This window comes from Stenotrophomonas sp. YIM B13575, assembly GCF_042787595.1.
Lineage (GTDB): Bacteria > Pseudomonadota > Gammaproteobacteria > Xanthomonadales > Xanthomonadaceae > Stenotrophomonas > Stenotrophomonas lactitubi_B.
Genome location: NZ_JBHZOP010000099.1, coordinates 1 through 48,511 on the forward strand (window position 1 = coordinate 1; position 48,511 = coordinate 48,511).

The following is a 48,511-nucleotide window of genomic DNA, read 5'->3' on the forward strand; positions in this document are numbered from 1 at the left end:
GCCGGCCGCTGGCCGGCAACCTTGACTCCTGCACGGAGCGATGCCGGCCAGCGGCCGGCACTACCGCTTCAGCGCCATGACCACTGCAGGCCGACGCTGGCGCGGCGGTCCGGCCCGGGCTCAAAGAACCGGCCGTTGCCGTCATTGACGATCACCGAGCCGATATAGCGCTGGTCCAGCACGTTGTCGATACGCGCGAATGCGCGCAGGTCACCGGACTGCAGCGTCCAGCTGCGGCCGGCTTCCAGGTTCAGCAGCGCGTATCCCGGCGCGCGCTCGGTGGCGATGTCGTTCACCACCACGTCGCTGCTGGCCGCAGCTTCCAGCGCCCACTGCCAGTCCCCCGGCGACCACTGCAGGCGGGCATGCGCCTGCTGCCGGGGCACGCCGGGCAGGCGGCTGCCGGCGGCAACCACGGTGTCGGGCACGGCGCAGTTGCTGGCCGCACAGGCCAGGTAGGGCGAGCGCACCTGCGCCTGCAGCCAGGTCCAGGCCAGCTGCAGCTCCAGCTGCTCGGCCAGCGGCTGCCGGTACTGCAGCTCCACACCCTGGCGGCGGGTGCGGCCGATGTTGCGGTACGTGCTGCGACCGTTGGTGTTGCTGGCAACGGCCAGCTCATCGTCGGTATCTGCGCGGAACACGCTGACATCGAGCTGCCTTCCATCCTGCGCATGCCACTTGCTGCCCACTTCCAGGCTGCGGCTGCGGGCAGCCGCCAGATCCAGCGCCAGCCCGGCCTGGCCATCGGCGCGGTAGCCCAGTTCATTGAACGTCGGGGTTTCAAATCCACGGCCCACGGCCGCGTGCAGACGCCACTGCGGGCTTGCCTCGAAGCTGACACCCGCCACCGGCGTGGTGGCCTGGTAGCGGCGGCGGCCGCTGTCGTCCGGGTTGCGCCCGACGATGTAGCGATCATCCGATTCGAAGCGCACCGTGCTGTGGCGGACTCCGGCGAGCAGCGACCAGCGCGGGCTCCATTGCCACCACGCCTGCGCGAACTGGTCCACGTTCTGCACGATGTCGATCTGGTCGCGGCGCAGGCGCCCGCGTACCCCCACGGTGCTGCCGATGAAGTTCTCGTAGCCAGTGCGGTGCTGGCGTTGGCGATCGGCATTCACGCCCACCACCAGATCCAGCGGGCGCCCCCACAGATCGCCGTTCCAGCCCCAGCGCGCGTCCAGCCCGCCGTAGCCGCCATCCAGGTCGATCACACCACCGGCGTGCAATGGGTTGGCCTGCGGTCCCGGCGGAATCGGCAGGTACTGGGTCACCGCGCGCTGCCCGGCGTAGCCCATCAGCTGCCAGCGTTGCGCGCCGGCTTCCCGGGTCCAGCGCAGGCCGGCCTGCTGCTGGCGAACCGATTTGCGGGTGTTGTACTGGTGGGCCACCGCCGTGGCTTGGCGCGGGTCGGCCGCCACCTGCGCGCGGGTCAGCCCCAGCGGGTCCTGCGCGTTCGGCGCGTGCAGCGCGTTGAGCAGCAGTTCCAGGCGGCCGCCAGCGAGCTCGGTGCCCAGCCGCGCGTTCAACGATTCGCGGCGCGCACGGCTATGGTCACGCCAGCCATCGGTACTGAAATGGTTGGCGGCCACGTTGTAATCGATGCCCTTGCCTGCCCCACGCAGCTGCGCGCCGACGCTGAGCGTGTTGTCGGCACCGGCATTCACCCGCAGCCGCCACGGGTCACCGGCCTGGCCCTGCGCGCTCCACACCTGCAGCACGCCCCCGGACGAGTTGCCGTACAGCGCGGAGAACGGCCCACGCAGCACCTCGATGCGCTCGGCACCGAGCAGGCTGGCGTGCGACAGCTGGCCCTGGCCGTCGGGCATGGTCGCCGGCACCCCATCAATCAGCACCCGCACCCCGCGCACGCCAAAGGTCGAACGGGCGCCGAAGCCACGGATCGACAGCTGGGTGTCCTGCGCGAAGTTCTGCCGGTCGCGGGCCAGCAGGCCCGGCACCCCGCCCAGCGCCTCGGACAGCTGCGTATTGGGGCCGCTACGGTCGGCATCGATCCACACCGTATCCAGGCTGGCGGGCAGGGCGAAGGGATCCACGCCCGGCACCCGCACGGCCTGCACCTGCACCGCCGGCAGTGCGGTGGGCGAGGGCGCGGCCGCCACCGAAAAAGGCGACAGCAGCAGGGCGGACAGCGGCAGGCAATGACGTCGTGCAGCGGAATTCATGATTCAGGTTATGGCTCGAGCGGCAACGCACGCCATGGTACGGGCAGGCGGATGACGATGGCGGCGGCCAGCCCCGGCAGGCTTTGTTACGATGGGCTGTTTCCGGCCGAAAAGCCGCAAGCCGCGTGGCGCAATTCCTCCCCCTTTCCGTCTACCGAACGAGTACCGCCGTGTCCTTCTTTGCAAACGTGGAACTGGTCCCAGGCGACCCGATCCTGGGCCTGACCGAGGCGTACAACGCCGACAGCCGCCCGACCAAGGTCAACCTGGGTGTGGGCATCTACTACGACGAGAGCGGCCGCATTCCGCTGCTGCGCGCCGTCAAGCAGATCGAGCAGCAGCTCGCCAACGAAGCCAAACCGCGCGGCTACCTGCCGATCGATGGCCTGCCGGCATACACCCAGGCTACCCGTGAGCTGGTGTTCGGCAAGGATTCGCCGCTGCTGGCCGCCGGCCGCGTCACCACCGCACAGACCGTCGGTGGCAGCGGTGCGCTGCGCGTCGGCGCCGACGTGCTGAAGAAGCTGCTGCCGCACGCCACCGTCGCGCTGAGCAACCCGAGCTGGGAAAACCACCGCGCCGTGTTCAGCGCCGCTGGTTTCGAGGTGGTCGATTACACCTACTTCGACCCGACCACCCATGGCGTGAACTTCGACGGCCTGCTGACCGACCTGGGCAAGCTGGAAGCGGGCACCGTGGTGCTGCTGCACGCCTGCTGCCACAACCCCACCGGCGCCGACCTCACCGTCAGCCAGTGGAAGCAGGTCGCGCAGCTGCTGAAGGATCGCCAGCTGTTCCCCTTCATCGACATGGCCTACCAGGGCTTCGACAAGGGCATCGAGCAGGACGGCGCCGCCGTGCGCATCATCGCCGAGGCCGGCATCGACAGCTTCATCGTCGCCAACTCGTACTCCAAGTCGTTCTCGCTGTATGGCGAGCGCGTGGGTGCGCTGTCGATGGTGGCGCCGACCGCCGCTGACGCCAAGGCCGTGCAGTCGCAGGTCAAGCGCGTGATCCGCACGATCTACTCCAGCCCGTCCACGCACGGTGCTGCACTGGTTGCCGGCGTGCTGACCAACCCGGAACTGCGCGCGATGTGGGAGCAGGAACTGACCGAGATGCGCGAGCGCATCCACGCCCTGCGCCAGGGCCTGGTCGAGAAGCTGGCCGCCGCCGGTGCCCCGCAGTTCGGCTTCATCAACGAACAGGCGGGCATGTTCTCGTACTCCGGCCTGAGCCGCGAACAGGTCGAGCGCCTGCGCGACGAGTTCGGCATCTACGCCGTGGGCACCGGCCGCATCTGCGTGGCCGCGCTGAACCAGAACAACCTGGAATACGTCGCCAAGGCCGTGGCCACCGTCGCCAAGGGCTGAAGCACCCCTCCAGTGGTTTGAAAACAAAGGCGCCGCAAGGCGCCTTTGTTTTTGGGTCCTGGTTTCGCCAAGGGTTGCTGTAGAGCCGAGCCTGCGCTCGGCTTGCGCGGCGTGACGGACGAAGAGCAGCCGAGCGCGGGCTCGGCTCTACAGAAGCAGAGCGCCCCGCTTCTGCAGCGCAACGCATCTGGAAACGATTACGCCTTCCCCGCTCACCCACGCGCAAGTCAGACCAGCGACAATAGGTGTTTTCCCGTTGCCGAGACCTGCCCGCCCATGTCCCGTACCTCGTTGACCCGCTTCCTGATCCAGCAGCAGCACGCCGGCCGCATCAACGCCGACCTGCGCCAGCTGATCGCGGTCGTCGCCCGCGCCTGCACCAGCATCTCCATCGCCGTCAGCAAGGGCGCCCTCGGTGGCGTGCTCGGCGAGGCCGGCACCGGCAACGTGCAGGGCGAAGCGCAGAAGAAGCTGGATGTCATCAGCAACGAGATCCTGCTGGAAGCCAACGCCTGGGGCGGTCACCTTGCTGCCTGCGCATCGGAGGAAATGGACCACAGCCAGCCGGTGCCTGACATCTACCCGCGCGGCGATTTCCTGCTGCTGTTCGATCCCCTCGATGGCAGCTCCAACATCGACGTCAACGTCTCCGTCGGCACCATCTTCTCGGTGCTGCGTTGCCCGACCAACGTCGAACTGCCTGGCGATGACGCCTTCCTGCAGCCGGGCAGCAAGCAGATCGCCGCCGGCTACTGCATCTACGGGCCCAGCACGCAGCTGGTGCTGACCGTCGGCCACGGTACCCACGCCTTCACCCTCGACCGCGAAACCGGCGAGTTCCTGCTGACCACCGAGAACATGCAGATTCCGGCGGCCACCCAGGAGTTCGCCATCAACATGTCCAACCAGCGCCACTGGGAAGCGCCGATGCAGGCCTATGTGGAAGATCTGCTGGCCGGCAAGGAAGGCCCGCGCGGCAAGAACTTCAACATGCGCTGGATCGCCAGCATGGTCGCCGACGTGCATCGCATCCTGACCCGCGGCGGCATCTTCATCTACCCGTGGGACAAGAAGGAACCGGGCAAGGCCGGCAAGCTGCGCCTGATGTACGAAGCCAACCCGATGGGCCTGCTGGTGGAGCAGGCGGGCGGTGCGGCCTGGACCGGTCGCGAGCGCATCACCGACCTGCAACCCGACCAGCTGCACCAGCGCGTGCCGGTGTTCCTCGGTTCGCGCGAAGAGGTTGCCGAGGCCGTGCGTTATCACCAGGAGCATGACGCGAAAAGCGTCTGACCGCGGCCATCCCTACAGCGGTCATGGCAGATTGATGACATGACCGCAGGGTGACAGCAGCAGTGGCAAACGGCACCATCAAGCCCTTGCCGTCGAAGGAATGCACGCATGCACGAGCCGCGCCCTGTCGATTTCATCGAGGTCATCCACAACGCCGTCCCCAACGACGTATGCGGTGCGATCGTCGCCCGCATGCGTGCAAGCCAGGGCCTGAAACCCGGTGCGGTGGGCAGCGGTGTGTTCCCGGAACTCAAGCACAGCAAGGATCTGCGGATCAGCGGCGTGGAGGGCTGGCAGGATGTGGACCAGCAGCTGCAACAGGCGGTTTTTGCCGGTCTGCAGACTTATCTACGCCGTTATCCACAGGCATTGATCGCGCCGCTGATGTTGCAGATCCAGGACAGCAACGGCCAGCCGCGACGCCTGTCGGCCGAGGATTTTCCCGACATGGCGCCGGAGCAGCTGGCGGATCTGGCGCGCACCTGCCTGCGCCCGGGTGCGATCAACCTGCAGTGGTACGCAGCGGGCGAGGGCGGTTACCCGTACTGGCACTGCGAGCTGTACCCGAAGGACGCGCAGGCCGAGACCCTGCACCGGCATGTGCTGTGGACGCTGTACCTCAACGACGACTTCGACGAAGGCGAAACCGAGTTCCTGTTCCAGGGGCGGAAGATCGCACCGCGCACCGGCAGTCTGTTGATTGCGCCGACCGCGTTCACCCATACCCATCGCGGGAATCGGCCACAGGGTGGCGACAAGTTCATCGCCACCAGCTGGATCCTGTTCCAGAGTGCGCAGAAGTTGTTCGGTGGCGGCTGACCAGTTGCACCGCGCTGTGACCGCCGCTGCCTAGAACAGACTGCCCTGCGGCGTGTCCACCTTCGGCGGCAACGGTTTCTCGAAGCGGCTGCAATCCAGCTTCGGCCAGTGGCTGTTCTGCGCATTGAAGCCCAACCGCTTGCGCGCCAGCTTGAAGCGGCTGTTCAACAGCTCCGCATACACGCCCTGGCCGCGCATACGCGTGCCGAACTGGCTGTCGTAGTCCTTGCCGCCACGCAGCTGCTGGATGGTGCTCATCACATGCGCGGCACGATCCGGATGATGGGTATCCAGCCAATCGCGGAACAACGGTGCCACTTCCAGCGGCAGGCGCAGCAGCACGTAACCGGCGGTACTGGCGCCGGCATCGTGTGCAGCCTCCAGCACGGCTTCCAGTTCGCTGTCGTTGATCCACGGAATCACCGGCGCCACCATCACACCGACCGGGATACCGGCCTCGTGCAGGCGCTTCATCGCACGCAGCCGTGCATGCGGTGCCGACGCGCGCGGCTCCAGCTTCGCGGAGAGATGCGGGTCCAGCGAGGTCACCGAGAAATGCACGCTGACCAGGTTCTCCGCCGCCAACGGTGCAAGCAGATCGATGTCGCGCTCGACCAGAGCGTTCTTGGTGATCAGCGAGAACGGGTGTTTGGTTTCGAGCATCACCTCGATCAGCTGACGGGTCAGCTTGAACTTGCGCTCGATCGGCTGATACGCGTCGGTGTTGATGCCCAGCGCGATCGGTTGCGGCACGTAGCCCGGCTTCGACAGTTCCTTGCGCAGCAGCTGCGGCGCGTTGGTCTTGGCGAACAGCTTGGTCTCGAAGTCCAGGCCAGGCGACAGGTTCAGATAGGCATGCGAGGGGCGTGCGAAGCAGTACGAGCAGCCGTGCTCGCAGCCGCGATACGGATTCACCGATTGGCTGAAGCCGACGTCCGGGGAGTTGTTGCGGCTGATGATGCTGCGCGCGGTCTCCGCGCGTACTTCGGTGCGCAGGCGCGGGGCGAGGAACTCCTCGCTTTCGTCCACTGCCCAGCCATCGTCCACCGCCTCGCTGACGGTGCTTTCAAAACGCCCCGCAAGATGGGACGTGGAACCCCGGCCCTTGATGGCGGCCTGGGCGTTGCGAGGGGGGTGCTGCATGTTGCCCTCCGGCCGTTACGGGATATTAGTATTATTGCTAACCACAGGTGGCGCAAGCGGCCAGGATTCACGTAGCTGTAGGCGCGGAGGCGTATGGGACCGCACGTTGACCCCAGACTTGTCCACAGGGGTGCGTGGCTTGCGACCGGGCGCGCGCTATCGCCGCGGCAGGCCAGCATGGGCCACGGGTGTCTCAACAGCTGCGATGGGAAGATCGGCTACAGGGTCGAATGCCAGGCCGGAATACGGCGACCTGCCGCACGTCCTCCGGCTTCAATCTGCCGGGGAAGTCCCATGCACTGCTACAGCAGTGCCAGGTAGCCCTTCACCGTGGCATCCAGGCCGTCGTACAGCGCCTCGCCGATCAGGGCGTGGCCGATCGAGACCTCCAGCACCTCCGGCACATTGGACAGGAAGTCACGCAGGTTGTCCTGCGACAGATCGTGTCCGGCATTCACCCCCAGGCCGACGGCCTGTGCACGGCGCGCGGCGGTGGCGAACAGTTCCAGCATGGCCCGGGCGTCGCCGGCAGCATGGGCCTCGGCATACGGGCCGGTGTACAGCTCGATGCGGTCGGCACCGACCTCGGCCGCCTGTTCCAGCAGCGGGTTGCCGGCATCCACGAACAGGCTCACCCGGCAGCCCATCGCCTTCAGCTCGGCCACCAGCGGGCGCAGTCGCTGCGCGTCGCGCTCGAAGTCGAAACCATGGTCGGAGGTGATCTGGCCATCGCCATCGGGAACCAGCGTGGCCTGTGCCGGGCGCGTCTGCGCGCACAGCGGCAGCAGCCCGGGGTAACCCTCACGCGGCGGCGCGAACGGGTTGCCTTCGATGTTGAACTCGACGCCGCGCGCGCGGGTCAGCGCCGACAGTGCCAGCACGTCCTCGGCGGTGATGTGGCGGCGGTCCGGTCGCGGGTGCACGGTGATGCCATGCGCGCCTGCATCCAGGCAGGCCTGGGCGGCACGCACCACGTCCGGTTCGGCACCGCCACGCGAGTTGCGCAGGACGGCGATCTTGTTGACGTTGACGCTGAGCTGGGTCATGGAACGGGACTACGGGGAGTGGGAGGGAGGGTCGCTGCCATCGGTCGGAGTCACCTTGGCCTGTTCGCGCAGCCGCCGCAGTTCATCGCTGTCCACCAGTGTCGCCGGATCACGCTGAAGGTCGCCAAAGCGTGCCACGTAGCGACCGCGCACCCACGCCAGCAGGAAGGCGAGGGCGGCCAGCAGGGCCAGTGACATCAGCCCCATGTTCGGTGTCTTCAGGGCAAAGGCGAAGCAGCCCAGCGCCAGCAGCAGGTACAGCCAATACATTGTCAGTCTCCCCGGGCCACCGCCGCAGTGTAGCGCTGCCTCACAGCAGCGGCGAGGCCAATCGCGCGAAGGCCTCGGGCAACCGATGCAGCCACAGCGAGCGCCCTGCCTGGTCGTGTACGCGGGTGGCGCGCTCGAACTCGGACTGCAGCAACGTGGACAGTTCCGCTACCCGGCCACGATCGCTGATCATCATCGACAGCTCGAAATTCAGGCGGAAGCTGCGGTGATCGAAGTTGGCGCTGCCGACGATGCAGACATCGTCGTCGGCGATGAAGGCCTTGGTATGCAGCATGCGCGGACCGTACTCGTAGATCTTCACTCCCGCATGCAGCAGTTCGTCGAAGTACGAGCGGGCGGCCTGGGTGACGAACCAGGAGTCACTCATCTTCGGCACCAGCAGGCGCACGTCCAGGCCGCCGAGCGCCGCCGACGTCAGCGCCATCCGCGCCGCCTCGCCGGGTACGAAGTAAGGAGTCACCAGCCAGACCCGCTCACGTGCTTCCTGGATGGCGGCCACATGCAGGCGGTGGATGGTCTCCCATCCCGAATCCGGGCCAGAGACCAGCACCTGCGCGTCGATCGCGCCGTCGCCGCGCAGGGCCATGTCGCTCGGCCACAGCCGGGCGATGTCGAACCGCGAGTGGTCCTGGCCACTGGCGTACAACCAGTCCTCGGCAAACACCAACTGCAGGCTGCGCACCACGTGCCCGCGCAGGCGCATGTGCAGATCGCGATAGGCATTCGGGTTGCGACTTTCGTCTTCGTCGTCGGTGATATTGATGCCGCCGGTGAACGCCAGCCGGCCATCGACGATCACCAGCTTGCGGTGCGTGCGCAGGTTCAACCAGGGGCGTTTGAACGGCTTCAGCAGCTGCCGCGGATGGAACCAGACCACTTCCGCGCCGGCATCCAGCAGCGGCTGCAGGAAGCGCTGGCGCACGGCGGAGGAGCCTACCGCGTCCAGCAGCAGCCGTACCTGCACACCGGCACGGGCCCGTTCCAGCAAGGCGTCCCGCAACGCGGTGCCGGCGTGGTCGGGATTGAAGATGTAGTACTCCAGATGTACGTGGTCACGCGCCTGCGCCACCGCTTCCAGCAGCGCAGCGTAGGTGGCCGCACCGTCGACCAGCCAGGTCACTTCGGTGGCGGTGCTTGGCGCCAGACCCGTCGTCGCCTGCGCGATCTTGGCCAGCTCGGTGCAGTCGGCATCGGGCGGGCAGACATCGCTGTAGTGCTCCATGCCCGAACGCGCACGACCGCGTCGCAGCCGCTGCCGCTTCACCTTCTGCGGTCCCAGCAGGTAGTAGATGAAGAGGCCGAGGTAGGGCAGCAGCGCCAGCGACAGGATCCAGCTCAGCGTGGCCACCGGCTCGCGCTTCTGCAGCATGATCCAGCCGGTCAGGGCGAGCAGGTACAGCAGGTAGGCCACCGCCAGGATCGTTCCCAGGTGGGCGATGCCATCAAGCCAATGGCGCACGGAATCGAAGAGGGCGAGCATCCGCCGATCATAGCGGGGACACGCACCGGTCAGCGGCATTTGTTTCCCAAGCGCGTTCCCAGCAAGACGCATCCGCGCGTGGCGTGGATCCACGTGTCGACCAAGGTCGACACCTACCAACAGCGGCGACGTAGGGTCGGCAGACCACCACCGCGGACAAAAAAAGACGCCCCTGTTTCCAGGGGCGTCTGCAGTCGCGTCATGACTGATGTATTGCGGTGTAGCGATTTACTGCTGCACGAAGCCGATCTTCTTCATCTGAGCATTCTTCGCGGCGGCCAGAACCTTGGCCATCACGTCGTACTCCGAATCCGGGCTGGCATCGATCCGCAGTTCCGGCTGGTTGGTCGGGTCACGCTGGACCTCCTGCTCCATCCGCTGCTGCAGTTCGCTTGCGTTGATCGGGCTGTTGTTCCACGAGACCTGGTTGCTGGCGTCGATCTTCAACTCGATCGGCGGCGGCGGTTCGACCAGCTGCGGCGGTGGGTTGAGCACGCGCTGCGGCAGGTCCACGGCGATCGGGTACGTCATGATCGGCGCGGTGACGATGAAGATGATCAGCAGCACCAGCATCACGTCCACGAGGGGCGTGACGTTGATGTCTGCCATGGGGCCTTTGCCACCACCACTACTGAATGCCATGGCTTATTGCCCCTTCTCTTTGGTCGCCACGAAGCCGACGTCCAGCATGCCCTGTTCCTGCGCGATCTTGGTCATCTCATTGATGACACGCATCTTGGTGGTGCGGTCACCACGCAGGTTCAACGGCGGCTGCGGGGTCTGCTGGGCGGCGGTCGCCAAGCGCGACTCGAGGGTCTGCTTGTTGATCTCTTCGTCGTTCCAGTAGATCGAACCGTCTTCCTTGACTGCCAGGGTGATGGGACCCTTGCGGTCGTTGGTGTCGTCCGGCTTCTGGACCAGGTTGGCCTCCGGCAGATCCACCTTGACCTTGTGGGACATCAGCGGCGCCGTGATGATGAAGATGATCAGCAGCACCAGCATCACGTCCACGAGGGGCGTAACGTTGATGTCGGCCATGGGGCCGCCGCTGTTACCACTACTGAAAGCCATAACGGGCTCCGTCTAGATCTTGGTGACTACGTTCTCGCGGGTACAGCGCGTCGCAATTAGCGGACGCGCGAACCGGTGGCGAAGAAGTCGTGCAGGTCGTGCGCGAAGGTATCGAACTTGCTGATGGTCGCGCTGTTGATCTTGCTGAAGAAGTTGAAGGCGAACACGGCCGGGATCGCGACGAACAGACCGATGGCGGTCATGATCAGCGCTTCACCCACCGGGCCGGCAACGGCGTCGATCGAAGCGGAGCCGGTGGCACCGATCTTGATCAGCGCGCCGTAGATGCCCCACACGGTACCCAGCAGACCGACGAACGGAGCGGTTGCACCGACGGTAGCCAGCAGGGTCATGCCCGACTGCAGCTTGTTGCTTTCGCGGGTCACGGCCTGGCGCAGAGCGCGGTCGACGAACTCCGAACGGCTCAGGTTCTCACCCACGCCGCCGACAGCGCCGCCTTCAGCACGCTGGTGGTGCGCAGCAGCCTGGGCAGCGTCCAGTGCGATCTTCGAGAACGGCTCCGAAGCCGGCTGCTCTTCCATTGCACGGATGGCGTCCTGCGCGTTCGGGGTATCCCAGAACAGGCTGACGACGCGATCAGCGGCGCTCTTCAGGCGGGTAGCACGGAAGATGTTGATGACGGTCCAGTACCAGGACATGGCGGACATGACGACCAGGGTCAGCAGCACGACCCAGGAAACCGCGAAATCACCCGGCTTGGTGGTCATTTCGTGGATCAGATGCTCGAAGCCCATCTGCGACAGGGCGTTGGACGGATTGCCCCCGGCAGCAGCGGCGATGAAAATTTCCTGCAGCATGACGCTTACCTTTGTTGTGTGTGGTGATAAAGGGTGTAGCTAAGCTAAACAATCGAACTGGAGGCGAGGGTGGCCAAGCGGCCACCCGGGCGCATCAGTTCAGCGCAAAGTTGACCGGGACGCGGACGCGGCCAGCAGCCTTCTTACCGCCAGCTTCGGCGGCGTTGAAACGCCACTTGCGGGCAGCTTCCATCGCAGCACGGTCCAGATCGCGGTTACGGCTGGACTTTTCCACCGTGACATTGGTGACGTTGCCGTTGGCATCGACATCAATGATCAGGATCACTTCGCCCTGGATACCAGCGCGGAAGGCGGCCGGCGGGTAGCGCGGCGGATTCATGGCCTTCGACGAGATGTCCACGCTGGCCTCGATCGAGGTCGGCGGTGCCGGCGGTGCGGGCGGCGACGGCGGGGTGACGATATCGTTCGCGCGCGGTTCCGGCACGTCGACGACCGGCGCCTGCGGCGGCGGCGGGACGGGCGACGGCTTCGGCGGCGACAGATTCTTCACCGGCGGCGGCGGGGTGTCCTGCGGCGGCGGCGGCGGCGGCGGCGGTGGCGGCGGCGGCGGCGCGTCGACGATGGTCACCATGACGTTGCGCTCCTTCTCCGCCACGGCCTTGGGAGCCACGGCAGGAATCAGGAGCATCATGAAGGCGGCCAGATGCAGGGCGATTACAAACGCGATACCGACGATGCGAGGCCAGCTCAGCCCCTTGTCATCGGGTTGTTCGTACCGGTGAACGACTAGTTGTTCCGTCATGCGCCAAGAGCTCAATAGTGGGGCCGGAATCCCGGGGGCGGGATCCCTGATCAGCGGTGCATGACACCGCAGGAACCTCCAAGCTTATACCAATCCTGAGCGCTTGCGCATCAACTGGGCAGGCGTTCAGGCGTTATTCCTACTTACTTCAGGTTGATGATTTTCTTGGCATCCGCCTGGTTCTTCACGCCCTTCGCCAGCGCCTGCTGGGCGGCCTGCTTGGCCTCCGGGACACGACCTTCACTGTGCAAAACGCGTGCCAGATTCAGGTAGGTCTCACCGTCCTTGGAGAGCGGGGCGGCCTTCTGCCACGCGTCGATCGCCTGCGGCACCTGGTCGGAGTAGTAGTAGGACTGGGCCAGTGCCAGGTAGACCTGGTAATCCGGCTTCAGGATGCCCTTCTGCAACCCTTCGTTGATGACCGCGATGACGTCCTTTTCCTTGTTCTCGGTGTTGGCATAGATCGAGTACAGCTGCTTGTACTCGCGCTCTTCGGTGAGCTGACCGCTGCTGCGCAGCTTGTCCATCACCGCGGCGGCCTTCGGCATCTGGTCGGCCTGCATGTACATGTTGGCCAGGTTCAGCTGCGCTTTCTTGTCATTCGGGTTCTTGGCGGCAAGTGCTTCGGCAGCCTGCACGGCCTCACCGGTCTGGCCGGCTTCGGCCAGCGCGGCCATCAGCAGCTGGTTCCAGTTGTCCTTCGGCTCGGCAGCGCCGGCGATGGCCTGCTTCAGCACCGGGATCGCTTCCTGGTAGCGCTCCAGCTGATACAGCGCCTGGCCCTTGATGATCAGCTCTTCCGGCTTGGTCGACTTGCTCTCGGCGAAGTACTTGTCCAGGGTCGCCAGGCCTTCAGCGGTCTTGTCTTCCTGGATCTGCAGCTGGCCCAGCATCAGCATGGACTGGAAGTGGCCGTTGTTGTCCAGGCCGTTGAACTGCAGCACCTGCTTCAGGTAGGCGATGGCGGCTGCGGTGTCGTCGGTCTGGTAGGCCGCCTGGGAGGCGAGCTGCGCGGCCAGCGACTTGTCGTACTCGTTGGCGCCTTCGTTGGCCAGGATCTCGTCGGCCAGCGTGCGGGTCTCCGGGAACTTTTCCTTGTTGTAGCTGTCAATCATCTTCTGCAGCTTGCTGCCCAGCTTGGCCGACGACTTCGCTGCCGGTTCCTGGCGGGTCGCGTTCGGGAACAGCACTTCGGCCTTGGCCTGCTTGCCGCCACGGTTGCCACGCTCGGACGAACGCGAGGACTGCGCGAACGCATCGGTGACCACGGCGCCGGTCAGGGCAGTGGCGATGAGGACGGAAAGCACAGCTTTGTGGTTACGGAAAATCATCGTTCACCTCGATCGAACCGCCGGTAGCGGCAAAGTCGGACTGTCAGAAAAATCTGAGCCGCCAAACGTATCAGAAACAGATGGCGTGAGAAATCGTTTTATGTGCTGCAATACAGCATGAATCTGCGCACTCAGCCACACTTTGGACGGCGTCCGGCCGCCTGGGCCTGCTGGTAGACGGGGCCGAGCGCCGGTACATCACGCTGCAACTCCCTGATCCGATTGGCTGGATCGGGATGGGTGGACAACCATTGGGGGCTGCGACCGCCACTGGCGGCCATCATGTTCTGCCACAGATCGACCGCCTGGGCAGGGTTGAATCCGGCCTCGGCCATCAATCGCTGACCGATTACGTCAGCCTCGCTCTCCTGGGTGCGTGAGCCGGGCAACAGGAACGCGGTCTGCGCCCCCATCCCGCCGAGCTGGTTGACCGTGCTGGCCGCGCCTTCGCCGCCATACGCGCCGGCCAACGCCCCCAGCACCGCCAATCCGGTCTGCGCGCCCATCTGCCGGGTAATGCGCTCTTCGTGGTGGCGGGCGATCACGTGGCCGATTTCATGGCCGATCACCGCGGCCAGCTGATCCTGGTTCCTGGCGACGCTGAAGATGCCGGTGTTGACCCCGACCTTGCCGCCGGGCAGGGCGAAAGCGTTGGGTTCCTTGTCGACGAAGACGGCCGTTTCCCACCGTACGCCACGGTACTGTGGTGGCAGCTGTGCAACCAGCGCGTTGACCACGCATTGCACGTAGCCGTTCTGGCGGCCGTCGCTGCTGATCTTCTCTTTCTGCTTGGTTTCGGCGAACGCCTGCGCACCCAGCTGGTCCAGCTGAGCCTGCGACACACCGCCCACCATCTGCCGACGGCCGGTGGGTGAAGTGGTGGTCGCGCAGGCGCTGACCAGAGTGGTGATGACGATGGCCAGCAGCAGTTGTTTCATGGACCCACCCCCGTGTTCAGAAGCCCAGTGTGTAACGGGTCTGCTTAATCTTTCGTCAAGCGGACAGCGCCTTACGTTGCCCCGAAAAACACCAGGGCTGCAAGCGCCACGGCATTGTTCAGTGCATGTGCGGCGATCGCCGCCCACAAGGTGCCGGTGCGGCGGTACAGCCAGCAGAATGCAGCGCCCATGCCGCCGTAAACCAGCCACAGCTGTGCGATCTCGGCCGGGCCATTTGCACTGGTACCGGGAATTTCATGGATGAGCGCGAACGCCAGGCTGCTCAGGATCATCCCCAGCCACGGTCGTCCGGCCTGCCACAGACGACCGAACAGGACCCGGCGGAAGAGGAGTTCTTCGTAGGCGGGTGCAAGCACCACGGCAAACAACGTCAGAAACAGCGGAAAGCGGGCAACCGCGTTCTGCATCAGTTCGAGGTTTGTCGGCACCGGCTCGATGCCCATCTGCTTGGCCACGAAGGCAATACCGTTGCTGCCGATCACGATCGCGCTGGCAACCAGCAGGGTCCACCCCCAGGTGGAGGGGCGACGGAGTGCGTCCCGCGAACGCTGCCGTTCGGCAGCGTTGGCCGGTCGGCGCCAGCAGTACACCAGCAGCGCTGCGCCACCGGTGGCGACCAGTGCCATCAGGATCTGCCCGAGCGCACCGGGTTGGCCGAGCTGCTGGGCGACCGCTGCCGTATCAGGCGTGCCGCCGCCGGATTTGGCGCTGGCATAACCCACCACGATGCCGCGGTAGAGCCCCCAGACCAGACCACTCACCAGGCTCAACCCGAACAGGGTGACGGCGGCGATGCCCAGATCAATGAAAAAACCTGCCAGCGGCGAGGAGGCGCGGGCGGTGGCAGTTGCCGGCGGGACCGGCGGCGGAGCGGAAACCGGGGCGGAAGCGGACATCGATTACCTGCGATCAAGGGACAAAAGCCGGCGCACCTCCCCGCGCGCCGGCCACGATCCGATTGTGTCAGATATCCAGGTTGGCGACCTTCAACGCGTTGTCTTCGATGAAGTCACGACGCGGTTCGACCACATCACCCATCAGGGTGCTGAAGATCTGGTCAGCGGCCACCGCGTCTTCGATACGTACCTGCAGCAGGCGACGGGTATCGGGATTCACGGTGGTATCCCACAGCTGTTCCGGATTCATTTCACCCAGACCCTTGAATCGCTGGATCTGACGGCCGCGCTTGGCTTCGTCCAGCAGCCAGTTGCGGGCCTGCGCGAACGAGTCGATCTCGATCGACTTGGCGCCACGGGTGATGACCGCGCCTTCGCGGACCAGACCGTGCAGCAGCTGCGCTGCCTGGTGGATGCCGCGCAGTTCGCCGCTTTCCAGCGCGGACAGCGGCAGCACCTGGATGTGCTGTTCGCCCATGTGGCTGCGGGTCACCAGTACGGCAGCCGGACGCTGCTCGTTGGGTTCCTGCAGTTCCAGGGTGAAACGGGCGCTGCCGAGGTTGCCTTGGTTGAGGTGCTTGGCCAGCGCGTCCAGGCCTTCGCCAGGACCTGCAGTGCGCAGGTTTTCCAGCTCCAACGGCATGAAGTCGACCAGCGCTTCGAGCAGGTTGCGATCGTAACGGTGGGTATTGCGGTTGATCGTGTCCTGCGCGGCAGCGTAGGCGAGCAACAGCTTTTCCAGCGCCACGCCATCGATCGGCGGCTCGCCGCTGGCCGGCACCAGCCCGGCATTTTCCACCGCGCTGCTGGCCAGATAGCTGTCCAGTGCCGGATCGTCCTTCAGGTACAGCTCCTGCTTGCCCTGCTTGATCTTGTACAGCGGCGGCAGGCCGATATAGACATAACCGCGCTCGATCAGCTCCGGCATCTGACGGTAGAAGAACGTCAGCAACAGGGTGCGGATGTGCGCGCCGTCGACGTCGGCGTCGGTCATGATGATGATCTTGTGGTAACGCAGCTTGTCCGGGTTGTACTCGTCGCGACCGATACCGGTGCCCAGCGCGGTGATCAGCGTACCCACCTGGTCGGACGCCAGCATGCGGTCGAAGCGTGCACGTTCCACGTTGAGGATCTTGCCGCGCAGCGGCAGCACGGCCTGGTTCTTGCGGTTGCGGCCCTGCTTGGCCGAACCACCTGCCGAATCACCCTCGACGATGAACAGTTCGGACAGCGCCGGATCCTTTTCCTGGCAGTCGGCCAGCTTGCCCGGCAGGCCGGCGATATCCAGCGCACCCTTGCGGCGGGTCAGGTCACGCGCCTTGCGCGCCGCTTCGCGGGCACGGGCAGCGTCGACGATCTTGCCGGCGATGGCCTTGGCTTCGTTCGGGTTTTCCTGCAGGAACTCTTCCAGGCGCTGGCCGAAGGCACTTTCCACGGCCGGGCGCACATCCGAGCTGACCAGCTTTTCCTTGGTCTGGCTGGAGAAGCTCGGGTCCGGCACCTTGACCGACAGCACCGCGATCATGCCTTCGCGCATGTCATCGCCGGTCAGGTTGATCTTGGCCTGCTTGGCGATGCCGTTCTGCTCGATGTAGTTGTTGAGCACGCGGGTCAACGCGCCGCGGAAGCCGGCCAGGTGGGTACCGCCGTCTTTCTGCGGAATGTTGTTGGTGAAGCAGTACATCGTCTCCTGGTAGGAGTCGGTCCACTGCAGCGCCACTTCCACGGTGATGCCGTTGGATTCGCCGGTTACAGAGATCACGTTCGGGTGCAACGGCGTCTTCAGCTGCGCCAGATGCTCCACGAAGCTGCGGATGCCGCCCTCGTAATGGAAGTCGTCGCGGCGGCCATCACCACGCTCGTCCACCAGCACGATCTTGACGCCGGAATTGAGGAAGGACAGTTCGCGCAGGCGACGGGCCAGGATGTCGTAGTGGAATTCCACATTGTCGTGGAAAGCCTTTACCGACGGCCAGAAGCGCAGGGTTGTACCGCGCTTGGTGCTGGGACCGACCTGCTTGAGCGGATGCAGTGCTGCGCCGTCGGCGTATTCCTGCTGGTAGTGGAAACCGCCCTGATAGATATCCAGGACCAGCTTCTGCGACAGCGCGTTGACCACGCTGACACCCACGCCGTGCAGGCCGCCGGAAACCTTGTAGCTGTTGTCGTCGAACTTGCCGCCTGCGTGCAGGACCGTCATCACGACTTCGGCAGCAGACACGTCGCGGTCGAGCTTTTTGCTCATCTGCTCGTGCTTGCCCGTCGGAATGCCGCGACCGTTGTCGGACACGCCTACCGAGCCATCGGCATGGATCGTCACCGAGACGTGGTCGGCATGGCCGGCGAGGGCTTCGTCGATTGAGTTGTCGACGACCTCGAACACCATGTGATGCAGGCCCGTGCCGTCATGGACGTCGCCGATGTACATGCCTGGGCGCTTGCGGACAGCCTCCAGGCCTTCCAGGGCCGTAATGCTGTTGGCGTCGTAGTTGCCGTTGTTTGCCGGGGTGTTCTGTTCGTCGGTCATTGCGCTTGCCGTAGGCTCCGCAGGTCGGACACCGCTTTGAGCGATGTGCCGAGAATGAAGGGATAGCAGCCTGAATTATACCAGCCGGGGCTGAGCGGCCTTGCCGTGCCCACTATGGCACAGCCACGATCTGTGCATGTTCCACGTGGAACCGGGTGACGTCGCTCAGGGTCTCCAGTGCCGCAGGCGTTTCAGTTGCGGTTATGAAGATCTGCGCCGGCGCAGCCAACAATCGGTGCAGGACCCGGGCCTGGTGGGTGCGATCCAGCTCCGAGGCCAGATCGTCGAGCGCGATGACGGGCCACTCGCCACGCTGCTCGGCGTAATCCTCTGCCTGGGCCAGCAGACAGGCGAGGGCGGTGAGCTTGGCCTGGCCGCGCGAGAGCGCATCGCGACCTGGAATGCTGTGGAACGCCACGCTCCAGTCCGCCCGGTGCGGGCCCAGCGAGGTATAACCCGCCTGACGGTCGCGTTCGCGTGCCAGCAGCAGTGCATCTGCCAGTGGAACCTCGCTTCGGCGCCAGCCCGGGCTTAGATTCAGGCCCACAATTCCCAGCTGAGGAGCCAATGCCTCGGCCAATGCGATCGTCCGGGACTGCAACCGCTCCAGATAGTGCTGCCGACGACTGGTCAGCGGCTCTCCCGCCTCGGCCAGCTCGTGATCCCAGGTATCGAGCATCCGCGACGGCCCGCCCTGCTTGAGCAGGGCGTTGCGCTGCTTCAACGCCCGCGAATAGCGCCGCCACAGGGAAAGGAAGTCTGGTTCCACGTGGAACAGGCCCCAATCGAGGAAACGCCGGCGCGGTTCACCACCACCACTCACCAAGGCATGGCTGCCTGGTTCAAAGGTGACCACCGCCAGAGCGGCACACAGGTTTCCGAGCTGAGCGACGTCTTCGCCATCCAGACGCCCCTTCCACTCCTGCCCACTATGGCGCAGGCCCGCCTTTCGCCGCTGAGCGGGCAGATCACCGCGTTGTTCGTCCCATTCCACGAAGACTTCCAGCGCTTCATGGCCCTGACGCACAAGGCCGTCGCGTACCCGCCCGCGGAAACTCCGCCCATAGGCCATCAGATGCAGCGCTTCAAGGACGCTGGTCTTGCCAGCACCATTGTCACCGGTCAGCAGATTCACCCCTGGCTGGGGCGACAGCTCCACCGCATCGAATCGACGCAACTGATGGAGGGCAAGACGACGAATCTGCATGGGATGCGACAGACCATCCGCACATGGCGGTAGAGGGGCGGGGAATCACCCAGCTTACTGCATTGGTCAAGCCAGCCGTCATGGCTGGACGCGGTCCGCGATCAGTGAGCCCTTGGCGGTGCCGGAGAACACATGTTTCACGTGATCGGGAGTGTGACTGCCAGCGAAAGACGATGGGACAGCGGCCGAAATCGTTCAAATCCAGCGGCCCGCCCAGGCTCAGGGAGCCCAGATTTCAACAATCCGGCGGCGGTTGTACGCCCACCCGGCCTGAAGGTGCGCCACGGTAACCGTCAGTACTCCGAAAATTCTTTGAAATCTGCTGACAACGGCCCTGCCAGGTTCCACAGATTTCAAGAAATTCGAAGCACCGGTTCCACGCCATCCACAGCGGGACTGTATGACTTATACACAAGGTGTGGGCGAACTGTGGATAAAAAAGGCACTTTTCCCTCGCGTCAAAACTATCCACAGGTTCCCCCCCAGGCTTGATGGGCTATATACAGGGGGTTTCAGACCTATAAAGTTCTTTAAATTCAAAAACATAGCCTACTTTTACATGAAATCTGGCCCTACCATCACCACCAAGCTTTTGATTTATACCCAGATTTAGAAGCTAGGGAGGCCCCGACTTTCCGCGAACGAGGCCTGTGGACAGAGAGGTCAGCACGCAGGGCAGGTCGCTTGATCCAGGACCGCGCCCTGATCGCATCCAAGCGGACTCAGCATTCCTGAAGGACTGGAACTCCTCGCTGGATCCACCACAGCGCGGATCCCACGCAAGAGCGGGGAAGCCTGGAACCTCTCATCAACCGCAAGCCCGAAGGTGCCAGAAAGATCTGGCACCGATGCTCCACGTGGAACAAAAAAAAAGACGCCCGGGAAATCCCGAGCGTCCATGTGTTCCACGTGGAACTGCGCGAAGGTCAGAGACGCAACGGCATCACCACGTGACGCGACTTCTCGCTGCTCGATTCACGTACCAGCGCCGACGAGTTGGAGTCGCGCAGCTGGATGATCACTTCTTCGTCGCGCAGCGCGGAGAGGGCATCCAGCAGATAGTTCACATTGAAGCCGATAGCCAGATCGCTGACCGTGGTGTCGGCTTCAATTTCTTCCTGGGCTTCTTCCTGCTCCGGGTTGTGCGCGCTGATCTTCAGGTTGCCCGGCGAGACTTCGACGCGGATGCCGCGGTACTTCTCGTTGGACAGGATCGCCGCACGCTGCAGCGAGGCACGCAGTGCTTCACGGTCGACCTTCACTTCACGGTCGGCACCGATCGGAATCACTGCCTCGTAATCCGGGAAGCGACCATCGATCAGCTTCGAGGTGAAGGTGACATCGTCGCGCTTGACACGAACGTGGCTGCGGCCGACTTCCAGCTCGATCTCGCGATCGCCGCTTTCCAGCAGGCGCTGCAGTTCGGTCACGCCCTTGCGCGGCACGATGATCTGGCGCTTGGAACCGCTGGGCTTGGCCAGATCGGTTTCGCACAGTGCCAGGCGATGACCGTCGGTCGCGACGGTGCGAAGGGCATCGCCGCGCAGATCGAACAGCAGGCCATTGAGGTAATAGCGCACGTCCTGCTGGGCCATCGCGAACGCCGTGCGCTCGATCAGCTCCTTCAGGGTGGCTTCGCCGATGGCAACGCGCTCGGTGGCTTCCACTTCGTCCACCGACGGGAAGTCGTTGGAGGGCAGGGTGGCCAGGGTGAAGCGGCTGCGACCTGCCTGCACGGTGATCTTGTCACCGGTCTGCGAGACGGTGATCCGGCTGCCATCGGGCAGTGCACGGATGATCTCGAACAGCTTGCGGGCCGGAATGGTGGTTTCGCCGTCCTGGGCATCTTCAACCGCGATCCGCGACACCATCTCCACTTCCAGGTCGGTACCGGTCAGCGACAGCTGGCCGTTCTGCACCTGCACCAGGAAATTGGCCAGAACCGGAAGGGTCTGGCGGCGTTCGACCACGTTGACGACCTGTGCCAACGGCTTGAGAAAGGCTTCGCGCTGCAGTGTGAAACGCATGTGGTTCCGTGCCCCTATGCTTTAAAAAAATGTGGAATAAATCAAAAGCTTGGTGGTGCTGGTAGAGCCAGAATCGCTGGAAAACACAGCTAAGTCTTTGTAAACAAAAGGGTTTCAGGCTTCGAAACCCTCTGCATTACCAGCCCCCAAGGGGTGGGGAAAGCTGTGGATAAATCTTCCGCGAAATCCAACGGCATTCTTATCCACACCCTGTCCCGCGCTTGCTACCGGATTCTGCACCGTTTTATGCGGTGACGCCTCATCGGCGTACGTGCATCATTCGCTCAGCTTCCGGATCAGCTTGTCCCAGTCCTCGCGGAGCTTGCCGTCGGCTTCCATCAGGGTGCGGATCTGCCGGCAGGCATGCAGCACCGTGGTGTGATCGCGACCGGCAAAGGCGTCGCCGATCTCGGGCAGGCTGTGTTCGGTCAGTTCCTTGGTCAGCGCCATGGCAACCTGGCGCGGACGGGCCAGCGACCGGGTCCGACGCTTGGACAGCAGATCCTTGATCTGCAGCCCGTAGTAGTCGGCAACGGTTTTCTGGATGTTGGGAATGCTGATCGCCTGCTGCTGGGCGCGCAGCAGATCGCGCAGGGTTTCCTGGGCGAATTCGGTGGTGATCGCGCGGCCAGTGAAATTGGCGCGGGCGGTCAGGGTATTCAGCGCGCCCTCGAGGTCGCGCACATTGGAGCGCATCTTCTTGGCAATCAGGAACGCAACGTCATCGGGAATCTCGGCACCACGCTCGCGGGCTTTGGCCAGCACGATCGCAGCGCGGGTCTCGAAGTCCGGCGGCTCGATCGCGACCGACAGGCCCCAGGCAAGACGCGACTTCAGGCGCGCTTCCAGGCCTTCGACTTCGCGCGGATAGCGGTCGCAGGTCAGGATGATCTGCTGCTTGCCATCGAACAACGCGTTGAAGGTGTGGAAGAACTCTTCCTGGGTGCGGTCCTTGCCTGCGAAGAACTGGATGTCATCGATCAGCAGCGCGTCGACCTGCTGGAACTGGCGCTTGAACTGATCCATGGTCTTTTCCTGCAAGGCCCGGATCATGGCGCTGAAGAACTGTTCCGAACGCAGGTACAGCACCTTGGCGCCCGGATTGGCCTGACGCATCGCGTTGCCGGCGGCGAACATCAGGTGGGTCTTGCCCAGGCCGGTGCCCCCATACAACAGCAGCGGATTGTGCGCGCGGTCGCCCGGCTTCTGTGCCGCCTGGAATGCTGCGGCCAGGCCCAGCTGGTTGCTGCGACCTTCGACGAAGTTGGCAAAGGTGTAGTGGTTGTCCAGGTTGCCGGCGAACGGGACCTGCGGCTGCACCGGCGCCTGCGCCGAATGGCTGGAAACCGGCGCGATCTGCGCGTCCACGGGCCGCGGGCGCGAGCCGATTTCAAGAAAAACGTCGCCGAAACCGGCAAAGTGGGTGACCAGCTCGCGGATCCGCGGCAGGTACAGTTCGCGCACCTGATCGACAATGAAGGCATTCGGTGCATACAGCACCAGGCTGTCAGCGCGCAGATCGGCCTGCAGCGGCTTCAACCAGGTGTGAACATCCTCGGGCGGGAACTCCGCCTCGAGTCGCTCGAGACTACGTGACCAGGCATCCATCAGCAATAATTGTCCGGTGGCCGATGCATAGGCGCGAAAAGGCGCCCAAACACAGGCCTGAAAGGGGGGAAATGGATGGCTCAGCCTACCACCGAGCGCCCGCCTTCGGAATGCTTGTCCCCTACTTATTCACAAAAAGATCCACAGCTATTGCACAGCCCGGTGAATTGGCGTAGCAGACAGGGGTTGACGGGAGGGGGGACACCTCTCTAAAATTTCCGGTTCTTTCCGTCCCATTCATACGAGAGGCCCACATGGCCACCAAGCGCACCTTCCAGCCCAGCAACCTCAAGCGTAAGCGCGACCACGGCTTCCGTGCCCGTATGAAGACCGCTGACGGCCGCAAGATCCTGTCGCGTCGCCGCGCCAAGGGCCGCAAAGTCCTGAGCGCCTGATTGCCATGCCGCATCCAGCGGCAGACGCAATCCATTCGACAGTGAATACTGCAGACCCGCGCAAGCGATTCCCTCGCTCTGCGCGGGTTCGCACGCGTGCCGAATATTCAACGGTCTTCAACGGCGCCCGCCGTGTGTCCGATCCGCTGATGACCCTGCACTGGCTACCGGCTGACCGGCCGGCCAGGCTGGGTCTGGCGGTTTCCCGCAAGGTCGATCCTCACGCCGTTGGGCGTAACCGGATCAAGCGCGTCCTGCGCGACGCCTTGCGTCAGACACGAACCGACATACAGCCAGGCGACTTCGTCGTCGTGGCTCGTACTGCTGCGCGTCATGCCAGCAACGAAGATATCCGCCAGGCCTTCCTGCGCCTGTTGCGGCGCCTGCGCGCATTGCCCGCGCCGGGCGTGGACGGCACAATGCCGCCGCCTGATGGCATTGCCATTTCCTCCGTCACCGAGCCGGCACCGCGTCCCGGCCCCGCTGAGCCTGCCTGCTGATGAACCAGACCCGTGTTTTCCTGATCTTTGCCTGGCTGATGGTGGCCGTGCTGCTGTGGATGGAGTGGAGCCGTGAGAAGTCCGCCCCGACCCCGGCGCCGACGACCAGCTCGGCCCCGGCCGCCGCACAGAGCGTCCCCGGTGCAGCCCCGGGCAGCGTCCCCAGCGCGCAGGTTCCCGGTGCCCCGGGCCAGCCCGCTGTACAGGCCCAGGCCAGCGCCACCCCGTCCGCACAGCGCGTGACCATCACCACCGACGTGCTGCGCCTGGTGCTCGATGGTGGCCGCGTGCTCGATGCCGAACTGCTGCAGTTCCCGCAGAGCAAGGACGAAGGCAGCCCGCCGGTACGCCTGCTGACCGAAGATCCCGCGCATCCGTACAGCGCGATCAGTGGTTGGGCCAGCGAAGACAAGAACACCCCGGTGCCGGGCGTCGACGGCTTCAAGCTGGTCGGTGATACCCGCGACTTCGTGCTGGCCAAGGGCCAGGACGAACTGCAGGTCCCGTTCGTGTGGACCGCCGACAACGGCGTGACCATCAAGCGCACCCTGATCGTGGGCCGCAACGAGTATGCGATCCGCTTCAAGGACGAAGTCAGCAACGCCGGCGCCGCACCGTGGAACGGCTACGTCTACCGCACCCTGGACCGCACCCCGACCATCCTGTCGCGGAGCATGACCAACCCGGACTCGTTCAGCTTCAACGGTGCCACCTGGTACGACAACGACAAGAAGTACCAGCGTCGTGCGTTCAAGGATTACCTCGACGATGGCGCGCTCAACCAGAACATCACCGGTGGTTGGCTGGCGATGCTGCAGCACCACTTCTTCACCGCCTGGATCCCGCAGAAGGACCAGACCGCACACTACGTGCTGTCGCAGGTGGCCGGTCGTGACCTGATCGAAGCGCGCGGCCCGGCCTTCACCGTGGCCCCGGGCCAGTCCACCAGCACCGAGGCCCGCCTGTGGGTCGGCCCGAAGCTGGTCAACCTGATCGCCAAGGAAGACGTGCCGGGTCTGGACCGCGTGGTCGACTACAGCCGTTTCTCGATGATGGCGGTGATCGGCCAGGGCCTGTTCTGGGTGCTCAACCAGGTGCACAAGCTGGTGGGCAACTGGGGCTGGGCCATTGTCGGCCTGGTGGTGCTGCTGAAGATCGTGCTGTACCCGCTGTCGGCGACGCAGTACAAGAGTGGCGCCAAGATGCGTCGCTTCCAGCCGCGCATCGCGCAGTTGAAGGAACGCTATGGCGATGACCGCCAGAAGTTCCAGACCGCGATGATGGAGCTGTACAAGAAGGAAAAGATCAATCCGATGGGCGGCTGCCTGCCGATCCTCATCCAGATGCCGATCTTCTTCGCCCTGTACTGGGTGCTGGTGGAATCGGTCGAACTGCGCCAGGCGCCCTGGTTCGGCTGGATCCAGGACCTGACCGCCCGCGACCCGTACTTCATCCTGCCGGTGATCAACGTGGCGGTGATGTGGTTCACCCAGAAGCTGACGCCGGCACCGGGCATGGACCCGATGCAGCAGAAGATGATGCAGTTCATGCCGCTGGTGTTCGGCGTCATGATGGCCTTCATGCCGTCCGGCCTGGTCCTGTACTGGGTGGTCAACGGTGGCCTGGGCCTGCTGCAGCAGTGGTGGATGACCAAGCGCCACGGCAGCGATCCGGTGCCGGCCACGGCGGCCACCGCCCCGGCCAAGAAGAAGTAAGAGGTAGACGTCGACCTTGGTCGACTGCCTCCCAGGGTCGATCGACCCAGCAAAGGCCCGCCGCAAGGCGGGCTTTTCGCATGCGGCGTTAGAATCGCCGGCACACCATTCCCCATTGTTCGAGTCCGCCATGCCGCGTGCGCCGTCGTTCCGCCTGTTCCTGCCCAGCCTGCTGCTGACCCTGCTCGTGGCCGGCTGCGGCGACAAGGACGCGCAGGCACCGGCGGCGGTTACCCAGCCGAGCGCACAGGCTGCCGCTGCCGCCGACCCGGCCGCAGCACCGCTGCTGGGCGCATTGCAGAAGCAGCTCGACGGCTATCGCCGGATCATCGTGCTGCTGGCCGACGAGGAACAGCAGTCCGCGGCCGATCGCACCACCTCCACCCGCATCGGCCAGCAGCTGTTCCACGACGGCCTGGAACAGCGCAGCGCCATTGCCGCGCAGTTCGACACGCTGCTGCGTGGTAGCAGCCCGCAGCGCTTCGCTACCCTGGGCACGGTGCTGGATTACATCGAGTCGGCACCGGAACTGTTCGATGCCGATCGCCTAGCGTTCCGCGAAGTGCTGCGTGATCTGCACGAACGCATCGGCGCCGATTCCTCGTTGCCGGCGGTGAAGCTGCACCAGCGCATCGGCGAAGACCTGGAGGCGCTGGACGAGATCGAGCGCAACTACAACCAGGAACTGACCCGCATCTTCAGCCGCTTCGAGCGCACCCGTGCCATCGGACTGAAGCGCGAGAAGTGGGACGACTACATCGCGCACCTGCACAAGGACTACAGCCGCGAAGCGATCCTGCGCGACTACGGCGTGATCGAGCCGTACCCGATGTCGATGAAGGACAGCGACCGCGAGATCTTCGGCCGCGACCTGCCGCCGAAGACGGTGGTGCTGACCTTCGACGATGGCCCGCACAAGGCCTATACCGATGAAGTGGTGGCCATCCTCAAGCGCTACGACGTACCGGGCGTGTTCTTCGAGGTCGGCCGTAACCTGGGCAAGGTCGAGACCGACGGCAAGGTCAGCCTTGGGCCGATGGCCAAGATCAGCCGCAACCTGATGGAAGAGGGCTACGCCGTCGGCAACCACAGCCTGACCCATGCGCAGCTGTCGCGTACCACCGGCGATGCGCTGCGGCAGCAGGTGCTGGACACCGACACCCTGCTGAAGGATGTCGACAGCAAGCGTGCACCGCTGTTCCGCTTCCCGTATGGCGCGCGCAACGCCGAAGGCCTGCAGCTGCTGAACGAGGCGGGCCTGAAGTCGATCATGTGGAACATCGATTCGATGGACTGGGCCGACCCGGTGCCGGAGTCGATCGTGCAGCGCGTGCTCGACCAGGTGAACAAGGAACAGCGCGGCATCATCCTGTTCCACGATATCCACGACCGCGCGGTGAAGGCACTGCCGCAGATCCTGGATCGGCTGATCGCCGACGGCTACCAGTTCGCTGGCTGGAATGGCCGCGACTTCAGCGTCGCCCGCCCGCGCAAGGGCAGCGACCGCGATGCCACCGTCACCACCGGCTACGAAAAATCGTGGGCGATCGTGGTCGGCATCGACAACTACGCCAAGTGGCCGAAGCTGGAATACGCCAGCCATGATGCGCAGGCGGTGGCCGACACGTTGACCGGGCAGTTCGGTTTCCCGTCCTCGCAGGTGATCGTGCTGAAGAACGAACAGGCCACCCGCAACAACATCCTGGCCGCCTTCCACGACCGCCTGGCCGATGACCGCACGGGAAAGAATGACCGCGTGTTCGTGTTCTTCGCCGGCCATGGCGCGACGCGCCAGCTCGCCTCCGGTCGTGACCTGGGCTACATCATCCCGGTCGATTCGGACCCGAAGGAATTCGCCACCGACGCCATCGCGATGACCGACATCCAGAACATCGCCGAGAGCATGCAGGCCAAGCATGTGATGTTCGTGATGGATGCCTGCTACAGCGGCCTCGGTTTGACCCGCGGCGGTCCGTCTTCGTCGTCGTTCCTGCGCGAGAACGCGCGCCGCAGCGCGCGGCAGATGCTGACCGCCGGTGGTGCCGACCAGCAGGTGGCCGATGCCGGCCCGAACGGACACTCGGTGTTTACCTGGGTGCTGCTGCAGGCATTGGCCGGCAAGGGCGACCTCAATGGCGATGGCCTGATCACCGGTACCGAGCTGGCCGCCTATGTGGCGCCGGCGGTGTCGGCGGTCTCGCAGCAGACGCCGGCGTTCGGCAGCCTGCCCGGTTCGCAGGGCGGCGAGTTCGTGTTCCAGGTGCCGGACAGCCAGGAATACCTCAACGCCGATACCCGGCAGCTGACGCCCGATGCGATCGCACTGAACAACAAGGTTGATGCCGCGCAGGATGCCAAGGGCGCCCAGGCGCCGGTGACCGTAGCCGACCTGCAGGGCGGCAAGGCCAAGCTGGTGGTGCCGACTGCCGGCCCGGCCTCTGACCGCCAGCGCGCGCAGCAGGCCAACGACCGTGGCCTGCAGCTGTACCGCGAGAAGCAGTACGACGAAGCCGCCGTGCAGTTCACCGAGGCGCTGAAGCTGCGCCCGGACTTCGCCCAGGCGGCCAACAACCTCGGCTTCGTCTACTACCGCCAGCAACGCTATGCAGAAGCGGCGCGCTGGCTTGAGAACACCCTGAAGATCGATCCGTCGCGCGCGGTGGCCCATCTCAATCTGGGCGACGCGTACTTCCATGCAGGCGACAAGACCAAGGCGAAGCAGGCCTACACCACCTACCTGGCGCTGCAGCCGCAGGGCAGTGGCGCGGCGCAGGCGCGCGCGCAGCTGGAGAAGCTCTGAGCGATGAACGATATGACGCGTACCGAGACCATCGTGGCCATTGCCAGCGCACCCGGTGCGGGCGGCGTCGGCCTGCTGCGCCTGTCAGGCCCACACGCTGCAGCCATCGCCAACGCGCTCGGCGCACCGACGTTGCGCCCGCGCCATGCGCACTACGCGCGCCTGCGCGATGCAGACGGCGAGGTCATCGACGATGGCATCGTGCTGTGGTTCCCGGCGCCCAACAGCTTCACCGGCGAAGAAGTGGTGGAGCTGCAGGGGCATGGCAGCCCGGTGTTGCTGCAACAACTGGTCGCGCGCTGCATCACGCTGGGCGCACGCCAGGCGCGGCCAGGTGAGTTCAGCGAGCGGGCGTTCCTCAACGGCAAGCTCGACCTGGCCCAGGCCGAAGCCATCGCCGATCTGATCGCCGCCGGTGACAACCGCGCCGCACGTGCTGCGCGCCGCTCGCTGGACGGTTTGTTCTCGCGTCGCATTGACACTGTGGTCGAACAGCTGGTGCTGCTGCGCATCCACGTGGAAGCGGCGATCGATTTCGCCGATGAACCGCTGGATACGCTGGGCGGTGCACAGGTGCGGCGCGGGCTCGAGCAGGCCCGCAGCGACCTGGCCCTGCTGCGTCGTGATGCCGAGCGCGGCCGTCGCCTGCGCGATGGCCTGCATGCCGTGCTGATCGGTCCACCGAATGCCGGCAAGAGTTCGCTGTTGAACGCGTTGGCCGGCAGCGAGCGCGCCATCGTTACCGACATCGCCGGCACCACCCGCGACACGCTGCGCGAGACCATCCGCCTGGATGGCCTGGAGCTGACCCTGGTCGATACCGCCGGCCTGCGCGAGGGTGGCGATGCCATCGAACGCGAAGGCATGCGTCGCGCGCATGTGGAAATCGAGCGCACCGACCTGGCGCTGATCGTGCTGGACGCGCGTGACCCGGCGGCGGGGGAAGCCGCGCTGGGCGATGCCGTGGCTGGCGTGCCACACAAGGTCTACATCCACAACAAGTCGGATCTGCTGTTGGGAACGCCCGAGCAGGACGATCCGGATCGTGTGTTCGTCTCGGCCGCTACCGGCGCGGGACTGGACGACCTGCATGCGCGTCTGCGTTCGATCGCCTCGGCCGGTGCGGGCGAGCAGGTGGACGGTGAGTTCTCCGCGCGTACGCGCCACGTGGATGCCATCGAGCGCGCACAGGAACATGCGCAGCGTGCCGATGCAGAGCTGCTGCACGAGCACCTGGAACTGGCGGCCGAAGAGCTGCGGCTGGCGCACGATGCGCTGGGCGAGATCACCGGGCAGATGAGTGCGGATGATCTGCTGGGAAGGATTTTCTCCAGCTTCTGCATTGGCAAGTAGTGCCGGGTCAGATCCCCGAAGGGGCTCTGACCTCAAGAAATGACGCGATCATCCCAATATTCCGGAACCTTTCCCGGTACGTCTTGAGTACCGGCGCCGACCACGCTAGCGTGCAGGAAATTCTGGCAAGGGAATGGCAGATGCACCCGGACCACGTTTCCTACGTTCACTTCACCGGCCCAGCGCAGCTCGCCCGCGCGCTGAACACACTGGCGGGCATCATCGAAGGGATCTCCATCGATGGAAAGATCAATGCCGATGAGCGTGGCTTCCTGACCCATTGGATCCAGGACCATCTACATCAGCGCCAGCAGCATCCCTTCACCGAACTGGTGCCGGTGGTAGAGCGTGCGCTTGGCGAGGGCCGCATGGACGAAGATACAGCGGAAGACCTGCGATGGTTGATCGACCGGATGCGTTCAACTGATCGGGTCAACGCCACCACGGCCGATCTCCAGCGGTTGCATGCTGTACTGGGCGGCATCATCGCTGATGGCTGCGTTTCGGAAACCGAGCTGCGTGGCCTCTCGGACTGGATGGAAGAGCATGTCCATCTGCAGGGATGCTGGCCCTACGATGAAATCGGACACCTGGTAGCCAAGGTACTGGCTGATGGTGTGGTGGATGGCCAGGAACAGGATCTACTTCGCCAATTCTTCAGCGAGTTCATCGCCCTTGGCGACGACCGCACGCTGACCACCCCCTCGATGCAGATCGCCGGAAGCCTGGTCGGGCTTTGTGCAGTGGGCCCAGAGATCCATTTCGAAGAGAAAGGATTCTGCTTCACCGGTGCTTCGTCCCGCGGCTCACGTGCCGAACTCCAAACGATGGTAACGGCCAGGGGAGGACGTGTGCACAGTGCACCGTCGAAGAAGGTGGACTACCTTGTAATCGGTGCGGAGGGAAATCCCTGCTGGAGTTACGCCTGCTACGGGCGCAAGGTGGAACGCGCAGTGGAACTTCGCAAGGAGGGATTGCGGATCATGATCGTTCACGAACGCGATTTCCACGACGCCCTGGTTGACTGAGGGAGTGGGTTCGGAGCCCCTTCGGGGATCCGACCCCGGTTCCCCCAACCTGTCACATTCCCGCCGCATACTGACGCCCATCACAAACCGCTTTGGGGAAGTCGCAGTGAAGTCGTGGGGTCGTGCGTTGCTGTTGTCGCTGGCCGTGGCACCATCGGTGGCCATGAGTGCTGAATCCTCCCCTCCGGCCGCGCCCAAGGTGTCGGTCTACGGTCATCGTGGCGCAAGCGCGCTGCTGCCCGAGCACACCCTGGCGGCTTATGCGCAGGCGATCGCCGACGGCGCCGATTACATCGAACCGGACCTGGTGATGACCAGGGACGGGGTGATGGTGGCCCGCCACGAGAACGAGATCGGTGGCACCACCGATGTGGCCGAGCACAAGGAATTCGCCAAGCGCAAGACCCGCAAGGTCATCGACGGGCAGACGGTCGAAGGCTGGTTCACCGAAGACTTCACCCTGGCCGAGCTGAAGACCCTGTACGCCCGCGAGCGCCTGCCGGAGTTCCGCAGCACCGCCTATGACGGCCAGTTCCGCATCGCCAGCCTGGACGAGATCCTGGCGTTCCTGGTCCAGCAGGCCGGTCGTGCCAACCGTGGCATCGGCCTGGTGCCGGAGATTAAGCACCCGACCTATTTCCAGTCGATCGGCCTGCCGATGGAAGACAAGGTGCTGGCTGCGCTGCGTGGCAACGCCTATACCAACGTCGGCCCGGTCACCATCCAGTCGTTCGAGACCGCCAACCTGCGTTACCTGCGCGGCAAGATCCCGCGTGGCAGCAACATCCGCCTGCTGCAGCTGCTGTGGAAGGGCGATACCCAGCCGGCCGACATCGCCAAGGCCGGCGGTGCGCTGACCTATGCGCAGATGATGACGCCAGCAGGTCTGAAGGACATCGCGACCTATGCCGATGGCATCGGCCCGGAGCTGCGCTCGATCATCCCGCTGGATGCCAACGGTGCGTTGGGTACGCCGACGTCGCTGGTGCGCGATGCGCACGCGGTGGGCCTGATGGTGATCCCGTACACCTTCCGCCCGGAGAACCATTTCCAGGCCAGCAACCTGCGCAAGGGCGCGGACAATGCGCGCAATGCGGAAGGGTCGATCGCCGAGATGCGCGCCTACCTGGCGACCGGCATCGATGCGTTCTTCACCGATGACCCGGCGCTGGGCCGGCAGGCGGTGGATGGAATGGGCGCGGCGGGAAACGCGGCGGATTGATGCGCCGGTGGTAGGTGCCAACCTTGGTTGGCACATGGTCGCTGCGGGGGCATGAACGCCGGAGGCAGGAGCGCCGACCAAGGTCGGCGGCTACCGGGTCATCGGTGCTCGGGGTCAGAGCCCCTTCCGGGATCCGACCCCGTCACCGCTCAACCGCGCGGGTCTTCCGGCCGGCGGAACGGGACAACCACATAGTCCTGCCCTTCGCGCGGCTGCCACAGTACCGGCACGCGCTGCGGCGACGGCGGCTCGAGTTCGTCGTCGGCCAGCGGCTCGATCTCTTCTTCCTCGTCTTCCCAGCTGTAACGCGGGCGCGGCGGCAAGGGATCGGCGTTGCGGAACAGCAGCGCGGCGATGATGCCGGCGAAGGCACCGCCCATGTGCGACTGCCAGGACACGCCGTCGGCGTGCGGCAGCACGGTCATCAGCATGCCGCCGTAGAACAGTATGCCGATCAGCCCGGTGGCGATGGCCGCGCGGTCGCGGCGCAGCAGGCCGAGGCTGGCCAGCAGGAACATCAGGCCGTGGGTGACGCCACTGGCGCCGAGATGGAAGCTGCCGGGGTTGCCCAGCATCCACGCACCGATGCCCGAACCGACCCAGAGCAGGGGCAGGGCACGTAGCGTGGCCTTCGGATAAACGCTGCCGGCGAGGGTGCCGAGGATCAGGATCGCGGCGCTGTTGGCGGCGATGTGTTCGACCGAGGCATGCAGCAGCGGCCCGCCGATCAGGCCGAGCAGGCCCTTGGCTTCCAGCGGTGCCACGGCCCAGGGTCGCCAGTCGAAATGGTCCTGCAGGGCGAACACGGCCACCAGCACCAGCACGGCAGCCAGGCTGGCGTTGAAGGCGCGCAGGATGCGCGTGCGGTCGTTGCGATCGGCCGGCGCGTCGCCGGCGGGCAGGGGCGCGTTCGTGTTCATACCCTCAGCAATGGCGGTGGCCGGCGCGAAACCAAGGCCACCGCTGCGGGAGAGTGGGTGCGGCCGGCGGGACAATCCACCAGCCGCACCCTTCAAGACGCCTGGATCAGGCGCTGCCTTCCTTCGGCGGGTTCTTCAGGCTCAGCACCACCGTGGCGGCGATGATCACCGCGACCACGCCCAGCGAGATCGGGGTCGGGATCTTGAACAGGTCGATGATCATCATCTTGATGCCGATGAAGGCCAGCACCAGGGCCAGGCCGTACGGCAGCAGGTGGAAGCGGTCAGCCATGCCGGCCAGCAGGAAGAACATCGCACGCAGGCCGAGCACCGCGAACACGTTGGAGGTCAGCACGATGAACGGGTCGGTGGTGATCGCGAAGATCGCCGGGATGCTGTCCACCGCGAAGATCACGTCGGTGACTGCAATCAGGATCAGCACCGCGAACAGCGGGGTGAACCAGCGCACGCCGTCGCGCTTGACGCTCATCGCGTTGCCTTCGTAATCCGGCAGCAGGCGCAGGTGCTTGCGCATCCAGCGCAGGGCCGGATTGGCTTCCAGGTCAGGCTCCTGGCCCGCGGCGAACCACATCTTCCAGCCGGTGAAGAGCAGGAAGGCGCCGAACACGTAGAGCAGCCAATGGAACTGGGTGATCAGCACGCTGCCGGCGAAGATCATGATCGTACGCAGCACGATCGCACCCAGGATGCCGATGATAAGCACCTTCTGGCGCTGTTCCTCCGGCACCGCGAAGTAGCTCATGATCATCAGGAAGACAAAGATGTTGTCCACCGCCAGCGCCTTCTCGACCAGGTAGCCGGTCAGGAACTCCAGGCCGACCTTGTTGGCCACGACCTGGCCGGCGGTCTCGTTCAGGTAGAACCAGAGGCCGCCGTTGAAGGCCAGCGCCAGCGCGACCCAGCCGATGGACCACCACAGGGCCTCCTTGAAGGTGACCTTGTGCGGGCCACCATGGCGCATCAATACGAGGTCGACCAGCAGGGCGATGACCACCACCGCTGCGAAGCCGCCCCACAACCACAAATTACCGATCGTCTGCATGGGTTTGTCCGTTGGGAAATGAAAAATGCCTCAAGCCGGACGGCGAGGATCTGCAACGGAGGATCGGGAGGGGATCCAGGGACAGAGCTTCGCCAGTACGGCGAAGGTCTCGCTCGCAGTTCCGATGGGCCGGAACTGCCGTTGCACCGGAGCCTGCGGGCTCGAATTGACGGCGACAACGTCTGGGAGCTACTCCCCTTCTGCCACCGATTCTGCGGCCTGGCCGGGCCGGCGTCAAATGCACTGGGGCGGGGCCAGCTCTGGTAGGTGCCAACCTTGGTTGGCACACCGGCCCGGGGGGGCAGAGCCCCTGTGGGGATCTGACCCCAGCGCCCGGTTTACAATAGGTGGATGAATACCCCCCTTCCCGTTGTCCGCCTCAAGAACGCGTGGCGTTCCAGCCACCCGTGGATCTTCCAGAAACTGGTCGAGAAGCCGACCGTCCGGCCCAAGCCCGGCTCCCTCGTTGACGTCGTCGGCGTGGATGGCGAGTTCATCGGCCGTGGCTTCTACAACGGGCATTCGCGTATTGCCGTACGCATCCTCGAAACCGACCCGCAGATCCCGGTGGATGCCGGCTGGTTCTCGCGCAAGATCGCCCAAGCGGTGTCGCTGCGTCGTGAGGTGCTGAAGCTAGATGCGGTGTCCGACGCCTGGCGCGTGGTGCACAGCGAAGGCGACGGCCTGTCCGGCCTGGTAGTGGACCGTTACAACGACCTGGTGGTGGTGGAGTTCTTCGCCGCCGGCATGTTCCGCCACCGCGAGTGGATCTACGACGCGCTGCGCGAACAGTTCCCGGGCTGCCGTTTCCACAGCTTCGCCGACGAACACGTGCAGAAGCAGGAAAGCTTCGACTTCCATGGCAACACCACCACCGAAGCGTCGGTGATCACCGAGTACGGCATCAAGTTCCGCGCCGACCCGGCCGGTGCGCACAAGACCGGTTTCTTCGCCGACCAGCGCGAGAACCGTGAGTGGCTGAGCCAGCAGGTGGAAGGCAAGAGCGTGCTCGACCTGTGCTGCAACACCGGCGGTTTCGCGGTGTATGCGGCCGCGCGCGGTGCATCGGAAGTGGTCGGCATCGACATCGATGAAGACGTCATCCAGATCGCCAAGGGCAATTCGCGCCTGAACAACGTGCGCCCGAAGTTCGTCCAGTCCGACATCTTCCCGTGGCTGCGTGATGCGGCCAACCGCGGTGAGCAGTACGACGTGGTGATCCTGGACCCGGCGAAGATGACCCGCGACCGTGAGCAGGTGATCACCGCGCTGAAGAAGTACCTGGACATGAACAAGCTGGCGCTGGGCGTGGTCAAGCCCGGTGGCCTGTTCGCCACGTTCTCCTGCACCGGCCTGGTGGCCGAGGACCAGTTCCTCGACATGCTGCGTCGTGCAGCGTACTTCTCCGGCCGCACCATCCAGATCCTGAAGGTGGCCGGCGCAGGTCCGGATCATCCGTTCATGGCCCACGTGCAGGAATCGCGTTACCTGAAGGCCGTGTTCTGCCGCGTGGTGGACTGACCCACGGCGCGTGGAGCCGAGTGCTGCTCGGCTCCCGCACACAGCACGGAAGACTGCCCCCGTGCGCCAGCCTCAGGGCTGTGCGCGCGGCGGCGCAGGAACCGGCTGCAGCTGCTGCAGCAACCCGTTGATCACCTCGGACCTGCGGCGCAGGTGTCCACCGAGCACGATCGCCACCGTACCCAGCGCCAGCAGCGCCGGTACCGCAAGCAGCGCCAGCACCCAGCCGACGTCGAACAGAAGCCAGCTCAGCAGACGCTGGTCATGCCATCGCTGTGACCGTTCGGAGCGGGGCAGACCGGCTGCCTTCTCGAAGCGGGACTGCATTGCCGGCGATACCGGAACGCCGATGTCCTCGCCATTGGCCAGCGCGCGTGCGGTGGCAACCACGGCCGGCGAGGCCACGCCGTAGGGCAGCTCCTGCTGTGCACGCAGATAGGCCTGCCACTGCGGGCTGAAGCTGCTGAAGTCCGGACTGGCGATGAGCGCGTCCAGCTGCCGATGGTCGAGCCGATCGCCCTGGCCCATGGCGGGTGCGGTGATGCCCATGCTTCCCCATGCACCGCACAGCAGCATCGAACCCAGCGCGAACGACCAGGCGAAGCGGCGAACGCGATGGCGGCCGAGCAGGTCGCGCACACCGAAGTACATCCACACCAGCAGCAAGGGCGTCATGACCAGCAGGATGAGCAGCTGCTTTCCTGTGTCCTTCCCCCCATAGCCGGCCGGCACGTGCGCCCACGAAGGCGGACCGAGTTCGGTGCCGGTGAAGGCCAGCGCCATGTAGGCCAGCGCTGTGGCCGCCAGCGGAATGCAGGCCAGGCCGAAGACCCGCAGCAGCGAGGCCCGCCGGTAGAACGCGCGCAGGCCCGGAACGGCTTCCGCCCGCGCCTGCAGGTCCGGTGGGATCTGCAGCGGATCGCGTACCGGCGCGCTCATGCCGGCACCCCCGACGTGCGCAGCAACTGCTGCAGCGCCTGCTTCAGCTGGTCCTGCGCCTGCGCAGCACTGGCGATCATCTGCGGGCTGGCGTTGTCGCTGTTGTGCAGCGCCTGGAGGGTCTGGCGCCAGATCGGCAGCAGGATCTGCACCGTCTCGCTGTAGCGGTCCAGCAGGTCGATGGCATTGCTGCGTGCCAGCTGCACCTGCATCCGGCTCATCGAATGGCTGGCCAGCAGGGCGGTCAGGTTGGCCACCCGGCGCTGCAGCCGCTCAACCGGGCGGTCGAGCACCGGCGCATCATCGGTGCTGTCGACGGTCGCTGGCAGTTCCTGCAGGAACTGCACGCCGGCATCGATGTACACCTGCAGCCGCACACCCTGCACGTCATGCTCGAGCAGCTGCGCATCCAGTCGATCAACGCTGGCGCGCACGGCGATGGCCTCGCGCTCGATCCTGGCCAGTACATCGCCGTTGCTGCCCATGGCGATGCGCCGGCGCAGGCGTTCTTCGATATCGGCACCGGTGAACCGCTGCCACCACCCCGCGCGCTGCAGCAGGGCATTGGGATCGTGTTCGGACAGCCGGCTGACCAGCTCAGCAAGCGCCTGCGCCAGCGCGTTGGCGCTGCCATCCTGCCAGGCCGGCTCGGCGCTGGCACTGGCCAGGTCGGCGGGGCCATAGCGGCCGATGTCGGTGCGCCCGGCAAACAACGGTGGCAGCACATCACGCTTGAGCTGCTCGACGGTGACCACGCTGGCGGGAACAGGCGCTTCGCCCTGCACGGGCAGCGCCGGAGGCTGGGACTTCGACATCGGTGTTTCCATTCCATGGTCGACGCAGCACGCGGTGCTGCACGCTGCCCTTATCGGCTGCGGGCGAGTGTAATGGAGCCGGCTGGCCAATGCGGCACTACCCGCGTTGGCCGTCACGGCGCTATGGTCGTGTCCTTCCCATTGCCGGTGGATGCCCATGCCGTCGTTGCGTCGTCTGTCCCTGCTGCTCGCGCTGGCGCTGAGTGCGCCGCTGTCCGCCCATGCCATCGACTTCAGCGCGCAGGAACTGGCCCGGGCCAAGGCACTGCAGCAGCGCCTGCTGACCCTGGACAGCCATCTGGATACGCCGGCCAACTTCGGCCGCGACGGCTTCGACATCGAGCAGCGGCACGACCGCAATGCGCTCTCGCAGGTGGATTACCCGCGCATGGTCGAAGGCGCGCTGGATGGCGGCTTCTTTGCGATCTACACCGACCAGGGCGATCGCACTGCCGCTGCGCATCTGGCCGAGCGCGATCACGGCCTGCAGCGTCTGCTGGAGATCCGCGAAATGCTGGCCGCCAACCCCGAGCGCTTCGCGCTGGCGCTGACCGCCGATGACGCGGCGCGCATCAAGGCCGCCGGCAAGCGCGTGGTCTACATCAGCATGGAGAACGCCAGCCCGCTGGTGGCCGACCCGAGCCTGCTCTCGTTCTATCACCGTGCCGGGCTGCGCCTGCTCAGCACCGTGCACTTCGCCAACAACGAGTTCGCCGATTCGGCCACCGACCCCAAGGGCGCGGAGTGGAAAGGCCTGAGCCCGGCCGGCAAGGACCTGGTACGGCAGGCGGTGAAGCTGGGCATCGTCATCGACCAGTCGCACGCCTCCGATGCCGTGTTCGACGATCTGCTGGCGATGATGCCGGTGCCGTTCGTGTTGTCGCACAGCTCGGCCAAGGCGATCTACGACCACCCACGCAACCTCGATGACGCGCGCCTGCGCAGGCTGGCCAAGGCCGGCGGCGTGATCCAGGTGAACGCGTATGGCGGCTACCTGATCGACACCGCCAAGTCGCCCGAGCGCAAGCAGGCCGAAGAGGCCCTGAGCAAGCAGCTGGGTGGCTGGGAAGGCATGACCATCGAACAGGGCGTTGCCCTGCAGAAGGCCGAGCAGGCACTGGACCACGAACATCCGGTGCGCCATGCCAGCCTGGACGACTTCTTCGCCCACTTCGAGCACATCCTGAAGGTCGTCGGCCCCGAGCACGTCGGCATCGGCCTGGACTGGGATGGCGGCGGTGGCCTGAGCGACCTGCCCGATGTCAGCCAGTTGCCGAAGATCACCGCGTGGCTGTTGCGCAAGGGCTACACCGAGCAGCAGATCGCCGCCATCTGGGGCGGCAACCTGCTGCGGGTGATGCGCCAGGCGCAGGACTACGCGGCAAAGCAGGGCGGCTAGCCGCCCTGCGCTAGGGCCGGCCGCTGGCCGGCAATCCCCAAGGACCGCCGGGCATGGCCCGGCGCTACCTTTACCGGCCGATCAGCGCATTGCGACGGCTGTAGGCGAAGTACAGCACCAGGCCGACCACGTTCCATGCCAGGAAGTACAGCTGGGTGGTGTGCGGCAGGCTGACGAACAGGTAGATGCAGCCCAGTGCCGCCAGCGGGCCGACGATGAAGGCAAACGGTGTGCGGAAGGTGCGCTCGCGGTTCGGCTCACGCACGCGCAGCACCACCAGGCAGATGCCAACGGCGGTGAACGCGGCCAGGGTGCCGGCATTGGCCAGTGCGGCGATCTCGTCGAGGCGCGCCACACCGGCCAGCGCCGACACCACCACGGCGGTGAACAGCGTGGTCGCCACCGGCGTGCCGGTGCGCGCGTTGACCTTGGACAGGCCACGCGGCAGCAGGCCATCGCGGCTCATCACGAAGAAGATGCGGCTCTGGCCATACAGGAACGCGAGCAGCACGGTCGGCAGGGCGATGATCGCGATCACGCCGATCAGCATCGCCGCGGTCGGCTGGCCCAGCTGGCGCATGATCAGTGCCAGCGGCTCGGCACTCTGGCCGAACACGGTGTAGCTCATCGCACCGATCGCGGCCAGCGCCACCAGCACGTACACGATGGTGCAGCCGACCATCGAGCCGATGATGCCGATGGACAGGTCGCGGCCGGGGTTCTTGGTTTCTTCGGCGGCGGTGGAGATCGCATCGAAGCCGTAGAACGCGAAGAAGATGATCGCCGCTGCCGCCATCACGCCGCGCTCGACGCCATCCGGTCCCAGCGTCTTGGCGAACCCGTAGGGCATGAACGGCTGCAGGTTGTTGGCGTCGAACGCCGGCAGGGCCACCGCCACGAAGATGGCCAGCGCGATCAGCTTGAACACGACCAGGATCGCGTTGAGGGTGGCGCTCTCCTTGGTACCGGCCATCAGCATCAGTGCCACCAGCCAGGTGATGACGATGGCGGGCAGGTTGATCATGCCGCCGTCGACGTGCGGGCCCGCCGCGAGCATGGCCGGCAGGCGCAGGTCCCAGCCGAACTGGGTATGCACCCATTCCAGGAAGCCGACGAAATAGCCCGACCAGCCGACCGCCACGGTACTCACCACCAGCGAGTACTCCAGGATCAGGCTCCAGCCCACCACCCAGGCAAAGACTTCGCCCAGGGCACTGTAGCTGTAGGTGTAGGCGCTGCCGGCGGCCGGCATCATCGTGGACAGTTCGGCGTAGGCCAATGCCGCGCAGGCACACACCGCGCCGGCGATGGCGAAGGAGATCAGCACGGCGGGGCCGGCGCGGTCGGCACCGACGCCGATCAGGGTATAGATGCCGGTGCCGACGATGGCACCGATGCCCAGCGCGATCAGGTGCGGCCAGCTGAGGGTCGGGACCAGGCGCCGGCCGGCTTCATGGACGGTGACGGAATCTAGGGACTTGCGCCGGAGCAGGGACATGCAGGCCTCGGAAGGGGTGACTGAGAACGACAAGTCCCCGAGTGTGACCGAACGCAGCGCAGCATTGCCACTGACGGGGGTCATGGCCGGCACAGCGCGCGCTGGACTGTGGGCACGCTGCCGGAATCGGCACAAACGGCCTCAGTCCAGGCGGCTACCAGTGACAGCCGTCGTCCTGGAAGGCGTTGAAGTCTTCTTCGAAATCCGTGCGGCGACCGTCTCGGGCCCGCACGTAGCTGAAGCTGTAGATCCGTGCGCCCTGCGTGCTCAGCGTGTAGTGACCGTTGATACGGCCCTCCACGCGCTCTTCCCAGACGGTATCGAACTGGTAGGGGCGGTCTTCGTCCAGCACCGTGCTCTCTTCGGAAACCCGGTGCAGCGGCAGGCGCTCGCGGTGCCCGGCGTAGCGCACATCGGCGCGGCCATCGTCCAGCCAGCGCCATTCCAAGTGGATCGTGCCGTTGGCACCGCCGGTGAGGCAGCGGTGATCCGGTGCGGCCGTGGCCGGTGCACTGGCAAGCAGCAACACCAGGGCTGCAGCGACCGCGAGTGTTGGTGTTGCGGCCATGGCGCCTCCTTCCAGCATGGGGCGCCAGCATAGCGCGCCCCCGGTATTACCTGCCCGGTGCGCGTGGCTGCAGACGCGTACCACCGCTCATCAGCATGCGCGGCAGCGGCATCTGCAGGAAGTCGTGCGGAAAGGCCGGCGCGACCGCGCTGATCGCATCCAGCCGTGCCAACGCCTCAGCCGGCAGCGCCAGATCCAGCGCCGCCAGGTTGTGTTCCAACTGGTCCAGGGTGCGTGCACCGACGATCGGCATGGCCCCGGCCGCGGGTCGTTGCAGCAACCAGGCCAGAGCGACCTGCGCAGCCGAGTACGACAGCTCTGCCGCGATCGCAGCGACTTCCCCGGCGATGTTCAACGAACGCGGCGTCAACGCGCCATTGATGAGCGCGACATTGCGCCTGGAACCACCCGGCGCGGCCTCGGCGGTCTCGGCTGCGGCCAGGTCCGCCGCGCTGTATTTGCCGGTCAGCACGCCGCTGCCCAGCGGCGACCACGCCACCACGCCCAACCCGAGCGCATCGGCCATCGGCAGCAGTTCGTGTTCGACGCTGCGCTGGATCAGGCTGTATTCGATCTGCAGCGCCACCAGTGGCGACCAGCCGCGTAGATCGGCCAGGGTCTGCATGCGCGCGATCTGCCAGGCTGGCGTGTCCGAGATGCCGGCGTACAGCACCTTGCCGCTGCGCACGAGGTCGTCGAAACCGCGCATCACCTCGTCCACCCCGGTGGTGTCGTCCCAGGCGTGCAGGTACAGCAGATCCAGGTAGTCGGTGCCGAGCCGGCGCAGGCTGTCCTCCACCGAGCGCATCATGCTCTTGCGATGGTTGCCGGCGTTGTTCGGATCGCCCGGCACGGTCGCCAGGGTGTACTTGCTGGCGATCACCAGCCGTTCGCGGCGGCCTTGGGCGAACCGCCCGAGCAGGGTCTCTGCGCTGCCATTGGTGTAGTTGTTTGCGGTATCGACGAAGTTGCCGCCACGTTCGACGTAGGCATCGAAGATGCGGCGGGCCTCGGCTTCGTCCGCGCCCCAACCCCAGTCGGCACCGAAGGTCATCGTGCCCAGCGCCATCGGGCTGACACGCAGGCCGGAGCGGCCGAGCAGGCGGTAGTGATCAAGTGACATGTGGCATTCCATCGGAGGAGGCGGGTGTTCCGCCGGGAGGCCAAGCATCCGTCCGATGATCTTGTGAATAAACTGGATGCAGTCGAACTGACAATGAAGGAAGGCTTCACAATGGATCCCTCCGCACCGCTGTCTGCGGTGGTTGCCTTTGTCCACGTGGCCGACCACGCCAGCTTTACCCGTGCCGCCGATGCCTTGGGCGTCTCGACCTCGGCGCTGTCACAGAGCGTGCGTGCGCTGGAGGCGCGGATGGGCGTGCGCCTGTTGCAACGGACCACGCGCCGGGTGGGTCTGACCGAGCACGGCGCACGCTTCCTGCAGCGCGTGCGTGGCGGGTTGGCACAGATCGAATCGGCCTTCGACGACCTGGACAGCGCGCGGACGGTGCCGGCCGGTCGGCTGCGCATCACCCTGCCACGCATCGTTGCCGAACGCCGGGTTCTGCCGGCGCTGCCGTCCTTCCTGGCCCGGTATCCGCAGGTAGAGGTGGAATTGTGCGTGGAGCCGGCGCTGACCGATCTGGTCGCCGAGGGGTTCGACGCCGGCATCCGCCTGGGTGAATCGTTGGCGCAGGGCATGATCGCGGTGCCGATCGGGCCGCCCGAGCGCCAGGTGGTGGTGGCCACGCCGGGCTACTTCGCGCGCCACGGGGTGCCGCTGAGCCCGCAGGAGCTGCAGGGCCACGACTGCATCGTCCATCGCCGCGCCAATGGCCGGCTCATGCCCTGGGAATTCAGCCGTGAGGGGCGTGACCTGGACGTAGCCGTCGCGGGGCGGCTGGTGTTCAACGATGCCGAACTGGCCTATGCGGCGGTGCTGGCTGGGCTCGGCATGGCGCAGGGCTTTGCTTCGCTGGTCGCCGACGACCTGGCCGCCGGCCGCCTGCGCAGCGTGCTGGAGGACTGGCAGCCGCCGTTCCCCGGCTTTCATCTGTACTACCCGGCGCGCGAGCATATGGCGCCCAAGCTGCGGGTGTTCATCGACCACCTGCGCGCGGCCCTCCGCGCCGACGGGCTCTCAGCCGTTCAGGCCCAGGCGGATGCCAAAGCCGACCAGGAACAGGCCGGCCACACGCCGTAGCGCATCGCTGACCCGCGGGTGCTGGATCAACCGACGGCGGGCCAGGTTGCCGACCCAGATCAGCAGCGAGCAGTAGGCGATGCTGACCACGAAGATGATGCCGGCCAGTGCCGCGAAGGTGGCCATGCCCTGGTGGGCTTTGGGGTCGATGAACAGCGGCAGGAACGCCATGTAGAACAGGATCGCCTTCGGATTGAGCAGGCTGACCAGGATCGCCTGGTGGAAGTAGCGTCCCGGCTGCATGCGCACCGGGCCAACTTCGGCACCGTCACCCTTGGGCGTGCGCAGCAGGCTGATGCCGACCCACACCAGGTACGCCGCGCCGAGATACTGCACGGCATGGAACACCGTCGGATTGGCCTTCAGCAGCGCGGCCACGCCGGCCAGCGCCAGCCACATCAGGATCTGGTCGCCGACCAGCAGGCCGGCCAGCGCCGTGTAGCCGCCGCGCACACCGCCACGACCGGTGGCGGTCAGCAGGGTGAAGGTGCCCGGCCCGGGCAGGGCCAGAAACACCAGCACGGCGACCAGAAATGTCCACAGGTCCTGGATGCCCATCCACGGCATGGCGCGATTCTCTTACAACAGGGGAGCGCCATTGTCGGCCAGTGACGTTGCAGGCGACAGGGGCACGTCGCCATGGCCGGGCATCGCGGACAGCAGCGGTTGCAGGTACTGGCGCAGCTGCGCGTGCAGTTGCCGCACGGCCGGTGAGAACTGCTTGCGGTGCGGGCACACCAGCTGAAGCGGGATGTGGCTGCCGATGCCATCCAGCAGCACCTGCAGGCGTCCACCCAGCACATCGTCGCGCACATCCAGCCAGGATTTGTAGGTGATGCCTTCGCCGGCGACCGCCCAGCGCCGCACCACGTCGGCGTCGTCGCAGACCAGTGGCCCGCGCACCGGGATCACCACGCGGCGCCCCTCAAGCTCGAACGACCAGCGATCGTAGGCGCGCCCGCCGAGCTGGTAGACAAGGCAATCGTGTTCGCGCAGATCCTCCAGCCGCGAGGGCACACCACGCCGCCGCAGGTACTCGGGGGATGCGGCCAGCACGCGTCGGTTGCCCTCCAGCAACGGCAGGGCGACATAGCTGGCGTCGTCGAAGTGCCCGATGCGGATGGCCACGTCGACCGGGTCGCGGAACACGTCGGCCACTTCGTCGGACAGGCGCAGGTGCAGGCGCAGCCGTGGATGCGCGGCACGGAACGCAGTCAGCCACGGCAGCAGCAGGTTGCGGCCGAAGTCCGAGGGCGCCGACAACTGCAGGGTGCCGTGCAGCTCCGCATCCTCGCCCTGCACCCGCGCCTGGCCTTCGCGCAGGGTGGTCAGAACGTCCTGCGCGTACGGCAGGTACAGCGCACCTTCGGCGGTCAGCCGCAGGCTGCGGGTGGTGCGTACGAACAGGCGCAGGTCCAGTTCGCGTTCCAGCCGTGCCACCGCCGCGGCCACCTGGCCCGGCAGCAGGTCGGCCTCGCGCGCGGCCTGCGAGAAGCTGCCCAGCGCAGCGGTGCGGACGAACAGCTGCAGATCATCGAAGCGGACCATTTTCATTGCTGCAGTGAAAGTGTTGACCGATTCTGCGCCTTTCTGCCCCCCCTGCGCACGGCGCACGCTGTGGCCTCTCCTCACTGGATCTCCCCCATGCGCGCCATTGCCTACACCCATGCCGGCCTGCCGATCGACGACCCGCAGGCCCTGATCGACCTCGACCTGCCCCTGCCGCAGCCGGGCCCACGCGACCTGCGGGTGGCGGTGCGCGCGGTGGCGGTGAACCCGGTCGACACCAAGGTGCGACGCGGCGCTGCCACCGACGGCCCACGCGTGCTCGGGTGGGATGCGGTCGGCGTGGTCGATGCGGTTGGCAGCGAGGTGACCCTGTTCCAGCCCGGCGACGCGGTGTACTACGCCGGTGTGATTGATCGCCCGGGCAGCAATGCCGAATACCAGTTGGTGGACGAGCGCAGCGTTGGCCGCAAGCCGGCCAGCCTGGACGATGCCGCGGCGGCGGCGCTGCCGCTGACCGCGATCACCGCATGGGAACTGTTGTTCGACCGCCTGCGCATCGCCGAAGGCGGTGGCGACGGCCAGACCCTGCTGGTGATCGGTGCAGCGGGCGGCGTCGGTTCGATCCTGGTGCAGTTGGCGCGTCGGCTGACCAAGCTGACGGTGATCGGTACCGCCTCGCGACCGGAGACCCAGGACTGGGTGCAGGCGATGGGCGCGCACCATGTGATCGACCACACCCGGCCGCTGGCCGAGGGCCTGGCCCGGCTGGGCATCACCGAGGTGGACCACGTGGCCAGCCTGACCCACACCGACCAGCACTACGCACAGATCGTCGAGCTGCTGGCGCCGCAGGGGCAGCTGGGACTGATCGATGACCCGGGCCAGATCGATGTGATGGCGCTGAAGCGCAAGGCGCTGTCGCTGCACTGGGAATCGATGTTCACCCGGCCGCTTTACAGGACCGCGGACATGCAGCGCCAGCATGACCTGCTGAACCGGGTCGCCGAACTGGTCGATGCCGGTGTGCTGCAGACCACGCTGGGTGAGCACTTCGGGCGCATCGACGCGGCCAACCTGCGCCGTGCGCACGCGCTGCTGGAAAGCCATCGGGCCAAGGGCAAGATCGTGCTGGAAGGCTGGTAAGGCCACGCCCTTCCTGTAGAGCCGAGCCCACGCTCGGCTGCTGTTGGCGCATGCCGTTCAGCCGAGCATAGGCTCGGCTCTACACACGTACCCTCCGACGTGTCGACCAAGGTCGACACCTGCCAACGGCGGCGAGAACCTCTCCTCAGGCCACTCCGTTGTCCACGTAGGCGGTGAAACCCGGCTGCTGTCGCAGGCGCTCGAACCAGGCGTCCACATGCGGCAGCACCGGCTTGTTGCCGGGGGTGCTGCGCCAGCGCTGCGCCGACAGGCCGAGGACGATGTCGGCGAGGGTGAAGGTGGTGCCCGCCACGTAGGCGTTGCTGGCCGCCAGTTGCGCGTCCAGCGTGCCCATCAGCTGGTTCCAGTGCGCCAGGCTGGCCTCCGCGCGTGCGTCGTCCGCGAAATCGGGGTGCTGGCGGACGCGGGCCATGAACACGTGGCGTCAGGCGCTGTTGAGGTCGGTGGCCTGCCAGTCCATCCACTGCTCGACCCTGGCGCGGTCCTGCGCCACGGTGGGTAGCAGGTCATCGCGGCCCTGGCGTGCGGCCAGGTAGCGGCAGATGCTGTTGGACTCCCACAGCACCAAGTCGCCGTCGCGCAGCACCGGCACCTGCCGGTTCGGGTTGAGCGTGGCCAGCAGGTCCGGCGCGGGTGCCGGGTCATGCGTGAACGCGAGATCGAGTTCGGCGCACAGCCACAGCACTTTGCGCACGTTGATCGAGGTGGGCTTTCCGTAGAGAACAAGCATGGGCGTGTTTCAGCACTTGAGACTGGGCCAGCCTACACTTGCCACATGCAAACCGAATTCCTCCTCGTCGCCGGCCTGTTGCTGGTCGTGCTCGTCCTGCAACTGGTGGCGCTGCTGCGCCGCCCTCCCCACGACCGCCTGGAACAGGCCGTGCGTGATGAAGCGCGCGTCGGCCGCAGCGAGCTGCGCGAGCAGCTCGATGGGTTCGCGCGCGCGCTGACCGATCTATCCACCCGCACCGATCAGCGTCTGGATCTGCTGCGTGAAGCGCTGGGCGAAGATGCGCGCAAGGCCCGCGCCGAGGCGGCCGACAGTCAGCAACGCAGTGCCGTCTCGCTGGGCGAACGCCTGCAGGAACTGCGCGTGCAGCTGGATGTGTTCGGCCAGCAGCAGGAGGCACGCATCCATGCGTTCGGAAAGCAGCTGCAGGAACTGACCGCGCGTACCGATACCCAGTTCGGTGCGCTGCGGCAGGCTCTGGTGGAGGATGCCCGCAAGGGCCGCGAAGAAGGCGCGCAGTCGCAGCAGCGCCTGACCGAGAGCCTGGGCCTGCGCCTGCAGGAGCTGACCCAGCGCAACGAACAGCGCATCTCGGAAATGCGCACCACCCTGGAAGAACAGCTGCGCGCGCTGCAGGCCGACAACGCGCAGAAGCTCGAACAGATGCGCCACACCGTGGACGAAAAGCTGCAGTCCACGCTGGAAACGCGGCTGGGCAATTCGTTCAAGCTGGTGTCCGAACGCCTGGAACAGGTGCAGCGCGGGCTGGGTGAAATGCAGCAGCTGGCGACCGGCGTGGGCGACCTGAAGCGGGTACTGACCAACGTCAAGAACCGCGGCAGCTGGGGGGAAGTGCAGCTGGAGAACATCCTCGAGCAGACTCTCACCCAGGAACAGTACGCGCGCGGGGTCAAGGTGCGTCCTGACGGCAACGAGATGGTCGACATCGCCGTGCGCCTTCCGGGCCGTCGCGACGACGACACGCCGGTCTGGCTGCCGATCGATTCCAAGTTCCCGCGCGAAGACTATGAGCGCCTGCTCGATGCGCAGGAACAGGGTGATGCCGAGGGCGTGCGCCTGCAGGGCATCCAGCTGGAACGCGCGATCCGCGTGCAGGCCAAGTCGATCAGCGAAAAGTACATCGTGCCGCCGCACACCACCGATTTCGCGGTGATGTTCGTGCCCACCGAAGGGCTGTATGCCGAGGTGATCCGGCGTCCGGGCCTGGTCGACCTGCTGCAGCGCGAGCACCGCGTGGTGGTGGCTGGCCCGACCACCGTCACCGCGTTGCTCAACAGCCTGCAGATGGGCTTCCGTACCCTGGCGATCGAGCAGCGATCGAGCGAAGTGTGGGGGCTGCTGGGCGCAGTGAAGAGCGAGTTCGGCAAGTTCGCCGGCATCCTCGAGAAGGCCGAGAAGCAGATCACCACCGTGGGCCGCAGCATCGGCGAGGCCAGCCGCAAGACCCGCACCATCGAACGCCGACTGCGTGGCGTGGAATCACTGGCGACCGAACAGGCGCAGGACCTGCTGGGCGATCTGAGCGAAGCACCCAGCGACGAAGAGGCGGCAGAAGGCGAGGGTGAGGACGCCTGACGCCGGCTGACACGCCATCTGCATCGTCGGATGCGTATGCTGGCGACGTCCACACCGATCAGGTACTGCCATGCGCCTCCGATTCCTTGCCAGCCTTGCGCTGAGCGCGCTGCTTGCCAGCTGCAGCAGCACCCCACCGGCCGGTGGAGATGGCGGCGCGGCAGCCACAGCGGCCGACAGCCCTGAAGCCGCTGCAGCCCTGCAAGAAGCGCGCGATGTGGACTGTCGCGCGGCGGGCGGTACGCTGCAGCCGTTGGGCCGCCTGCAGCGTGTGCAATGCGTGATTGCCTATGCCGATGCAGGCAAGACCTGCAGCAGCAAGAGCGACTGCAGCGGCCAGTGCCTGGCGACGGGCGAGGTCGCTGCCGGTGCGGTGGCGACCGGCACCTGCCAGCGTGATGTCAGCCAGAACTTCGGTTGCCGCCAGCGCATCGACGGTGGCAAGGCACAAGGCACCATCTGCGTCGATTGAGGATGTCCCGTAGAGCCGAGCCCATGCTCTGCTACCGTGGCATCAGCCGAGCATGGGCTCGGCTCTACAACAGCGCGTGCGGCGGTATGCTGGTGGGCCTTTCCCCGCTGCAGCCGGAGCCCCCGCGTGAGCACCTCGATACCTTCGGTTGCCGCCAGCGCATCGACGGTGGCAAGGCACAAGGCACCATCTGCGTTGATTGAGGATGTCCTGTAGAGCCGAGCCCATGCTCGGCTACCGTGGCATCAGCCGAGCATGGGCTCGGC

The 48,511-nt window shown here is 65.7% G+C and carries 41 protein-coding genes and 1 pseudogene; 16 read left to right on the plus strand and 26 right to left on the minus strand.

The features are described 5' to 3' along the window. Positions 1-68: 68 nt before the first annotated feature. Complete coding sequence (locus ACFX4F_RS15445) at positions 69-2,183, minus strand: TonB-dependent receptor domain-containing protein (protein WP_099819431.1); 2,115 nt, start codon at positions 2,181-2,183, stop codon at positions 69-71. A 170-nt stretch (positions 2,184-2,353) separates the two neighbouring features. Between ACFX4F_RS15445 and ACFX4F_RS15450 the strand changes: the two genes are divergently transcribed. The 3 genes from ACFX4F_RS15450 (at position 2,354) to ACFX4F_RS15460 (ending at position 5,668) form a co-directional block, all read left to right on the plus strand. After that, entirely contained in the window at positions 2,354-3,556 is a 1,203-nt protein-coding gene (locus tag ACFX4F_RS15450) for an amino acid aminotransferase (RefSeq protein ID WP_099819430.1), read from the plus strand. A gap of 276 nt (positions 3,557-3,832) precedes the next feature. After that, on the plus strand, positions 3,833-4,849 hold the full coding sequence (locus ACFX4F_RS15455; protein ID WP_099819429.1) for a class 1 fructose-bisphosphatase: 1,017 nt from the start codon (positions 3,833-3,835) through the stop codon (positions 4,847-4,849). A 108-nt stretch (positions 4,850-4,957) separates the two neighbouring features. Continuing rightward, entirely contained in the window at positions 4,958-5,668 is a 711-nt protein-coding gene (locus tag ACFX4F_RS15460; RefSeq protein ID WP_099819428.1) for a 2OG-Fe(II) oxygenase, read from the plus strand. A gap of 30 nt (positions 5,669-5,698) precedes the next feature. Here ACFX4F_RS15460 and ACFX4F_RS15465 read toward each other — a convergent pair whose 3' ends face one another. The 15 genes from ACFX4F_RS15465 to dnaA all read right to left on the minus strand — a co-directional run bounded on the left by ACFX4F_RS15465 (position 5,699) and on the right by dnaA (position 22,835). Next, positions 5,699-6,811 (minus strand): PA0069 family radical SAM protein, encoded by a 1,113-nt coding sequence (locus ACFX4F_RS15465; RefSeq protein WP_380656808.1) that lies wholly within the window; start codon positions 6,809-6,811, stop codon positions 5,699-5,701. A gap of 302 nt (positions 6,812-7,113) precedes the next feature. After that, positions 7,114-7,857 (minus strand): pyridoxine 5'-phosphate synthase, encoded by a 744-nt coding sequence (locus ACFX4F_RS15470; protein WP_375068685.1) that lies wholly within the window; start codon positions 7,855-7,857, stop codon positions 7,114-7,116. Between the two features lie 9 nt (positions 7,858-7,866). Then, positions 7,867-8,127 (minus strand): hypothetical protein, encoded by a 261-nt coding sequence (locus ACFX4F_RS15475; RefSeq protein ID WP_346586187.1) that lies wholly within the window; start codon positions 8,125-8,127, stop codon positions 7,867-7,869. Between the two features lie 40 nt (positions 8,128-8,167). Continuing rightward, on the minus strand, positions 8,168-9,628 hold the full coding sequence (cls, locus tag ACFX4F_RS15480; RefSeq protein WP_099819424.1) for a cardiolipin synthase: 1,461 nt from the start codon (positions 9,626-9,628) through the stop codon (positions 8,168-8,170). A gap of 228 nt (positions 9,629-9,856) precedes the next feature. Next, complete coding sequence (locus tag ACFX4F_RS15485) at positions 9,857-10,270, minus strand: biopolymer transporter ExbD (protein ID WP_004132666.1); 414 nt, start codon at positions 10,268-10,270, stop codon at positions 9,857-9,859. Positions 10,271-10,273: 3 nt separating this feature from the next. Next, a complete protein-coding gene (locus ACFX4F_RS15490; RefSeq protein WP_012509603.1) occupies positions 10,274-10,699 on the minus strand; it encodes a biopolymer transporter ExbD in 426 nt (141 codons plus the stop codon). Positions 10,700-10,755: 56 nt separating this feature from the next. Beyond that, positions 10,756-11,517: a TonB-system energizer ExbB gene (gene exbB / locus ACFX4F_RS15495; RefSeq protein WP_025875552.1), complete on the minus strand. Its 762-nt coding sequence runs from the start codon at positions 11,515-11,517 to the stop codon at positions 10,756-10,758. A 94-nt stretch (positions 11,518-11,611) separates the two neighbouring features. Then, positions 11,612-12,169, minus strand: coding sequence for an energy transducer TonB (locus ACFX4F_RS15500; protein ID WP_207761024.1), 558 nt, complete (start codon positions 12,167-12,169; stop codon positions 11,612-11,614). Positions 12,170-12,423: 254 nt separating this feature from the next. Further along, positions 12,424-13,611 carry a lipopolysaccharide assembly protein LapB gene (locus ACFX4F_RS15505; RefSeq protein WP_099819422.1) on the minus strand — a complete coding sequence of 396 codons (1,188 nt, stop codon included), beginning with the start codon at positions 13,609-13,611 and terminating at the stop codon, positions 12,424-12,426. 131 nt (positions 13,612-13,742) lie between these two features. Beyond that, complete coding sequence (locus tag ACFX4F_RS15510) at positions 13,743-14,549, minus strand: M48 family metallopeptidase (RefSeq protein WP_117309120.1); 807 nt, start codon at positions 14,547-14,549, stop codon at positions 13,743-13,745. Positions 14,550-14,620: 71 nt separating this feature from the next. Beyond that, on the minus strand, positions 14,621-15,466 hold the full coding sequence (locus ACFX4F_RS15515) for a CPBP family intramembrane glutamic endopeptidase (RefSeq protein WP_380656818.1): 846 nt from the start codon (positions 15,464-15,466) through the stop codon (positions 14,621-14,623). Between the two features lie 67 nt (positions 15,467-15,533). Then, the gene (gene gyrB / locus ACFX4F_RS15520; RefSeq protein ID WP_099819420.1) at positions 15,534-17,993 is read right to left on the minus strand and encodes a DNA topoisomerase (ATP-hydrolyzing) subunit B; all 2,460 of its coding nucleotides are present in this window, start codon (positions 17,991-17,993) and stop codon (positions 15,534-15,536) included. Positions 17,994-18,105: 112 nt separating this feature from the next. Beyond that, positions 18,106-19,200 carry a DNA replication/repair protein RecF gene (recF, locus tag ACFX4F_RS15525; RefSeq protein ID WP_099819419.1) on the minus strand — a complete coding sequence of 365 codons (1,095 nt, stop codon included), beginning with the start codon at positions 19,198-19,200 and terminating at the stop codon, positions 18,106-18,108. A 926-nt stretch (positions 19,201-20,126) separates the two neighbouring features. Next, the gene (gene dnaN / locus ACFX4F_RS15530; RefSeq protein WP_005411731.1) at positions 20,127-21,227 is read right to left on the minus strand and encodes a DNA polymerase III subunit beta; all 1,101 of its coding nucleotides are present in this window, start codon (positions 21,225-21,227) and stop codon (positions 20,127-20,129) included. A 276-nt stretch (positions 21,228-21,503) separates the two neighbouring features. Then, positions 21,504-22,835 carry a chromosomal replication initiator protein DnaA gene (gene dnaA, locus ACFX4F_RS15535; RefSeq protein WP_089241915.1) on the minus strand — a complete coding sequence of 444 codons (1,332 nt, stop codon included), beginning with the start codon at positions 22,833-22,835 and terminating at the stop codon, positions 21,504-21,506. 254 nt (positions 22,836-23,089) lie between these two features. Between dnaA and rpmH the strand changes: the two genes are divergently transcribed. The 7 genes from rpmH (at position 23,090) to ACFX4F_RS15570 (ending at position 31,848) form a co-directional block, all read left to right on the plus strand. Beyond that, on the plus strand, positions 23,090-23,230 hold the full coding sequence (gene rpmH, locus ACFX4F_RS15540; RefSeq protein ID WP_006404565.1) for a 50S ribosomal protein L34: 141 nt from the start codon (positions 23,090-23,092) through the stop codon (positions 23,228-23,230). A gap of 5 nt (positions 23,231-23,235) precedes the next feature. Continuing rightward, positions 23,236-23,730: a ribonuclease P protein component gene (gene rnpA / locus ACFX4F_RS15545; RefSeq protein WP_025875580.1), complete on the plus strand. Its 495-nt coding sequence runs from the start codon at positions 23,236-23,238 to the stop codon at positions 23,728-23,730. Beyond that, complete coding sequence (yidC, locus tag ACFX4F_RS15550) at positions 23,730-25,445, plus strand: membrane protein insertase YidC (RefSeq protein WP_380656824.1); 1,716 nt, start codon at positions 23,730-23,732, stop codon at positions 25,443-25,445. Before rnpA ends, yidC begins: the two co-directional genes overlap by 1 nt. 130 nt (positions 25,446-25,575) lie before the next feature. Continuing rightward, a complete protein-coding gene (locus ACFX4F_RS15555; RefSeq protein WP_380656827.1) occupies positions 25,576-28,245 on the plus strand; it encodes a polysaccharide deacetylase family protein in 2,670 nt (889 codons plus the stop codon). 3 nt (positions 28,246-28,248) lie between these two features. Then, a complete protein-coding gene (mnmE, locus tag ACFX4F_RS15560) occupies positions 28,249-29,598 on the plus strand; it encodes a tRNA uridine-5-carboxymethylaminomethyl(34) synthesis GTPase MnmE (protein WP_380656830.1) in 1,350 nt (449 codons plus the stop codon). Positions 29,599-29,681: 83 nt separating this feature from the next. Beyond that, positions 29,682-30,626 carry a BRCT domain-containing protein gene (locus tag ACFX4F_RS15565; RefSeq protein ID WP_380656833.1) on the plus strand — a complete coding sequence of 315 codons (945 nt, stop codon included), beginning with the start codon at positions 29,682-29,684 and terminating at the stop codon, positions 30,624-30,626. Between the two features lie 106 nt (positions 30,627-30,732). Next, entirely contained in the window at positions 30,733-31,848 is a 1,116-nt protein-coding gene (locus ACFX4F_RS15570) for a glycerophosphodiester phosphodiesterase (RefSeq protein ID WP_380656836.1), read from the plus strand. Between the two features lie 149 nt (positions 31,849-31,997). Here the strand turns inward: ACFX4F_RS15570 and ACFX4F_RS15575 are convergent, their stop codons facing one another. Both ACFX4F_RS15575 and ACFX4F_RS15580 read right to left on the minus strand, forming a co-directional pair. Continuing rightward, on the minus strand, positions 31,998-32,768 hold the full coding sequence (locus tag ACFX4F_RS15575; RefSeq protein WP_380656839.1) for a rhomboid family intramembrane serine protease: 771 nt from the start codon (positions 32,766-32,768) through the stop codon (positions 31,998-32,000). Positions 32,769-32,874: 106 nt separating this feature from the next. After that, positions 32,875-33,831 carry a TerC family protein gene (locus ACFX4F_RS15580; protein WP_380656842.1) on the minus strand — a complete coding sequence of 319 codons (957 nt, stop codon included), beginning with the start codon at positions 33,829-33,831 and terminating at the stop codon, positions 32,875-32,877. Positions 33,832-34,182: 351 nt separating this feature from the next. Between ACFX4F_RS15580 and ACFX4F_RS15585 the strand changes: the two genes are divergently transcribed. Next, the gene (locus ACFX4F_RS15585) at positions 34,183-35,352 is read left to right on the plus strand and encodes a class I SAM-dependent rRNA methyltransferase (protein ID WP_340571536.1); all 1,170 of its coding nucleotides are present in this window, start codon (positions 34,183-34,185) and stop codon (positions 35,350-35,352) included. 72 nt (positions 35,353-35,424) lie between these two features. Here the strand turns inward: ACFX4F_RS15585 and ACFX4F_RS15590 are convergent, their stop codons facing one another. Further along, positions 35,425-36,291, minus strand: a complete 867-nt coding sequence (locus ACFX4F_RS15590; protein ID WP_380656846.1) for a hypothetical protein — start codon at positions 36,289-36,291, stop codon at positions 35,425-35,427. Next, on the minus strand, positions 36,288-37,106 hold the full coding sequence (locus ACFX4F_RS15595; protein ID WP_380656849.1) for a protein klaA: 819 nt from the start codon (positions 37,104-37,106) through the stop codon (positions 36,288-36,290). The genes ACFX4F_RS15590 and ACFX4F_RS15595 overlap by 4 nt, the downstream gene beginning before the upstream one ends. A gap of 157 nt (positions 37,107-37,263) precedes the next feature. On the opposite strand from ACFX4F_RS15595, the gene ACFX4F_RS15600 reads away from it, so the two are divergent. After that, positions 37,264-38,505, plus strand: coding sequence for a dipeptidase (locus ACFX4F_RS15600; protein WP_312705148.1), 1,242 nt, complete (start codon positions 37,264-37,266; stop codon positions 38,503-38,505). A 70-nt stretch (positions 38,506-38,575) separates the two neighbouring features. Here the strand turns inward: ACFX4F_RS15600 and ACFX4F_RS15605 are convergent, their stop codons facing one another. The 3 genes from ACFX4F_RS15605 to ACFX4F_RS15615 form a co-directional block, all read right to left on the minus strand. Further along, positions 38,576-40,003, minus strand: coding sequence for an amino acid permease (locus ACFX4F_RS15605; RefSeq protein ID WP_380656852.1), 1,428 nt, complete (start codon positions 40,001-40,003; stop codon positions 38,576-38,578). Between the two features lie 154 nt (positions 40,004-40,157). Beyond that, on the minus strand, positions 40,158-40,571 hold the full coding sequence (locus tag ACFX4F_RS15610; protein ID WP_099819410.1) for a hypothetical protein: 414 nt from the start codon (positions 40,569-40,571) through the stop codon (positions 40,158-40,160). Positions 40,572-40,617: 46 nt separating this feature from the next. Then, entirely contained in the window at positions 40,618-41,694 is a 1,077-nt protein-coding gene (locus ACFX4F_RS15615; RefSeq protein WP_099819409.1) for an aldo/keto reductase, read from the minus strand. A 111-nt stretch (positions 41,695-41,805) separates the two neighbouring features. Between ACFX4F_RS15615 and ACFX4F_RS15620 the strand changes: the two genes are divergently transcribed. Further along, positions 41,806-42,774: a LysR family transcriptional regulator gene (locus tag ACFX4F_RS15620; protein ID WP_099819408.1), complete on the plus strand. Its 969-nt coding sequence runs from the start codon at positions 41,806-41,808 to the stop codon at positions 42,772-42,774. Here the strand turns inward: ACFX4F_RS15620 and leuE are convergent. Further along, the gene (gene leuE, locus ACFX4F_RS15625; RefSeq protein WP_099819407.1) at positions 42,712-43,341 is read right to left on the minus strand and encodes a leucine efflux protein LeuE; all 630 of its coding nucleotides are present in this window, start codon (positions 43,339-43,341) and stop codon (positions 42,712-42,714) included. The two genes, ACFX4F_RS15620 and leuE, sit on opposite strands and share 63 nt — an antisense overlap. A gap of 12 nt (positions 43,342-43,353) precedes the next feature. Further along, positions 43,354-44,328, minus strand: coding sequence for a LysR family transcriptional regulator (locus tag ACFX4F_RS15630; protein WP_099819406.1), 975 nt, complete (start codon positions 44,326-44,328; stop codon positions 43,354-43,356). A 90-nt stretch (positions 44,329-44,418) separates the two neighbouring features. Here ACFX4F_RS15630 and ACFX4F_RS15635 point away from each other — a divergent pair, with 90 nt between their 5' ends. Continuing rightward, complete coding sequence (locus ACFX4F_RS15635; protein ID WP_099819405.1) at positions 44,419-45,426, plus strand: zinc-binding alcohol dehydrogenase family protein; 1,008 nt, start codon at positions 44,419-44,421, stop codon at positions 45,424-45,426. Between the two features lie 145 nt (positions 45,427-45,571). Here ACFX4F_RS15635 and ACFX4F_RS15640 read toward each other — a convergent pair. Beyond that, positions 45,572-46,177, minus strand: a pseudogene (locus tag ACFX4F_RS15640) (glutathione S-transferase family protein). A gap of 45 nt (positions 46,178-46,222) precedes the next feature. On the opposite strand from ACFX4F_RS15640, the gene rmuC reads away from it, so the two are divergent. Next, positions 46,223-47,773 (plus strand): DNA recombination protein RmuC, encoded by a 1,551-nt coding sequence (gene rmuC, locus ACFX4F_RS15645; protein ID WP_380656860.1) that lies wholly within the window; start codon positions 46,223-46,225, stop codon positions 47,771-47,773. A gap of 70 nt (positions 47,774-47,843) precedes the next feature. After that, entirely contained in the window at positions 47,844-48,245 is a 402-nt protein-coding gene (locus ACFX4F_RS15650; protein ID WP_380656863.1) for a hypothetical protein, read from the plus strand. Positions 48,246-48,511: the final 266 nt, after the last annotated feature.

What these genes read in the sequence shown, in the direction of transcription:
- ACFX4F_RS15500 (WP_207761024.1), bottom strand. Translation starts at nt 12,169, where the DNA reads ATGATGCTCCTGATTCCTGCCGTGGCTCCCAAGGCCGTGGCGGAGAAG.
- ACFX4F_RS15555 (WP_380656827.1), top strand. Translation starts at nt 25,576, where the DNA reads ATGCCGCGTGCGCCGTCGTTCCGCCTGTTCCTGCCCAGCCTGCTGCTG.
- ACFX4F_RS15605 (WP_380656852.1), bottom strand. Translation starts at nt 40,003, where the DNA reads ATGTCCCTGCTCCGGCGCAAGTCCCTAGATTCCGTCACCGTCCATGAA.
- ACFX4F_RS15600 (WP_312705148.1), top strand. Translation starts at nt 37,264, where the DNA reads ATGCCGTCGTTGCGTCGTCTGTCCCTGCTGCTCGCGCTGGCGCTGAGT.
- ACFX4F_RS15620 (WP_099819408.1), top strand. Translation starts at nt 41,806, where the DNA reads ATGGATCCCTCCGCACCGCTGTCTGCGGTGGTTGCCTTTGTCCACGTG.
- leuE (WP_099819407.1), bottom strand. Translation starts at nt 43,341, where the DNA reads ATGCCGTGGATGGGCATCCAGGACCTGTGGACATTTCTGGTCGCCGTG.
- rpmH (WP_006404565.1), top strand. Translation starts at nt 23,090, where the DNA reads ATGGCCACCAAGCGCACCTTCCAGCCCAGCAACCTCAAGCGTAAGCGC.
- ACFX4F_RS15445 (WP_099819431.1), bottom strand. Translation starts at nt 2,183, where the DNA reads ATGAATTCCGCTGCACGACGTCATTGCCTGCCGCTGTCCGCCCTGCTG.
- cls (WP_099819424.1), bottom strand. Translation starts at nt 9,628, where the DNA reads ATGCTCGCCCTCTTCGATTCCGTGCGCCATTGGCTTGATGGCATCGCC.
- ACFX4F_RS15485 (WP_004132666.1), bottom strand. Translation starts at nt 10,270, where the DNA reads ATGGCATTCAGTAGTGGTGGTGGCAAAGGCCCCATGGCAGACATCAAC.
- exbB (WP_025875552.1), bottom strand. Translation starts at nt 11,517, where the DNA reads ATGCTGCAGGAAATTTTCATCGCCGCTGCTGCCGGGGGCAATCCGTCC.
- ACFX4F_RS15615 (WP_099819409.1), bottom strand. Translation starts at nt 41,694, where the DNA reads ATGTCACTTGATCACTACCGCCTGCTCGGCCGCTCCGGCCTGCGTGTC.
- gyrB (WP_099819420.1), bottom strand. Translation starts at nt 17,993, where the DNA reads ATGACCGACGAACAGAACACCCCGGCAAACAACGGCAACTACGACGCC.
- ACFX4F_RS15590 (WP_380656846.1), bottom strand. Translation starts at nt 36,291, where the DNA reads ATGAGCGCGCCGGTACGCGATCCGCTGCAGATCCCACCGGACCTGCAG.
- ACFX4F_RS15490 (WP_012509603.1), bottom strand. Translation starts at nt 10,699, where the DNA reads ATGGCTTTCAGTAGTGGTAACAGCGGCGGCCCCATGGCCGACATCAAC.
- yidC (WP_380656824.1), top strand. Translation starts at nt 23,730, where the DNA reads ATGAACCAGACCCGTGTTTTCCTGATCTTTGCCTGGCTGATGGTGGCC.
- ACFX4F_RS15510 (WP_117309120.1), bottom strand. Translation starts at nt 14,549, where the DNA reads ATGAAACAACTGCTGCTGGCCATCGTCATCACCACTCTGGTCAGCGCC.
- recF (WP_099819419.1), bottom strand. Translation starts at nt 19,200, where the DNA reads ATGCAGATTCGTCGTCTTGCCCTCCATCAGTTGCGTCGATTCGATGCG.
- ACFX4F_RS15505 (WP_099819422.1), bottom strand. Translation starts at nt 13,611, where the DNA reads ATGATTTTCCGTAACCACAAAGCTGTGCTTTCCGTCCTCATCGCCACT.
- ACFX4F_RS15575 (WP_380656839.1), bottom strand. Translation starts at nt 32,768, where the DNA reads ATGAACACGAACGCGCCCCTGCCCGCCGGCGACGCGCCGGCCGATCGC.
- rmuC (WP_380656860.1), top strand. Translation starts at nt 46,223, where the DNA reads ATGCAAACCGAATTCCTCCTCGTCGCCGGCCTGTTGCTGGTCGTGCTC.
- ACFX4F_RS15635 (WP_099819405.1), top strand. Translation starts at nt 44,419, where the DNA reads ATGCGCGCCATTGCCTACACCCATGCCGGCCTGCCGATCGACGACCCG.
- ACFX4F_RS15515 (WP_380656818.1), bottom strand. Translation starts at nt 15,466, where the DNA reads ATGTCCGCTTCCGCCCCGGTTTCCGCTCCGCCGCCGGTCCCGCCGGCA.
- ACFX4F_RS15580 (WP_380656842.1), bottom strand. Translation starts at nt 33,831, where the DNA reads ATGCAGACGATCGGTAATTTGTGGTTGTGGGGCGGCTTCGCAGCGGTG.
- mnmE (WP_380656830.1), top strand. Translation starts at nt 28,249, where the DNA reads ATGAACGATATGACGCGTACCGAGACCATCGTGGCCATTGCCAGCGCA.
- ACFX4F_RS15460 (WP_099819428.1), top strand. Translation starts at nt 4,958, where the DNA reads ATGCACGAGCCGCGCCCTGTCGATTTCATCGAGGTCATCCACAACGCC.
- rnpA (WP_025875580.1), top strand. Translation starts at nt 23,236, where the DNA reads ATGCCGCATCCAGCGGCAGACGCAATCCATTCGACAGTGAATACTGCA.
- ACFX4F_RS15630 (WP_099819406.1), bottom strand. Translation starts at nt 44,328, where the DNA reads ATGAAAATGGTCCGCTTCGATGATCTGCAGCTGTTCGTCCGCACCGCT.
- ACFX4F_RS15650 (WP_380656863.1), top strand. Translation starts at nt 47,844, where the DNA reads ATGCGCCTCCGATTCCTTGCCAGCCTTGCGCTGAGCGCGCTGCTTGCC.
- ACFX4F_RS15465 (WP_380656808.1), bottom strand. Translation starts at nt 6,811, where the DNA reads ATGCAGCACCCCCCTCGCAACGCCCAGGCCGCCATCAAGGGCCGGGGT.
- ACFX4F_RS15470 (WP_375068685.1), bottom strand. Translation starts at nt 7,857, where the DNA reads ATGACCCAGCTCAGCGTCAACGTCAACAAGATCGCCGTCCTGCGCAAC.
- ACFX4F_RS15595 (WP_380656849.1), bottom strand. Translation starts at nt 37,106, where the DNA reads ATGTCGAAGTCCCAGCCTCCGGCGCTGCCCGTGCAGGGCGAAGCGCCT.
- ACFX4F_RS15455 (WP_099819429.1), top strand. Translation starts at nt 3,833, where the DNA reads ATGTCCCGTACCTCGTTGACCCGCTTCCTGATCCAGCAGCAGCACGCC.
- ACFX4F_RS15585 (WP_340571536.1), top strand. Translation starts at nt 34,183, where the DNA reads ATGAATACCCCCCTTCCCGTTGTCCGCCTCAAGAACGCGTGGCGTTCC.
- dnaA (WP_089241915.1), bottom strand. Translation starts at nt 22,835, where the DNA reads ATGGATGCCTGGTCACGTAGTCTCGAGCGACTCGAGGCGGAGTTCCCG.
- ACFX4F_RS15610 (WP_099819410.1), bottom strand. Translation starts at nt 40,571, where the DNA reads ATGGCCGCAACACCAACACTCGCGGTCGCTGCAGCCCTGGTGTTGCTG.
- dnaN (WP_005411731.1), bottom strand. Translation starts at nt 21,227, where the DNA reads ATGCGTTTCACACTGCAGCGCGAAGCCTTTCTCAAGCCGTTGGCACAG.
- ACFX4F_RS15475 (WP_346586187.1), bottom strand. Translation starts at nt 8,127, where the DNA reads ATGTATTGGCTGTACCTGCTGCTGGCGCTGGGCTGCTTCGCCTTTGCC.